This is a genomic window from Vibrio hippocampi, assembly GCF_921292975.1.
Taxonomy (GTDB): Bacteria; Pseudomonadota; Gammaproteobacteria; order Enterobacterales; family Vibrionaceae; genus Vibrio; species Vibrio hippocampi.
The window spans coordinates 634385-692055 of record NZ_CAKLCM010000003.1 but is presented as its reverse complement, the minus strand read 5'-3'; the positions used below and the strand labels follow the sequence as shown (position 1 = coordinate 692055).

The following is a 57671-nucleotide window of genomic DNA, read 5'->3' as shown; positions in this document are numbered from 1 at the left end:
TAATTTCCGGGGTATTCTGAGCCTCAATGTAACTCTTTATATAATGCTCCAGCGCCACCTCATCCATCATCGGTGAACAACCCTTCTTGTACTCAAGTAGGTCTTGCTTGCTCAAGTAGTAACAGTAGTTGCAATCAATATTGCACGCAGCACCGATTGGCTTCGCCATTATGTGTAAACGTTTTGACGGCTTCCCCTTAAATTGAGGTCCGGCAGATAAAGTTATCGGTTCCGATGGAGCATTTGATGTCATGTCAGTGTTCACCTTATCGTCAATAACGTTAAAACAAGAAACAGCAATAATTACGCAACGATTCGAAAGCCATTATTCAAATCAATTGAGCGCTTGGTCTGTGATTGTATCTACATTCACAACACGATGACCGTTATAAACGTTATAGCCAAAAAGAAAGCAAGCTGCGATTAAAATACGGCAGAGTAAAACCGCGGTCACGATTCCAGTCATGCCATGTTTAATTAAGTGAGACCTTTGATGAAAACGACAACATTAATTACAAAAAACTCATTTAAGTTAATCAGTTATTCCATTATTGGTGCTATCTGTCTGCACTTGACCGCATGCCGTTCTCGGCAAACACATCCACTAGCAGAGACAATAAACCAGCAAATGGTGCGCATTGATGGTGGTGAGCTTGTACAGGATGCGTATGATACTGGCTATTATCGCTACTCTCCTCAAGATAATCCAAATAACGCACAACATTCAGACTCTGGTTTGTCACATAAGTCGGTTCGGGGCGGAAGTTTTTCCTATGACGCAGATGAATCGCAAAATTACCGTCGTGACTTCGCAAGCCAATCTATAATTATGTCTGACATGGGACTCAGGCTTGCGAAAGATTCTGAATAGCTCGATCTACATTGGCACATCCAAGTGGCGAGTTAATCTAATCAGCTAACTAAAATGACTAGCTAGATAAAATAAATAGCAACAGATGACGAATAACGACAGCACCCAAGTAAACGATGAATGCGTTACATGGATATAAACTGATTGGCAAAGGACACACAATGAGAAAATTGATATTTGGACTTAAACCGACCTATTTTTCACGCTGCTTATTGGTCGCCGCAACCATTTCGACCACAACACTTTCGACCTCAACCTATGCAGAAACAGAAACTGATCTGCCTAAATTGGTGCTGCAAATAACAGTAGATGGTTTGCGGGGCGATCTCCTTGAACGCTATAAAGCCCACTTTGGTTCAGGAGGATTTCGTTACTTAATGGACGAAGGGGTTTATTACACCAACGCCAACTATCAGCACGCGAATACGGAAACCATCGTTGGACACGTCTCACTTGCTACTGGCGCGCCACCTTCCGCTCATGGGATGGTGGGCAATGTCTGGTTCGACCGAAGCCTAGACAGATTGGTTTATAACGTCGAAGATCCCAATTATCACATGCTCAACTCCGCCGCTGGTGTCGATAAATCAACCGAAATCGATCCCACGCAAAAAGCCGCAGCACAAGATGGACGTTCACCTGAGCCTATATTAGCCACCACATTTAGCGATGAATTGACGATTGCCAGCAATGGACAATCTGGGGTATTTTCGGTTTCCGTCAAAGACCGAGGCGCAATTTCCCTCGCAGGGCATTCCGGTAAAGCATTTTGGTTTTCTAAATCGAGTTCTGAATTTGTCACTAGCAACTACTATTATGATGCCACCCCATTTTGGGTGACGCATTGGAATGAAAAAGCCTTAGCGAAGAGTTATTCCGGTCAATCTTGGCAGCTATCGTTACCGCAAGAAAAATACCTGCAACCCGCATCCGGTGCCAGTTATAAGGTCGACTTGGGTGGTTTTGCTCGAACTTTCCCTCACCCTTACGGACCAGCAAGCTACAAATATTACTCAACAATGCTGACCGTCAGTCCTGCCGGTGATGAAATTACCGCGGATTTTGCTCATACGCTACTCGGTCAGCTAAAACTCGGTAAAGGGGAACACACCGACTACCTTGCGGTGAGTTTTTCCTCCAATGACTATGTTATCCACCTTTATGGACCAGAAAGTCTCGAAGCGGAAGATAATCTCGTTCGTCTTGATAGAACTCTTGAGAAGCTATTTCAAAAAGTGGATCAAAGTGTCGGTCTCAATAACACCTTGATCGTCCTCTCTGCCGATCACGGCGTACCTGAATCCGCCCCCGCCATGCAGCAACTCGGCTTTAAACAGTCGCAGTACTTTAATAAGCAAACGTTAATGAATGATGATCTATTTGCGATGCTTGAGGCTCGCTTTGCACTGCCTAAAGAAGTGATCAAGCTTTATGCTCAACCTTATATCTATTTAGATAGAGAGCTCATCGCTAACAAGAAATTGGTACTGAGTGAGGTACAAAATGCCATTGCCGAGCAGTTACTGACCGTACCCGGCGTCGAAACAGCGGTAACCAGTGAAAGTTTGCAAGCTGGGCAGTTTGCCAACACTCGCGTTAACCAGTTAGTCGCCAATAACTTTCACCCGACCCGCTCCGGGGATATCCATATCGTCTTTACCCCACGCACCTATATTAATGATATGGATGGACTGACGATCGCCTCCACCCATGGATCTCCTTGGCGCTATGATACCCATGTACCGGTGATTTTTGCTGGTCACAAAATTCGAGCAAAACAGATCAGTCGTGACATGACACCTTATGATATTGCCCCGACGCTCTCTTCTTATCTCGGCATTAACCTACCCAGCGCAGCAACAGGGCAACCACTGAGTGAAGTACTCCGTCAGCAACATTAATCGCGCTGCAACACGCTTAGCAGGCGGTGACATAATAAAAATTTCGTCACCGCCCTGCCCCTAACTCTTTGTTAAGGCTATACTCTGTCTAAACTGATCGTTTGGTGCATCGTCTTCAAACGTAAATTACCAATGAGTGTATCCATGTCTATTTCCCACCAATTAAAGCTTTTTCTTGATGTTGTCCAACAAGGCTCGTTTGCCAAAGCCGCTACACTCAATGATATGGATAACTCCGCTTTGTCTAAGCAGATAAAGAAACTGGAATCCGAGCTCGGCATTCAACTATTAAACCGTTCAACGCGCTCTTTTTCGTTGACGTCAGCTGGCGAGGAGATTCTTGAGCAAGCGAAACTATTAACCCAGACGCTCGATCAAGTACAGGGGATTGCGCAAGCTTACCAATCGGAACTTAAAGGTAGCCTGCGTATTGTATCGGGTGTGTTTTTTGGGCAACACTATATTCAACCGGTGATTAACCGTTTTATTAAACAGCATCCCCAAGTTCAAATAACTCTGCACCTTGATGATCAGCGCACCGACATTATTGCCGACCACTTTGATGTTGCGTTTCGTATCGGTAAACTGAGCGCATCAAACCTAGTCGCTAGAAAAATTGCCAGCACGCACTTTGCGCTGGTGGCCTCTCATCGTTTTATACAGCAACACGGAATGCCCGAATCTCCTCAAGAGTTGATTAAGTTACCCGCCGTGATCTATCGAAATAATAGTGTCACCCTTGATAATTTCGATATGGCGACCTCAGACAAGCCACAATCGTTGGTGAATTACCGAATGAAAGGTAATTACTATGTCAACGACGTGACAACACTCATGTCGGCAGTACAGAACGACGTGGGTTATGCCTTAATTGATCTGTTTAACCTCTCCGACTCTATCGAACAACTTGAGATCACTCCTTTACTGACTGATTATTACTTGTCCAATATGGATACGGGTATCTACGTTGTCTATCCAAATAGAAAATATACCAAGCTCGTCAGTGAGTTTATTCATCAAGTGCAAGACTACATCGGAAATCCACCCCTTTGGATGCAAAACATCCCGGGTTATATCGGCATGTACCGGTAAAACTTTAATAAAACTTTTTGATTTGACAATTTTATCAACACCAATATATTATCGCCAACATTATCTGGTTAATACCAATTGATAATAACTAGCCAATTTTATAAATTCACCCTTTGGATCATCTCATAAAAATATAGACAGACTATAAATATTAATTAACATTTGTCTTATTTATGGTAGATTGCAAGCATAGCCATTTATAATGCTGTTAACATGGAGTTGTAGACGCCGTTATGTTGTCGATAAAAAATAAAATCATCTTGTTGTGTGCGCTTGCTATATTAGGTGTATCTAGCGTATTTGTTACAGGTAATCAAACACTTAATTCAAATACCACCTTGGTATCTGAACTAAAAGAACGTCTCTATCCCGTAATGAGTTCAGCATCGCTCAATACCATTATCTTGGGTCAAATCGCCGAGAGGTTTAACCTGTCCGTTACATTGGGTGACGAGGAATTGCTTGAGCAGAATCAGCAAACATTTAATGAGATGCTGGCCAACTTTGAGCAGCAACGCCAATTAATGCCGATACTTTCCAAACAAATTAACGAGTTAGAATCTCAAGCCAAAAATTACTTCAACGGTGCTTATGATATAGCGTATCAAATGATTGATGGTTCGTTAGATTTATCTCAGGCTGCCAGTCTTGGCGCAAAAAACAATCAATTACTCAACTCGCTTACCGACAATATTAAAGCCTTCAACCAGGCGAGAACTGCTGACTTTGAACAATCTGTTATCAACCTTGAAAACGACAATACTCGCGCAAAAGGCTTAATGCTAATATTAGGTTTAGCTGCACTGCTACTGCTTGCTATCTTTGGTTTCTTAGTGGTTCAAGCTATTCGTAAAGATCTGCACAACATCAGCTCAAAAATGCGTGACATCGCTGAAGGTGATGGCGATCTAACGGTACGTTTAGAACACAATAAAAATGATGAGCTTTCTGAACTGGCAAACTCGTTCAATACTTTTGTTTCTCAACTGCAGCAAAATATCAATGCGACGATAGATAATGTTCAAGGTCTTAATGAGATCGCAGAAACGTTGGTTAAATCCAGTGAAAACTCTAACCAGTTGTCGAGCAAACAGTCCATTGCTGTGGAAGAGGCGACCCATTCGCTACAGCAGATGTTTGACGGTGTTCGTCATATCGCTGAAAACGCCAATGATACCGTTAGCTCAGTCGAGAGCGCTAACCAACAAGCTCAGCTTGGTGAAACGCAAGTCGCCAATACCATTCAATCGGTGCAAGACTTAACCAGTGATGTCCGCTCAGCTTCCGATGTGGTTCGCCAACTTGATGACAATGCACAAAGTGCCAGCTCTATCCTCGATGCAATTAGCTCCATTGCTGAACAAACCAACTTGCTAGCACTTAATGCCGCCATTGAAGCCGCTCGCGCTGGTGAGCAAGGTCGTGGATTTGCCGTGGTCGCTGACGAAGTTCGTACGCTGGCCTCGCGCACCCAAACCTCGACACAAGAGATTCAAAACGTACTACTACAGTTACAAGAGCAAACTCGCACCGCCTCTGAGATTATTTCTGCCAGTGCCGAAAAAGCCGATAGCTGTGTGCAACAATCGTTGGTCGCCGAAGAGTCTCTTCGTCAAATCACCTCCGATATTATTCATATCAGTGAACGCAACCAAAGCATTGCCAGTGCCACCGAGCAGCAAGAGAACTCCTCTTCTCGTATGCAAGAAGTGATCGGTGATATTTCATCGATGGCAAAAGTGACGTCAGATTCTGTGGAACACGTTAACCAAGTTGCCCAGCAAATCAACCAGATCCGCAACAACCTTAATCAATTAACCAACCGATTTAAGGTCAATTAATTCGGACAACACTGTCCAAACAAACCATTACTTAAAATTCAATGACCTGCCTATTATCTAGTTCGCTAGATAATAGGGTTCACTCGGCTTGAATTTGGTGAATACAACAATAACTAGAGTTACATGGCACTCAAGTCTATCGTGCCAATATGGAGTAAAATATGAAAAAAACAGTAGTGGCAGCCTTCGTCGCATTTGCATGTAGCGCTCAAGCCGCAAGTCTAGACGACATAAAAATCAGTGGTTTCGGCTCTGTTGGTGTTGGCAAATCAACTAATGATGTGGGTTATGCGGGTTATACCGATGAAAAATTCGACACCAAGCAAGATACGATTGCCGGTATTCAATTTGATTTCGCTATTAATGACAAAGCAAAATTTACCACTCAAGTGGTTGCTAATGGTCGTTATGATTTCGAACCTGAATTTGAAACCGCCTATTTAAGCTATAAATTTGATAGCGTTACGGCTCGCGCGGGTATTCTTCGCACTCCGTTTTTTATGTATTCGGACTATGTTGATGTTGGTTACGCCTATCCGATGATTCGCCCATCACAAGAAGTGTATGAGCATATTATTATCAACAACTATACCGGTGGTGACCTTCTTATTCCATTCGATATCGGCGACACAACATTATTGTTACAACCTTTCGCGGGTATTTCTCAAGTTGATGAAGCGGACTCACCTTATGGTGAAGTTGACTTAAACAAGACCTTTGGTCTGACGGCACACTGGTATGTGGATGACTTCACTTTCCGTGCTTCCTATGCAACTGCAACGACGAGTTATAGTGCGCCATCCTCTGTCGAGCTACTTGGTTTAACGGGTTACGCTGAAGAAATGCTGGACGACCAAGATGCATTGTTTGCTTCGATTGGCGCTCAATACGACAATGGTCAATTACTCGCTGTTGTTGAGGCTGTGCGTATCGAGGTTGACGGTCGCTACTCAGATTCAGACGCTTTTTCAGGTCTAGTGGGCTACCGTTTTGGTGAGATCATGCCTTACGCAAGCATCGGTTGGAAACAATCAACGGATGACGAAGAGCGTGAAACGGCCGTTCCTGGCTACGATAGCATTCTTGCTTACGAGCAAGCAGTGAATAATTTTGAGACTATCTCCTACTCTGTTGGTACACGTTGGGATTTTGCTCAAAATATGGCACTGAAGCTAGACGTCACTTACGCTGACTTTAAAGGCACGTCAGGTCGTCTAGCAGAAAACGTAGACGATACCACTGCGGCAATTAAAGAAGATGACACGCTAGTCTACTCTGCATCTGTTGATTTTGTATTCTAAGGAGACAACAATGAAAAAGCTCACTACATTAATCGTCACTTCATTATTGTCACTTAGCGCTCATGCTGGATTTGCGGTTGTTGGCAACCCTGCTGGTATTGATGCCCTTAGTAAGGCCGACGTAAAAAAACTGTTTTTAGGCAAGAAGACACAGCTACCTAACGGTAAAACGGCGGCTATTGTCGAACTCAAGGATGGCGATGCACAACGCGTTGCGTTCCACGATCTCGCAACGGGTCGTAGCGAATCACAACTGCAATCGGCTTGGTCTCGCTTAGTCTTTACCGGTAAAGCGGAAGCACCAATCCAAGTGGCTGATTTTAACCAAGTGCTGTCAACGGTCTCTTCAAACCCGAATGCCATTGGTTATATTGATGACGCAATGGTTGATGGCAGTGTTAAGGTTCTGTTCAAGTTCTAATCGAACGGCTCACCTTATAAAGATCAGGTAACATCCACGAAAACCGTTACCCGAAACAAAAGCCAGCTCATCACGAGCTGGCTTATTACTTTAAATCTCTGAGTTACTGCTTAACACCCTCAACATGCAACTCCATATCTACATAGCTTGAGTCGCCCACCACCTTAATTTTGTAATCCGCGAGCTCTAAGCGGGTATGACCCACAAAGCCGGCGCGTTCGCCTCCCCATGGATCTTTACCAGCACCAATAAATTCGGCATTGATAACGATAGGTTGCGTGACACCGTGCAGAGTTAAATCGCCCATAATGTCCAATTTGCCGTCGCCTTTATCGGCAACACTGGTACTTTTAAACGTCGCTTGACCGAATTTTGATGCATTGATGAAATCACCGCTTCGTAAGTGTTTATCACGTTCAGCGTGGTTTGAATCAAGGCTTGGCGTTTCCACTACCACCTCGACGGAAGAGGCGCTAATGTCTGCCGGGTCGTAACTGAAGCTTCCAGAGAAATCATTAAAGCGACCTTTAATGAAACTGTAGCCAAGATGACTAATCGAGAAGTTAATCGAGGCGTGGGCACCCTTAGTATCAATCACATAATCCGCTGCATTGGCAGTGAAAGGCAATAATACGGCTAATCCTGTAGCAAGAAGAGTTTTTCTCATTTTGAAGCTCCTAACATTTTCTTTAAGGTATTATCTTTATTGATAAAGTGATGTTTCAACGCTGCGATGGCATGACCTGCCGCCATGATGATCAGTGACCAAGCCGCATAAAAATGGACTTCGCCAGCGATGTCCGATTGTTGAGCAAACCATTCACCGCCTCCAGGTATGATGAACCAATCAAAAACCTCGATTCCCCGTCCATCTGAGGTTGAAATCAAGTAACCACTGATAAAAATCACCGCCAGCGCGGTGTACAGCAGCCTATGTCCAATTTTGGCTGCCATTTGTTCCAATGGTTTGCCTTCCATCGCAGGCGTGGGCGTCAGCCATTTCCAAATCAACCGAAATAGCGTCAACGCAGCAAGCAGAACTCCTGTCGATTTATGCCAATGGGGCGCGGTTCGATACCATTCGCTGTAATAGCTAAGATCCACCATCCAAAGACCGGCAGCGAACATCGCTATGATAACTATGGCTGACAACCAGTGTAGCAAGCGTGCGATCACGTTATAATTTTTTGAAGCTGATGTTTCCATTAACGCACCCACTCCTTTAAGTTACGCATTAACAACAATATTGAAACAAATCGAGTACAGTATCTACAAAAAACAACCAAAAGACTAGCCGATATTGTCGTCAAAAACTGGCTTGCCAAACTTGGGCGAAATTTTTGTTTAACGCGCCCTATCCTGCTAGATCTGATCTTTATACCTTAGTTTATTCTTCTTTTTCTATCTCATAAATTTCGTCTGAAATATCCAAAAGTTTTCTCTCAACCACCTGTTTTGCATCATTTAATCCTTGATTGTAAAAAGCGGGACCCATTTTAGTGATGATAAAGTCCAATAAAAACTCACCATCAAATTGCCCAAGATCCTGACTAAGTTCATCAGCAAAATAATTTTGTAACTCGATCACTAATTCATTTCTTTTTTTGGTATCAAACATCTATTTTCACTCTGATCTGTCATTATGATTCAATTTAAATTGCTGATTGTTGTTCCAGCTTGTCGCGTTCAAGCGCAATCTTTGCCACGCGACCCTATTTATCACGCTACAATTTTTACCACGCAACGATCTTTATCACGCAGCTATCTTTATCACGCAACTATCTTTATCACGTAAATTGTTACTGGGTGCCAAAACATTTTCCTTTTTTCTTGCTATCCATTTAGACTAGCTTATCTTAGTTTAACCTGTTGAACTTTTTCGTTTTATCTTGATTTTGGAGTCATCATCTTTGTTACAACAACTTGTGATTTGCAGTATTAAAAATTTTGCCACAGATTGTCAGCAACTCTGTGTTAAGCACTATCCTGCGATTCACAATCAAGGGATGACAGCGCACCATTTAGGACTAGCGTTTGCTAAGCGTTTATCCGCCGATCTATTGCAAGCAGGTTATCCAAGTGAACATCACTCAAATAAACATGGCTCAAATGAACATGGCTCAAATAAACATCGCGCAATCGAAAGCACGCAACGTGTTGAACAAGCCAATCTCTACCGAGTGACGTCCTCATTAGGCACGGTTTGGGTTATTACCCATCACTTTATTAACGGTAACCTTAACAGTCGACAGCAACTGATCGCTCATATTCAAGATTGGCAATCAGAATACAACGACTCCATTCAGCCCAAAGATATTTTATTAGTCGTTGGGGATCACTGGATCAATCGTCACAGCCATAGTCGTGAGATGATTCATTGGTGGAGCGGTGCTTTGCCGGAAGAGTTAGACAATTACCGGCAGCAAGGAGTTAAACTTGTTGCAAGCGAGCAAACGTTTAGCAAACAACTGCTGAATGGCTGTGGTTTATCGCCTTATTATTGCCATTACATCCACCCACTCCATTCTACCGTGACGCAAAAAGTGGTTTTACGCTACGCTCAGTTCTTTTCATTGATTCATCCATAACGAAATTGTCATCTTTCCCACTCTTTGTCATAAAAATTTAATCGGCGGTTTCCATAGTGGTTTATCCGAATCCCATAAACCAAAATAAATCGACGTCGATAAGTGAAAAGTCTTAAACGCTATCAATACGAAAAATATGCCGTACTATGCAGTCTTGCCTATCCCCGAGTATTTAAACAAACTCGCTATGGGTTCGACCCCAATGGGCAGCGCACCATTGCCAATCGTTACGGTAAAACCATGATCCGTATTCTATGGAGCAAAGACAAAGAAGAAGCCGTCATCGTGATCAAAGGTTCCCATAGCATTGGCGACTGGTTGATAAATTGCGCGATTTGGAAACGTTCGTGCAGTAATTTGGGGTTGGATTATCCCATCCATGCGGGATTCCACTATCTACTCAATCAAGAGAGTTCTCCAAGTCATAAAAGAGACACACTTGGCTTATCTGTATTTGAAAAAACCATGGCCATTGCCAGCGCATTGATTGAGGATGGTAAACGTATCGCTGTGACGGGGCACTCTTCAGGTGGCGCTATCGGTTGTGTTATTGCCGATGCCCTTGAACACAAATATCCTAAGTCGATAAAAAGGATTGTGACTTTTGGTCAACCTTCTATTGGCGGTCTGCGCTTTCGTAAAAAATACCAACTGGCCCATAAAACCTATCGCATCTGCTGCGACTTAGACATCGTCACTTTTTTACCGCCCGTCCCTATCTTTTACTGGCACGTCGGTAAAATGTTATGGCTATATAATGGGCGAATTTATGAAAATACCCCATCATTTGTACGGTTTGGACGCTCCGTTGTGTCTTGGGTTATGCGCCCACTCTCCTATCATTTAATGAGCAAATACATACGAAACAAAGATTTTTTTGACGATCGTTAACCTCTCTTTCATCAAAATTTTGACGTCTTTCATAATTTTGAAATGTCGGTTAAATTAAATTTTCGCTGACTCCGCTTATTTCTGCTCACTACTTAGGCAGTACTGGCACATTACTTAACCTCAATCAAGAGAGACTAGATTGGTGTTCTTTGAATTGACGCAAATAATTGTTATTAATTCATTACCTATAGGTCTTGATTTTTGCTTTTCTGTGCATTTTGATTCAGGTTTCCCTGACTAAATTCATACCGCTAAACCCATCGTCACTTTATTGACTTATATTATGACAATGCCATGATAAGACTATTATCTATTTTGAAAGTTACCCATCTATGCTCTTGAATGATAAGCAAGATTTTTCTAGAAGAATTCGGATTGATGAAGACGGCTGCTATGTTGGTGATTACAACGACCTCACATTAAAAAGCGTGTTTCAGCCACTGTTTAGTGCTCAAAATAAAATCCTAGGTCTTGAGGCTCTGGTTCGCCTAATCGATAAAGACGGTGTATTTGTACCACCTGACCGCTTTTTTCAAGATGAAAGCATCAGTCTTGCCGATAAACTCAATGTCGATAGATTAAGCCGCGTCATTCATATTCGTAATTTTCATATGTCCGAATATCGCAATCGCCTGCTTTTTTTAAACTTCTTACCTATCTCTAGTGAACGCCTTGCTGCGGAAGGAATAGAAAATTCTCTGTTAATGTCACGCTTAAAGGCGTTGCAAATCGACTCTACCCGTATTGTGGTTGAATTGGTTGAATTGACCGCCTTTAGCCCACGGACCCTTGCCAGAGCGGCGCGTCACCTGATTGAATCTAAATTTTTAGTGGCGATTGACGACTATGGCTGCAAAGAATCGAATGCCGAACGTGTCGCAGAAGTGAAACCTAACATCATAAAAATCGATCGCCAACTTTTACTCGACTACATGAATGGCGACCAAACATCGTTACTTGAAGGCATTAAACTCGCTAGAGCCAGTGACGCGAAAATAGTGATTGAAGGCATTGAAACCGCGGAACAATTATCGGCAATGAAGCAACTCGATATCGATTTTTTCCAAGGTTACTACCTCGCTAGACCGGAAGCATTGTTACCGGAAATCAAAATCGCTATCTAGTACCCACGACCCGTTGATTATTTGTAAAACATTGTAAATACACTATACCTAGATCGATTAACTATGAAGACTTAAGTTCTAACTCACCATCGGATCTAGGATAATGAATTATGTCCAATCACAAATTACTCCCCTTAATTATCGTCACCGCTATCGCCAGCTTTAGTCAAATTGCACAAGCTGCTGACAACAAAAACCCGCCGCCCCCTCCTTCTCAAAATAACAGCGCGACTAAAGAGGTGGTAATTAACGACGTTACATTTAACGTCAATGAGAGTTACCAGTTCTTTGGTTGGGACGAAGCCGCGACAAAACTCAAATATGATCGATTTCCAGTGCAGAGTTTCACTAACGAAGCGGGTCAAACGCATTACTACCAAGTCGTTCATATTCCCGACGGAAACCTAAATTGGTTTCAAGCGGCGTATTTAGCCGATGATGCAGGTGGCTACTTAGCCTCGATTACTTCGGAAGCAGAAAATGACTTTGTGTTCTCCTTGGTCGATAGCCCAGACTATTTTTGGACCTTCCCCAAGTATGTTGAAGGAAAGAGTCAACATAATCACCATGAAATCTCGATTGGTCCTTTCTTAGGCGGTTATCAACCGGAAGGTTCCAAAGAGCCTGACGGCGGCTGGAGTTGGCTAAGTGGCGAGCAATGGGGCTACAGCAATTGGGCAGTCAATCTTGATGATGGCGTCATCGACAAAGATCCAAGGCCCAATGATCAACCCAATGATTCAGGAAATGGTCAGCGTGTGATGGGGTTTGGCGAAATGAATCAGCCCGTCCCTACTTGGGGAGACTATATGGATGACGTCGGCACCTATGGTCGTGACCGATTGCCGGGTCGTGCTTACGCATTTATCATCGAATTTGAAACGATGCCTCAATAAGCCTAGTCACTCGCACCATAAGCAGAGGATGTTTTTATGAATAAGTGCTCCCTTTTGAGCATCGCTGGTGTGAGTGCATTTTCTGCACTCACCTACGCTGCACAAAACCCCAATGTATTACTGATTATTGCCGATGATATGGGTTTAGATGCCAGTCGTTGCTACTCCATGGGCGACCAGCAGGCAAACATGCCCAACCTAGAAGCGATGTGTGCCGAAAGCCTAGTGTTTGAAAACGCCTATTCCGCGCCGGTATGTTCGCCAACCCGCGCGACTATTATGACCGGCGAATATGGTTTTCGAACCGGCGTCGGTGCCGCGATCCCACCTAGCGGTGGTAACGGTCTTGAGCCTAATGGGCAGAGCTTGTTTGACGTATTAGAACAGAGTGATTATGCCACTAATCTGATTGGTAAATGGCATTTAGCTGATAATCAGGACAAGCTTGATCAACCGAAAAAATTCAATGTTGATGACTATTGGGGGCTATTTAAAGGCGGCATCAAGGATTACTTTACTTGGACAGCCATCCATGATGCCAAACGCGAGAGCGTTGATGAGTATGCGACCACCGCGATCACCAATCGTGCTTTAGATTGGATTGGCGAGCAGCAGCAACCTTGGTTTCTATGGCTAGCCTATAACGCACCACACACGCCGTTTCATATTCCACCTCAAAATCTGCATAGCGCTGGCGAGTTAAACGACGATCCCCAATATATCAAAAGTCATCCTCTAGCCTATTATAATGCCATGCTCGAAGCGCTCGATAGTGAAATGGGACGTCTATTGTCTTCATTAGAGCCTAAAGTCAGGGAAAACACCGTGGTGATGTTTATCGGCGACAATGGTTCACCTAACCAAGTTACGCGAGGCTTATATGGCGACCATGCCGCCAAAGGAACAATTTATGATAGCGGTACTCATGTCCCGTTTATTGTCAGCGGAGCAAATATCCGAGCCGATCGAACCCAAGCGTTTGTACAAACGACCGACTTATATACCACGATTGCCAGTTTTGCCGGAGTCAAAGCAGTCACACCTGACGCCTATAACTTCCAGCCAGTCTTTGCCGGTAAACCCGCCCAGCGAGATTATATCTACGTGGAACATTTTAGTGATGATAAAAGTCAGGCAAAACCCAAAGATGTCTTTGGCTGGGCGTTAAGAATGGAGGATTATAAGTTGCTGCAACCTGACGGACAGCCAGCGTCATTATTCAATCTCGCTGACGATCCGAAGGAACAAGTCGATCTGCTCGCCGATGGCGTCTCAGATCAAGAGCAGAAAATTGTCGATCAATTGCAGCAACGTTTTAACGAGATACGCGCGCAGTAAACCGATCAGTTATATGGCACGTAATGCTTATCTATCATACAGTTGCGCAGTACGGTCGCGTACATATCCTCGTTTGCTTGTACCGACTGTGCTGCCTCGCCACGTTTTGCCAATCGACCCCCAATCAAACCCACTGCCGCACCAATTTTTGCACCATCACTGCCTGAACCACCGCTAATCGCACCGGCAGCTGCGCCCGCGGCTGCACCTTTTGCCGCTCCACGAACGCCAGAGCCTGATGTCGACGCCACTTGTGAATGGGTTCCCATTGCAATGCCTTGGCATTGATTCAGCTCACCCTGCGCGGTTTCATGACTGACGTTTTTGAAACTGAACACAATTTTTGACTGCTGATCCATCACTGTGCCACCCGTTGCGTTTGCGAAACAAGAGAAAAACAACGCCGTTGAAACCAGTAACTTTTGCATAGTAAAACCTCAAACCATCTTTGATACATAAACATTGAGGCACCATTGTGTTGCTTGATGCGACAATAGGTTGCTTTGCGACTAATTATGTCGCTAAACCATGAATACCAATAGTATGAGTACTAGCCAGTCACAAAAAACCTCGACAGAAAACGTTGTTTATACAAGTCGTTGCTGCAAAACAACGCTATCCTGAGGCTGTGAGTGCTAAGATTGTCGGGAAGGAATAGAGATAGGATTAGTATCGAAAGCTCAGGTTCGAGATAATCTGCTTGCGATGAACAGTGCCCAAGCCCGTATATTCAAATGCAAGTGACCAGCGTTTATTAAATGAGTAGTTCAAACCGATCAACCCTGCCCACTGCTCGGTATTAACTTGATCAATCTTATAGCCAATCGATTCAACACCCGGTACTTGCCCGGTTAATGTTAACTCACTGCGGAAATAGCTTGCGCCCAAGTACACCGCCATCGACTCACCATCACCGAACTCAAAATTACGACCCGCCCTCGGCAGAACATTAATCACTTTGCCTTCGGTGTCACTGCGGTCTAAGTCCATTTTGGTAAAAGAGACAGGGACTGACACAAAGTAGTTATCCCAACCGTAAACCGCCATAAAGCCAAGGGTATAAGACATCCCCTCAATATCAACATCAAAGTCGAAATCCGCTGATTTTCCTGCCAACGCACGACAAGCCGCAATATCACCTAAAGATGGATTGTCACAGTCAATGCCCAACTGGTTCAACGCTAAATCACCATCAATCGCAAACGCAACATCCGAAGCACCATTTACCTTACCCACAGTAGTAAACAGATTTAGAAATGGCAAAACCCATACATCCAATTTTATTTGTGGCGTGTGGTTATTGACTGATGAATCGTCGAATGGCACAAAATCGATAGGGACATAGTTGCCGCCTTGATAGTTCACCGCTAAATCGGTCAACGCGACCTGCTGTTTAACATTGGTATACAACAAGCTGATTCCAATCGGTAAAGGGAGTTCTTTACCGCTATATAGCGCTAGTTCTGAATAAAATGGTAGCGTTCTCCCCCACGCTTGAGTGCTATCTAGATCCGTTTCTTTAGCAACGCTTATCTGGCTAACCACCAAAGAAGATAACACTAAGAGTATATTTGAAAGTTTCATCCGATTCTCTTGCTATGCCGTGGAGTCAATTTTCTCACCAGCCATTTATAAAATAGCCGGGGATAATAGAGAACTGAAAACAGGTTGAGTAGCAGCACCACCGATCCTATCAGTATTCAACTCACAACGATGTTTTCGATAGCCATCCATCCTCATTCTTTCCGCTATCTCCAAGATTATTGAACAATTAATCAATAGGAATTGACTATCAATGTAATACAAATAACTGAATTTTTTATCGCTAATGACTTCAATAACATAGCGCTATTACATAAATTATCGAAAAGAATCCGTTATGAAGCAAAACTCGGCACTGGTTATTGAAGGCGGCGCAATGCGCGGTATATTTGCGGCGGGCGTGCTAGATGCCTTCTTGTCACAAGACTATCAACCGTTTGATTTTGCCATTGGCGTATCGGCTGGCGCATCGAACCTGTTAGGCTATTTAGCAAAGGCACCCGAGCGCAGCTATCAGGTGATCACTCAACTCGCGACAACAAAATCCTTTTTTAGCCCCGCGCGCTTTTTAGCTGGTGGCAATTTGACCGATGTAAAATGGTTAAGCGATGCGTCAATGCAACAGTTTCCTATCTGCCTAGAGACGCTATTTAACACCATCCCTTTCTATGCGGTGACAACCAACATCGAGACTGGCTTAGCGGACTATGTAAAAGTCCGTGGAGAGAATATTCATCAAGTCATTGAAGCCACCACCGCCTTGCCTATCGCCTATAAAAACAATCCCTGCTTTGGTGGGGCTTGTTATACCGATGGCGCGTTAGCCGATTCAATCCCTGTAGTTGAAGCGTATCGGAGGGGAGCGCGTGATATTACCGTCGTGCTTTCACATCCGCTCAGTTACTCCATGCCGGAACCCAAACGCGAGTGGCTAATCAAAGCCATGTTGGCAAAGAACCCAAAAGTCGCTGAAGCAATGCTGTTTCGCAACAAATGTTATAACGCCGCACTGCAATTTATCCGTTATCCCCCTGCGGATGCCAAAGTACGAGTCATAGCGCCACCTGAAGATTTCCCGGTAAAACGCCTGACGCGCAATAAATCCGTTCTAGACCAAGGCTATCAAATGGGGCTCAATGCGGGACAATCACACCTTGCTAACCGCAGTGGTCAGCATCAAATGACGCTAGAAGATTGCCCATTCTGTTAACCGTTTGGCGGTTAGTCGTCGTGCAGCGGTTAGTCGTAAAGCGGCAAACCTTCAATAAGCAAAAACCGGACGATAAATCGTCCGGTCGCATCATTTTTGGTGACAGCGTAACTAAATTTAATTCATCGCCTGCTGGTAACGAGCGCTGTACCAAGCACCCGCTAACGCAATTGAGCTCGACATGACCATGACTAACGCTATCGGCACGATAGAAACCGTACTCATAAGCGCCGCCAACGCACTGACACCCGCAGCAATAATATATTGAAACGTCCCCAGTAGAGCAGCAGCCGTTCCGGCATTTTTACCAAAATACTGCATAAAGCAAGCACCAGAGTTCGGCATTAAGCCGCCCATTGCGGACGTCGTCATCACAAAAGCTATAACGGTTAAAATCAGATTATCCGGTGCCAAGCAAACTACAAGCAGTAATACCAATGCAGAACAAACTTGAACCGTCAGAAAACGCTTCAACAACGTTGCTGGCTCATGTTTGCGTAACAGATAGTTGTTAATACGATTGACTGACGCCACCCCTAATACATTAAACACCAACAAAATAGAGAACAGTTCTTCTGACACCTTAAAGTGTTCAATATAAGCAAAGGATGCATTGGTGAGGAATGTCATTAGTACCGCGAACCCAAACCCTTGAGCCACAAGATAACCTAGCGCTCGATACTCTTTGATCACCGAAAGATAACCTCCAGAGCGAACTCTAGGCTGCTTGGTCATCACTTTTGGCATTGCCATAAACGTTAATAGACCAATCAATACCGCCATAATGGCCAATGCTAAAAAGATCCATCGCCAACCCAGCGTTTTCAATATTAGCGTACCAACACTGGGCGCAATCGACGGCGCTAACATCGAGATCAGCATAATTAACGAAAAGAGCTTGGCTGACTCCTTGCCCGTCGACACATCGCGAATGATCGCTGGAATACCGACCACCGCAATACCAGCCCCCATCGCCTGCAATAAACGAAACGCCCATAAGCTATGAATATCACCAGCGCTGGAGATCAGCATACTGCCAACCGAAAAAATGGCTAAACCAAGGATAATAATCGGCTTGCGACCATAGCGGTCAGACCAAGGTCCACCAAATAGTTGACCAAATGCCAAACCAAAAATGTACAGGCTAACCGTTATCGCGACCAAAGAGGTCTCGGTAGCAAGTGTCTCCGCCATTATGGGGATCGCCGATAAATAGGCATCCGTGGCAAAGGGGGAAATGGCAGAAACTGCCACAAGAACCAGTAGCAGATTGATGGGTATAGACGCTTTCATAATGACTCTCAATATATCTTTCCGGAAAGATATTAACTGGAAGCCATCATTCTAGCAAGGCAATATCAAGGGATTTTGGTTAACACGGCTTGTTTGTCAATCGTGTCACATGGGCAATACAATGGGCTGTAGCTAGTTTAATTATTTAAATACAGCCCCTTGCCTCAGACTTCCCTGTCAATTCACATTGCAAATTTTAGGAAGTGGTTGACGTTTGTAACTCCCGAGTCTGTTCATGGTCCATAAGCGCCATTCGCTCTGGATCATGGGTTCGTTTAATCCGTAAGAACATCAAACTGCAAATTATGGCAAGCGGAATAAAGGTCATAAATGAGATAGAATAAGAGCCCGTCACATCATTCATCACCGCTAAATACGTCATCCCTATACTGGTCGCTACCATCTGTAAGCCATAGACCCAACGATAGATGTTAACGAATTCGTTGCGCCCAAATACCCAAGCGATTAGCGATGGAAGCAAATTAGGCATTCCTCCCACTCCCAATGACACACAAAATAGCGCGATGTAAATCAAGTACAAACTGTCTGCATTGCCAAAGGCAAAACCAAAAGCACCAACAAGATAAGCTAAACCAAACACGGCATTGGTTTTAGGCGTTCCAATTTTGTCGTCTAACCAACCCCAGAAATAACTGAGAGGCATGCCGCCAAGCGCCATCGCGGACATTAAAAATAGCGCGGTATTCAGCTCCAATCCTGAGCTAGTCAAAATAGGAATGACCTGACTCATAATACCCGCCATCATCAATCCACCAATCAAACTCCACGGTATCGCCACATACCAAAATTCCTTACAACGAATAATTCGCGGGAGTTTCCACGCCGTCTGGTGGTTTCTTTCGGCTTCAAGTTCCGCTTTTTCTTCTTCGGTAAAGGGGATACCGTCAGGATCCAATCCGTAGTCTTCTGGACGTTCTTTCATCGCCCAAATACCGATGACTCCCCAAAGGGCGATGATCACCCCTAAGCCGGAATAAAACTCGGCAAAGCCGACGTGTTGATAGATTTTCATCCCAATTGGCGTAAAGGTTGCCGTACTTAAAGGAGCCGCAATAGTCACGATACCAAAAATGATTCCCTTGTAACGCACAAACCAATTTGCAATCAGACCACCCTGAATAATCATTAGTACTGGGGTTAACACCGTGAGAATGGTTTGAATTAGCATCACACCAAACCAGCTGTCGACTCGTCCCATCATCGCAACCGCAATCCCTGCCGCGACTATGGATGGCACGCCAATTTTCTTGAAGCCAAGCTTCATGATTGCCCAACCCGCCACGATACCAGCGAGAACACCCGTTAAACGAACCGCGGATATGCCACCCATAATTTCGCCCGGGCTCATGGCAAATTTCTCCACCAGAGCCGGCATGAGAATATTCATGCTATCCGGACCTGCAATGGTGAGTTGTAAGTACATTGTCACAAAGACATAAATGACAACGCCGAGTGCTCGTGGCTTAAAACCACTCTGCAAAATATTAAACATGTGACCTCCGAATTTGCTTCCGTTGTATGTGAAATTCACCGGCGCTGGAGTACTGTGTTGCTAATTTTTCACACCGGGCACACCTGTTTAGGCTTCAATAACGACTTATTCTTTAATACCAACTTATTTATCAACACCAACTTAGACTTCAATACCAACCTCAAGCCGTTTTTCATCTTCTTCTGGATAGATAAAAGGGTATTTGTCTCGATAACTGAGATTTGCCGCTGGATGCCATTTCTCGGGTATCGGATGTTTCACAACCTGCATTGCCCCCTCTTTATTCACCAACTTGATCCAACAAAGAAAATTGGCATCGTCACGATAGGGAAAGTCCTCTCGGTAATGAGTTCCTCGACTTTCTTCTCGTGCTAACCCTGCCCTCAATTTCATCTCTGCATTGAGCAGCATATTTTGCGTTTCATGTGCTGATCGCAAATCATGGAAGTCATACACTTTTAGCTGTGAAGCGAATTTATTTTGCAGATACATTATGTGGTTGAGTGCGCCCTCCATTCTCGAGCGCTCTTTCACATACATCACAAAATACGGTGACATGGTGTTTTGCAGCATACGAGTCACCCACGCAGGGGAATAACCTTTTTCGCGCGTCATAGGGGCAAACATGCGATTTTTATACTCGGATAACGTGGCTTCATCGACCACAGGACTTGGTTGCTCCGCGGCATAGTGTGCTGCTGCAATACCCGCTCGCGCGCCTTGCACGGCTGAGCCTGATGATGAGGAACCAAAACCGGCATAGCCTGCCCCGTTTTGCATTGAACACAAACCATCCCCCGCCGCCCAAAGACCTGCTATGTTGGAGGCTCCATTAAGATCTTGAGGAAAAACACCCTCTCCTTTGTGATTAGACATTCCCAACGTAGAGAAACCAACATGACCACCACGCTCATCTGTCCGACCGACAATTTCACCACCGGGACCGGCACAGTACTTGGGTTCTATTGGGTTTCCTCCTTGGTTAAAGCCAATCGCTTTATCTATGCGCAGTCCGAGTTGTTCACCTTTAAGGGTATCGGCGGGTCCGGGGGCACTTGGGGGTCCACCGCCAAGTTTGAGTACTGAAGTCTTATGATTTCCATCACCGGAAACGCTTTTTAGAGAGCTTTCATCAAGTGGATTGAAGGCGTTTGAAGGATGCGCGTCGTTAAACTCTTTACCTGAGATCTCAGCGCCAACACGGTAAGCCATGGCATCGCCATCTGCAGTGGTCGAGCTGCAAGGATAGCCCATTCCCAAAGGCTTGAACGACGCAGGACCGGCGCACATAACCGTCGCCTTTGCCAAAATGGCATAGGGTCTGCCTGATTCCATATGAAAACCGACCGCGCCAACCACCTTATCCTCTTGCTTAATGAGAGTGGTGACCATTACACGCTCGAGAAGGTTAACGCCGACTTCGACCGCGCGTTTACGCATCGGATCACCCGCGCCTACATACTCGATTGACCGAGAAACCGTGCCCGGTTGATAGTAATATTGCCTGCCAGTTGGCGTCCCCCAAGCGACCAACTCTTGAAATCTATCCCAAGATTCGTTCATCAAGATTTCGGAGTAGTCTAAATTGTTGAGGTATTCTCCCGATAACTTGAACTGCTGGATGTATTGCTCGCGTGTTACTCCCTTAGTTTCGTGGTAAACAAACCAAGAGTTTGCCCAAGGAGTCAGACCAGAACGACCAGTACGCCCTTTTACCGCCATAACCACTTTCGCGCCCTGTTCTGCAGCTTTAATGGATGCATAACACCCTGCAAATCCCCCACCAATCACTAAGACATCAGTTTCGATTTTCGTTACGGCTTTATTCATTATGTTTTCCATCTTGTCACCTAATCCGCAATGGCTTTACCCAGGTTTACGACATCAAAATTGTGCAACGAGCTTTGCACGATGCCATCGGTAATCTCGATAGCATCGGTTGGACAGTAGTGCTGACACAATCGACAGACTTGGCAATCGTCCATAAATGCGATTCTGGCTCGACTGCCACAGGTCAGGCATCGCTGGGCTTCCTCTCTTGCCGTTGATAACGTGAGGGATTGTCGAGTCTCAGCGAAATCCTTAACTCTGTCGCCAGGCTGCCGGTTTTCACGCTCCAACCTCGGTTGTTGATACCACGGTTTTTGCTGCGGCAATTTTTGTGGAGTGCTTTGGGGCGAGGTAGTATCGGCGAGCCTGTCTGGCATGGCATCATTATCCGCTTTACAGTTATCGCTATTAGACAGCGAAACATGCAGTTGCATCGCCGCCTGTTTACCGGAACTCAGAGCCTCGACCACGGTTGACGGTCCTGTCACTGCGTCCCCAGCAGCAAAGTAGTGATTAGGATTGGTGGTGTGATGCGGCTGAATATAACCACGTTGATCAGTAATATAGTCCGGCAACAATAACGAGGGGTCAGCGGTTTGCCCAATGGCTAAGATCACCATTTCAACATCCAGTGTCTCGGTGACACAATCGGTGTAAATTGGGGCAAATGCGCCACGCTGGTCTCTCACTTGAGTACAACTGATACAAGTAACACCCGTCACCGCTTGACCATCGGTATTGATTTGCTTGACTGCCGTTCTTGGATGAATCGATACCCCTTCTTCCAATGCGTCAAGGATCTCGTCGTCGAGGGCAAGCATGGCGTCAGGGGAAGACTTATCTAATGTTTCAAGACACAAAACATGGACTTGCGTGGCACCTAGCCGAACCGCAGTTCTTGCCGCATCCAGTGATACACTGCCACCCCCGACCACAGCAACTCTTTTCGGTAATTTTAAATCCGGTCGTTGCCAATCATCGCCACTGGCAATAAGGTCAAGAAATTCGATCGCAGACATAACACCCTTTGCCTTATTACCGGGAACGTCTAGCATGAGGGGTTTTGATGCGCCAGTTGCCGACAAAACCGCCTGAAAACCTTGTTCAACGAGCGCCTTATGGTCGATATCAGTCCCAACTTGGCAGTTGCATACAAACTCGATCCCCAGTCGCTCAAAGTAGTCAATCTGACGATCGACGACTCTGTTATCGAGGCGAAATGCCGGTATTCCATAACGCAGCAATCCACCGGGAAGCGGCTTCTTATCAAAGACCGTAACTTGATACCCCAAACGATTCAGGGTGAATGCGGCGCTCAATCCCGCTGGACCTGAGCCAATGATCGCAAGTTTAGTGGCGCTTGGATTGCTCGTCTGTTGAGGCGGCAATTCGCTTAGAAATAGATCCCCAAGAAACTGTTCAATACCATTGATATTGACTGCATCGTCAACTTGATGACGAGTGCACGCGGTTTCGCACGGCAGCGGACATATACGACCGGTAATCGCAGGCATTGGATGGGATTGTGATAGCAGTTCTGCCGCCTCGCGTGGCAGGTCTAAGTTAAGTAAGTGATGATACTCACGTTGATTAACACCCAATGGACAGGCTTGAGAACAGGGGGAAGCTTGAGGTCGAAGCTCAGCTTTTGTGTCCAAACGAAATACATCCATTGGACAAGATTCGACACATGTGCCGCATCCTATACATTTATCAATATCGATTTTTCTTACTGCCATGTTCCCCTCACATATCGTTGTTTGGTCATTACATATTGGTGACCTCAACGCTTTAAGTTGTGAATTGCTTTGAGTTGTGAATTACATATCAATAAAACAAAAACATGATGGTGGTGAATCAGATTCCTGACTAACCAAGATGATTGCTTTACATTTAAGCATTGAGATTCCACCACTCTAACAATGGCGATATTAGATTAATTTCGAGATTAACTCGTACGACCCGCTAATCTCGTACTTTTTATCTGCTTATTTGTGAACCAAAACAGCGCAATAATGGAGACGATGAAAATTAACAATGATATTTAATTAATAATAATTTTTCGCTTATTCAACACTGTACTTATTTTTCATTTGTGCTTTTTTGTATTGGGAAGGTGTGAGACCTGTCATGCTTTTAAAAATACTATTGAATGTAGATTTAGAGTTAAATCCTGACGAGTATGCAATATCAAGCATGCTGAGTCCTGATTCATCCGCGGCTTTAATTAGCGACTTAACGTAATTAACTCGGTATTCATTGATATATTTGTAAAAATTTTTATTTAACTTCTCGTTGATAATTTGTGTCAAATAATGTCTTGGTATATTTAACCTTTGCGACAACTTTTCAATCGTTAATGATGGGTCTAAGAAAGGTTTGTGCTCATCCATGTAATGATTGAGCAGTTGCAGATAATCTTGACCTTTATCGTCGGTCAAACCTGATCGTTGGTACTTTGCTCTGTGACAAACCTCATTCGGCTTGGTTGAATGTCCTTTACTTCTTGCTTGCTTGAGCGCCCCGTGCTCACTTTCGGTGTGGCATTTGTTGCAAGGCGACGTCTTCGCATCTTCGCGTTCAAACACGACAGGCTGTTGAATACTAAAGAAACCCAAAAAATAGATCATCGCAAGCAATGAAAATACACTGCTGTTAAGGTTTTCGGGTATTGGCAAAAGCACGGTAAAAAGTGACCAAATACTCAGCAGCATAAACCCGATAGCTAAGCAACGTAACCATTGCAAGGTTATCGTGTTGGGCAACTGTGAAAAATGATCCACTACTTTTCTCTTGTGCGCCTTGAGGAGATAAAGAACGACAATAGAATATCCCACCGACGATGTAATGGTCAGGCTGGCATAGATATTACCTTCCATTGAGTTGTTATAGGCAAAGTGAGATTCAAATCCGATGGGATTCACTAGCGCTATTTTTAATACACTAAGAATTAAAAACGGAAAACAGTGTAATAGAACATAACTCAACTGCCATTTGAGTAACCCCGTTACCTGTAAGGAATACCACCAAAGAAAAGGACCATACATCAAACCATAGGGAAGATGATCACTTATTATCACGATAGGAACATCAAACACATTAGGGCTGAGTGCAAGATCTAAAAATGGCAGTAACAGGAATAGCATCCAAACCACGGCTATATCAAATTTAGCGTTTTTATAACTATTTGATAGCAAGACCAGCAGTAAAAAAATTGAATGACTCAATCCCAACGATAACCATACAATCATGATATTCTCTCTTGTTATACAGACTGTAATCTAGGTTAAGACAAACGATTAAACTGCTTACGGAAACGTTTATTTTTCGTCTCAGTCAGCGCCATAAATTTATAATTAATATTCTAAAACTTTATCCTTCGCTGTAAATCAAGACTATGTTAATAAAGACAGTGTCAATCAAGACGTTCTGAATTCACACGACTGCTACCCATAAACTGATTGATTTTGTCACGGTGACTTAATAGGAAAAAATCTTTAAACGATTTAACACAATGCGTCATAAAACGCTGAGGAAGATAATATATATTTACCAACCAATCATCGGTTTCATATTCATTGAGTAGCGATATCAATTTGCCTTCCTCAAGATATTTGGAGACAACAAACTCTGGCAAGTAAGTCACGCCCATGGAGTTCAGTGCGCCATTTAGCATCATCTTGGCATCGGAGACTTCTATCGACTTAACAATCTGAATGGGAATCGTGGTGCCATTTTGTTTGTACACCCACTGATTGTCATTTTGTAGCGCCTTTGAATATAGACATCGGTGATTGATTAAATCCTTGGGTACTAGCGGTTCACCATGTTTTTTTACATACGCTGGCGTTGCAACCGTAATAAATTTTTGTGTCAGAAGCGTTCGACGTACCAGCAACAATTCCGAGTCTTTATTAGAGGCATGTCCGGCAATAGCGGTAATAATGAAGTCATGATCTTTATAGTAATCCATTCCCCTTGGGGTCAGCGTGAACTGGACATTGACCCTTGCGTGTTGTTCTACAAACTCACCAATAATGGGTAACACGACTTTATCCGCATAAATGGGGGTACAACAGATTTTAATGTTGCCTCGTGTCTCGGTGGTGAAGCCGGTGAGTTCATTGATCATCAGATGGATATCATCGGTGATTTCTGAGAACTTGCTATAAAGAAACGAACCCGCTTCGGTAAGGCGCTCTTGAGGATTATTGCGTTGGTAAAGTGTAATACCGAGCTCCGCTTCGAGATCACTCAACCAGCGTGAACCGGTGCTGGTTGATATATTCAAGGCTTCCGCTGCCTTTGTAATGGAACCCGCATTGATCAACTCTATAAAAAAAAGCATACGAACCAATTGCTGTGGGTCAATCGCACTCGATTGCTTAATCGCGCCGCCTTTTCGTATATCACTATTTGGCATCTCTTCCCCCTAACAAATTCAACGTCTCAAACCCTAAATTCCTAGTTTCGAATGCCATCATAACATCAGCGATATTCGTTAAAACAAACCGTCGATTAATACTGAGAATCCACGCTATAAAACGACTTAGCTATGTCAGAGCTCCCTTACATTTCATAGTGTGAGCTTAGCGATACTATTTCCAACTCGGGAAGTTGGCTTTGTTTAAATTGAGGATCTGGCGAGCTTCGTCTGGCGTAGCAATGTCGAGATCGTTACATTGCAACATGCGTTTGGTGCGTTCGACAAACTCAACATTCGACTTAGCCAATTGACCCCGTCGGTAATAGACATTGTCTTCCATTCCAACGCGGATATGACCCCCTAACGCGATACACGCATTGATAATTGGCAGATGTCCAGAGCCGATGCCTAAGCCACCCCAAGTAAAATTGTCTCCCCAATAACGGCGAACTTCATCCAGCATTTGCAGTAGGATATGGACATCGGCAGGAGAACCGCCTGGCGCACCAAGTACAAACTGAAAATGAGGGCGGATAAATGGATTGTGTCGCTCTGCTTCACCACTTTCTCTCGCCTTTGCATTGTCTTTTTCTATTGATTTACGATAGAAAACAACGTTATGAATCATACCGATATCAAAAATCTCCACTTCAGGCGTCACGTTAACCAAAGGCATTTCCTTGGCTAATTTCCCTAAAAACGTCGGTGTGTTTTCAAATACCGTGCTGTGCGCCCAGTTCATGGTACCGGCGTCAAAAGTGGCAATCTCTGGACGTAACTCTTGAAAGGGAAGCATACGAACTTCATCTTCCAGCCCTAATCCACCCGATGTGGTGAGATTAATGACAATATCGCATTGTGCTTGGCGAATATAATTGACGGTTTCACGAAACTTAACAATATCCATGGAGGCGTTCTGATCGTCATCGCGAACGTGAATATGTGCAATGGATGCCCCAGCGGCATGACAAGCAATAATCTCATCCGCCTGCTCTCTTGGAGTAACAGGGACATCAGGAAATCGCTCTTTGCGCGGCCATGCACCAGTACACGCCACTGTGAGAATTCTTTTATTGGATAATGACATATTGATTTACCTCACCTGATTTGAAAGTTACGAAGCGAGGTTAAGGCAGCAAAGTGGCCATAACCTCCTTTGGATAAGAAGCGCATCTTGATTTAATGGAAACGTTCAATCACGACGGCTAACCCTTGCCCACCGCCAATACATAACGTTGCTAACCCATACTGCTGCTGGCGCTTAAGTAATTCGTGAACCAAGGTAACAAGAATTCTTGCACCAGAAGCGCCAATCGGATGACCCAACGCAATCGCGCCACCGTTGACATTGGTGATCGCCGGATTGGCATCAATGCCTTTGCACACCGACAATGCTTGAGAAGCAAAAGCCTCATTTGCTTCAATTAGATCCACATCACCGATGGTTAACCCCGCATTGATTAACGCTTTTTGCGTCGCGGGAACCGGTCCATAACCCATTGTTTGTGGCTCTACACCCGCCGCAGCTTGTGAAACAACCGTCGCCATAGGTTTAAGTCCTAACTCATCCGCCTTATCGCGGCTCATCAGAACTAATGCGGCAGCGCCATCATTTAGGCCCGAAGCGTTTGCCGCTGTGACGGTTCCGCTTTCATCTCTCACAAAGGCAGGTCTGGGGCGAGAAATCGTTTCAATCGTCGAATCAAACTTAGGAAATTCATCCGTATCGACAACCGTATCCCCCTTGCGTCCCGTTATCATGTGCGCCACGATTTCTTGTTTAAAGCGATCCGACGTAATAGCAGCTTGCGCACGTTGCTGCGACTGCAATGCAAACTGGTCTTGCTGTTCACGACTGATGCTAAACTGTTTGGCTAGGTTTTCCGCAGTAATTCCCATGTGGTAGCCAGCAAACGCGTCGGTTAGCCCATCACATAACATGGTGTCGGTTAATTGAGAATGACCCATTTTTACCCCGTTGCGATGAGACGCAAGGAGATGTCCCGCATTGGACATTGATTCCATTCCACCTGCGACAACGATGTCAGCTTCACCGAGTTTTATTTGATTGGCGGCATCCATAACGGCTTTTAGACCCGAACCACAAACCATAGACACGACATTGGCTGTTTTTTCAAAGGGGACGCCGGAATGGATCGCAACCTGACGCGCTGGGTTTTGCCCCAGTCCCGCTGAAAGCACGTTGCCAAGGATTACGTTGTCAACTTGCTCAGGCTTAATACCCGCCTCGATGATTGCTGCTTTAACGGCAGTCGTGCCTAATTCAACCGCGGATACATTCGCTAGAGCTCCAAGATAACAGCCAATGGCAGTACGTTTTGCGCTAACAATGACGACTTGTTTCATGTTGTTGAACCTCTAATTGGATGCTTGATATCGCGGTCAATTAAATACTCGATGGGTATTGAACTGACCGCGTTGTCAAAAACGACGGGTTAATGATCACCGAATGGGTAGACGCGATCAGGGACATGGTTTAATTGGTCATCATCAATAATCGCCAGCAAACGAGTCATCGAACCATCACCGCAATAAAGATTAAGAGGCGCGCCGATGATGGTACAGCGCTTACCTGCGATCTTAGCGACATTGCCGCCCACGTTTTCCCACCCCACTTTTCCGTTACCTAAAAGCAACTTGTGGCACGGTTCCCAAGTACCATTACATAAGCCTTTATCTTCAACTAAGCCGTACAAATCACGATAGGCAGATTCACCGTGGATCTCTTTGTACATATCGCGGTCGAAATGGGCGTATTCTTCAGCGCCAAATTTAGCGATATACTCATCTTTAAGAGGCAAGCCCGAATACCCTTCTAGGTTCATGGCAAGATGTCCGGCACATTTCTCGGCTATTGAGGTGTGCAGTGGATGATCGAGGGCTTGTTGGTCAACCCCAAGGGCTTTGATGTCATGCTTAACGCACCAGTGTCCAACGGAAGCCCCCACGCCAGTGGCATAGTGATAGTATTGCTTTGAGTCGTCCCACTGCTCTGCCATACCAGTGTAGATAATGACAATCATGTCTTTCAGTTCTTCATGGGTTACGCCCGTTTTTGCGAGCGCTTCATCCATATGTTCTGCTTTGATCAGCGTCCACTGTTCTAAATGTGACAAGTCCAAGCACACCGCATCGCCGCAATAAGCTTCAAGGTCCATTTCGTGGGTATAGCGAGCACGACGTCCACAAAACTCGGTTTCAATCACGTGTCTTGGGGAATCGGCGTGCGTACCGCAATGCATCGGCATTTTGAAGAACTGCGTTAATACACCAGACTTCGCTAGACCGTGCGCGCGGGTAATTTCAGGTTGTGGAAAGTAAGGCCACTGTGGCGACTGCGAGCCAACCGGGTGTGAAAGGTCAACGATGACTTTGCCCTTAAAGAAATTATGGTTCTTGCCTGCCATGATGGTGCCTCCTGAATATAAGTCTTTGTCAGTGCATCAGTTTTCCTTATGCACCTACTACTATTGACCGCAACGCTACTGGTTTCTGCGGTATTTGGTTTGATCAATTAGGTATTGAAATAACGCCTGCTTGGACTGTGCGGCTTGCTGAGGGCTCCATTGCTGGAACCCTTCGCCAGATTTAAAACCTGACTTGCCCTCTCGCACTAGGCGCTTTAACGTTTCGCTCGGTTCCTGACCCGAATATAAATGCTGGAACATATAGTCGTGGATCTGTAGGCTCAACTCCGTCGAGACCATATCGGCGTTTTCAAAGGGAGCGAGTTGAGGTAGACGGAAACCAAACGAGTTTTTGATGCAATCATCGATGGTTTTAGGATCAGCAATCCCTTCATCCACCATGTAGAAAGCCTCACGCCACAGTGCATGTTGCAATCGATTGGCAAGAAACCCGGGAACGTCTTTCTTACATTCAGCAGGCGCTTTACCGCATTCGGTTAGCAGAGACATCGCCGTTGCGACGACATCATCACTACTGTGCTCCGTTCGGACAACTTCAACCAAAGGTATTAGCACCGCGGGATTCCAGAAATGCATACCGATGACTCGCTCTTTCTTCTCGACCACTTCGGCAATTTGGGTAATCGATTTAACCGAGGTGTTGGACGCAAAAATACAATCTGGACGTGCGTATGCTTCCATCTCTCGAAACACCGCTTGCTTGACTTCGAGTATTTCCGGAACTGATTCAATAATCATATCCGCATCGGTGAACGCCTCTATCGCATCGGCGGTGATTGATATTCGGTCTAATATGTCCTCTTTGTCACTCTGTTGAATCAGCTCTTCACACACCAATGCATCGAGTTGCGCGGCAATATCCCCCAAGGCAGAGCAATCAGTAACACTCAAGTCCTTCATGATCACGTTTCTACCGCTCGCTGCAAAAACCTGCGCGATTCCGGCTCCCATCATCCCCGCGCCGACGATAGTAATGTTGTTTATATCGCTTGAATTCATTCACTCCACCCCTTGCAAACTGGATTTAGCCCGCGGTACAACCGCCGTCTACATAGATGATTTGACCGTTAATAAAATCGGACGCTGATGAGGATAAGAACATCACTAATCCAATCATATCGTGGGTCTCTGCAACACGTCCCATCGGCAGGCGAGCAAGGAATGGTGCGATGCGCGCAGGATCCTCGCAAATTTCTTGAGTTAATGGTGATTTGATCAACGTTGGCGCAATGGCATTAACATTAATGGAAAAACCTTGTTTCACGCCTTTAATCGACCATTCGGTAGACATCTGTTTGGTGAGAGAATCCACAGCAGCTTTTGAAGCTGAATAGGCAATATAGCCATCAGGGTGCCCACAAAAGCCACGAACACTTGAGGTATTGACTATTTTGCCTCGCCCCTGCTTCATAAAGTATTTACCAAACACTTGGCAAGGCACTAAGGTTCCAGTGACGTTGACGTTGAGGACTTGGGTGAATTTTTCGACCGGCATATCTTCGGCGGGCGCGCGGAACGCCATACCTGCATTATTGACCAAGATGTCTATGCGACCGTACATACCATGAACTTGGTCAACAATGTTTTGTTGCGCTTCAACATCGGTTACATCTCCAGTGATCGCCGTGCATTCGCCCCCTATTTCCGCAACCGTTCGCACGGTTTCCTCTAATGTTTCTTTACTGCGAGCGGTCACCACCACTTTTGCTCCGTGTAAAGCGAAGGCTTGAGCATAAGCCGCACCCAATGTGCCGTTACCACCAGTGATCACCGCAACCTTGTCTTTTAAGTCAAAACAGTTTTTTGCGAAGTCATCGCTCCAAGAACTTGTCATCATGATGAAATACCTCTATCAATACGTTATTCGGGTTAATGGCTGAACGGTGGGTTTATGCGTTGAACGTCACCACCACTTTTGCAGGCACACTGCCACTGTTCCACATTCGGCGTTTTTCGTTGGGCAGCATAGAGATAGAGTCAAGCGCTCCAGCGACAAAGATCTCTCCGGCTTCATTCTCAACCGAGATTTCACCTTCTATCACCACATAGGTCTTCTCTTTATCGGCACCAAATGTGCCCTTTTCATATTGCCATTCAGCACCACCGTCTAGGTCAAAGGTCGAAATGCCTTGCCAGAAAGTTTTTAGACCGGTTTCTTCACCCTGCACTTTTACGCACTGGGTTCCAAAGTGGCATGGCGGCTGGTATTGATTCATTTCAGATAACTTGGACACTTTCATTGCTCTTCTCCAAATGTTGTAATGCTGTCTGATAAAATGAGTTCCGTTGCGGTTTTCTGTAGTACTTCTTCAACCGTGGTATTAAACGCGATTTCACAAAGCACTAACCCTTGTTCGGTGCGTTTAATCACCGCAAGTTCGGTGACAATCACGTCGACACATTGGGTCGCAGTGAGTGGTAAGGTGCAGCGTTCAAGGATTTTGGGCTCACCCTTTTTGTTGCAGTGCGACATCATGATGATGACCTTTTTAGCACCGTTCACTAAGTCCATCGCGCCGCCCATCCCTGCGACCATCTTTCCCGGAATCATGTAATTAGCGAGGTTGCCTTCACTATCGACTTCCATCGCCCCAAGCACTGTAGCGTCTACATGCCCGCCACGAATGAGGGTAAATGACAAGGTGGAATCGAAATAAGCCGCGCCCTCAGTGACCGTCACCGGCATGCCACCCGCATTGGTTAAGTCCCAATCCTCTTCGCCTGACTTTGGCGTTGAATCTAACCCGACCATGCCATTTTCCGACTGAAATACCACATGCTTGTTTTTGGGGACATAATCGGCGACGAGTGTGGGCATTCCGATGCCGAGGTTAACCAAGTTGCCAACCTCTAATTCTTGAGCAACACGTTGAGCAATGAGATCTTTCATCGACATATCCGTTACCTCACGATGTAATCAATCAGTACAGAAGGAACGCTAAATAGAGCGGGATCCACTTCGTTGGGCTGGCTTATTACATCGGGTTCAACCAATACACATTGCGCAGCGGTCGCCATAACGGGATTAAAGTTGGCAGTGGTTTTATTGAATGCACAGTTGCCATAAACATCGGTGGTCGAAGATTTAAGCAAAGCCACATCCGCCTTAATGGGACGCTCAACCAAGTACCATTCTTCGTCGATTAATATTTTCTGTTTGCCCTGTTCAACTAACGTGTTGAGCCCGGTTTTGGTCAATACGCCACCGAGACCAGCACCGCCCGCGCGGATTTGCTCCGCTAATGTGCCCTGAGGAATTAACTTGACCACCATTTCGCCAGCATTCATTTTTTCACCGGCGATACGATTCAGACCGATATGAGAAGCAATTAACTTGGAAACTTGACCATTTTCTATTAACTTTCCTACCCCTTTACCGGGCAATCCTGCGTCATTGCAAATAATGGTTAAATCTTTTACACCAGAAGAAACTAAAGCATTAATAAGCGCCTTGGGTGTTCCAACCGTCATAAATCCGCCCACCATAATAGACATGCCATCCGTTATTTTAGATGCGGCTTGATTGGCAGAAATAATAGCTTTCTTCAGCATTTGGCACGCCTCGTATTGTTGCGATAACAATAACTCTACTCTCTATTTCCAATCGCTAAATGGCATCTATGCAATAAGGTGTTGCAAAAACAACTAAACGATTCTGATGCAACTCACAGTTTGTTGCTTTGTTTGCTTGCCCTCACAATCCAAAAGGTAAAATTCCCACCAATCGAACGCCGTCGTTTCATCAGAGAGAATTTATTTGTAAATATTGCGATTAGTCGCTGCACTATCGCTTTCAAATTATTGATACCTGAAGTCAGACTCATTATTTATTTCAAACTGCCTTTATATCCCACAAATCAAACGGCTGTTCTTTTGTATGGCGTTCTCGTTTAGCACTCACCACTTATAATGTTTCAATTACCCGCTTTCTTTTGATAGTCGAGACCCAATATGATCACCGATCTCTATTTTTACTTGGCTGCGATACCCGCTGTATTGGTTTACGGAATCGGTAAAGGCGGGTTTGGGGGTGGCTTGGGAGTGATTGCTGTTCCACTGATGGCGTTAACGATGCCACCGTTTCAGGCCGCTTCTATTCTTCTACCGATATTATGCGTTATGGATATTTTTGCGGTAAAACACCATTATCGAAACTGTCACTATCAAGAAATTCGTTCGATGTTGCCGTGGGCGATTATCGGCATCGTTATCGCATCGATGATTATGGGGTTAGTCTCTGGAAAAATGGTGGAAATCAGTATTGGTGCGGTATCACTACTGTTTTGTCTACAATATTACTGCTTAGGTCCGAGCAAAAATACAGGCAAACTAGCCTGTGCTTTTTGGAGCACGCTGTCTGGCATTTCGAGCACCATGATTCATGCCGGCGGTGGACCTATCAGTATTTACATGCTGCCTAAGAAGTTTAATAAAATGGTGTTGGTTGGCACCATGGCGGTATTCTTCGCAATCATGAACATCATCAAACTCATCCCTTATACCTACTTTGGTCAGTTCGATAGCCAAAATCTGATGACATCATTAGTGCTGTTACCTTTAGCGCCAGTTGGCGTAAAGTTGGGGGTCTATTTGCTTCAAATTGCGTCCCAGCAACAGGTATACCGAATCTGCTATCTGTTATTACTGATCTCTGGAGCAAAGCTGCTTTATTCGGGACTAATGAATGGATAATCCTGCCAAACGAACGATCTTTGAAGCGAAGAAGCTAGGGACTAGAAACTAGGTGCTAGGTAATTAGGAGCGATGCATGATCTTTTTGTTGTGCTTCATGGCATGAAAAAGAGGGCTTGATGCGCCCTCTTTATTTTATCTAAATATTTAAGCGGTTATTCTAGGGTTAATACTCCGAGGTTGATACTATTTTGTAGGTCGACTTCGCAGTGGTAACGACCATATTCGTGGGAAACGGTTAGCTGATAAGGCTCGGTACTGGTCTCTAATTTATCAAACTTAAAATCGCCAAAGTAGTCGGTTTGTAACTCAGCAATCACCGTGTCTTGTTGGCTCAGTGTTACTGTTGCCGATTTAACACAATCGACAACGCCGTCCACTTTCGCCACCACTGAACCCGCCAAATGCTGCTTATTGAATCGGTAGAGATTGCGATACCAAATCCTTGGATTAGTGCCAAACTCTGGATTGAGAACTTCAAGGTTCTCCTGCCGTACTTTTGCTAACATCTCCTCATCAGAGACCTTTATCGCTTGCAGAGCGCCAGTAGCACATGACTGGACACAGCGTGGTTCCTTCCAACCATTATCCAATAAGTGCGCGTCAAAATACCATTTTTGCGGCAATTCTAACTCATCATTCCACCAAATATGTCCATAGGGGCAACTTTTTACTAAACGTTCTTGCCCCTTCGCTTTCAGCGGGTCGATGATCACAATACCGTCGTCTCGTTGATAAATTTCGCCATTTTTAGCCGCTTTCACGCAGGGCGCATCTTTGCACTGATTGCACATCGTTGGCATATAGGCAACATCGACTAAAGAACCACTGCCACGTTCACGGCGTTGGATATTTATCCATCGATGACCATGACGCGGTTGCTCCTCGCTATATCCCGGGAAGCTATTGCCGCAATACTCATCTTTATCCGCCATAAAACAGTTATTGCAATTTTCGCAGCGCTCAACGTCTACCACTAAATTCCAGGTTTTAATCACTTGTTGAGTGTCCATGTTTATTCTCCTTGCCAAAGACGAATGTCAACCAAGCACGAGTTGCAGGCTGTTGAGTGTGACTTCTTGATAATGGGTCGACTCGGGGTCAGCACGTTCACTGAGCCACCACGATCTGGAGAGTTACCCGGTTCACCAATCGGCTCATAGAGTGCCGAAGATTCGTAGGAATGCACGGTGCCTTCCGGAACGCGCTGAGTGAGATGAGCAGCACACAATACCGACCCTCGTTCATTGAACACTTCCACAACCTGATTGTGAGCGATGCCACGACGCTCAGCATCAACTTCATTGATGCGGATAATCCAATAAAAATAACCGTCAATCTCAACTCGATGATCAACAATATCGTTTATGTGCGAGTCTTTACCGTCCATCATGGTATGGAAACTATAACGGCTATGAGGAGAAATCATTTGCAGCGGGTATTTCTCATACAGCTCACCGGAATGTGGACCTTCCCATGAAGGGATATATTTGGTCATGACTGGACGCTCTGGATCATCGGGAGCAAAACGTTTAAGGCTGTTACAGACAAATTCAATCTTACCGCTTTGAGTTTGTAAGCCTTGCTTGAAGTCCTCTTTGTATTCAGAAGGCAGTGGGTTCATCTCTGGCACATCTTTTTTGCGACCTTCGTAATACCAACGCCATGACACCGGATCTCTATCCGCTTCTTTTGGTGGTGGCACCACGTAATAGCCTTTTTTCAGGAATTTACCCCAAGAAATTTTCTCTGGCAGATCGGTGCCATTGAACAGTCTTCTTACCCACTCTAGCTCCGAGGTGCCCTCACTGTAATAGGCGCCTAAACCAAGTTGGCTGGCGATCATTCGGAAGATTTCATAGTCAGATTTTGACTCACCAAGCGGTTCAATACACTTGTGCTGAATGGTAACGACTCGGTGGTTGACTTGCGTGTAGCAATGGTGGATATAGCCACCACAGTTGGCAAATTCACCAATATCCCAGCGCTCAAAGTTAGTACAAGCCGGTAAAATAATATCGGCAAACTTAGCTTCGCCTTCCATCCAAATTGACTGGTTCACCACGGTCTCTAGGTTATCACTGCGATACATTCGGGCGTATCGGTTGGTGTCATTCATCGTACCGAAATGGGAGCCTCCATATTTATAATAAAGCTTGATTGGCGCATGACCCGGAGCAGGATATTTAAAGTCGAAAAACTGACCTTCAATCGATTTGGTGTCCGTTGGATAACCAGAGGCTTCACCCTCTAAAATAGCTTCCGGTATATTCAGCCTTGGAACCCGTTGCTTGACCGTATTCATGGTCAATACTTGAGGCATTCTTTGGTACATATTGACACCAACACCGGTTCCCTCGTAGTCACCGGACAAACCGCCTTCCGAGTACCCAGGGAAGAAGAACCGGGTATCAACCGGTGTACCTTGTTGTAAGCAGCCCATATTGACGCCGGGCTTACCAATTCCCTGCATCGCCATTAGGCAAACCATGGATCGCGCCCACTCTGCACCAGTGGCGCTTCTACACGCAGAGCCAAATCCCTGAATCCCGCCTGCGGCTAAATAGGTGCGTTTTGTACCCCAACGGCGAGCTAATGCGCGAACATCGTGAGCTGGGATCCCGGTTTCAGCTTGTTGCCATTCTGGCGTTTTGGGTATCCCGTCTTCTTTGCCGAGTACGTAATCTTGCCACTCTTCAAAGCCTTCGGTTTTATCGGCAACAAAGTCTTTATCGTATAAGCCTTCTTTCATCCAAACGTATGCAATAGCAATCGCCATCGCATTACTGGTCCCCGGTTTACTGCCTAGCCATTTTCCACCCAATAACGCAGCGGTATGATTATAGAAAGGATCAATATGCACAAACTCAATACCAAGCTGTTTCGCCCATAATCGGCGTTGAGTTCCTTCCATCGCACCGTAAACACCACTTGTCGATTCGGGATCACTCGACCAGAACACGATCATCTCCGCGTTTTGTAACGCGTCTTCTACCGTGGAATACGTATCCGGCGCACCAAGGCGAATGGAGTTGCCCCAATGGTGCATCGCTCCCCAATAGAACCCTTCCCAACTGTCTGGATTGTGAACCACATAAGAAGTACCGATACTGTTGAAGAAACGTGGACGCGCCGACAGCCAATAGCCAAGATTTCCCCATGTGTGGTGCGAACCCGAACCGTTCATTATTGCTCCGGGACCAAACTCTTGTTTCACGCGAACAATTTCTTTGGCAACAAGATCCGTCGCCTCTTCCCAGCTAATGCGCTCATAACCCGAAATACCGCGGTTTTGTGGATTGCGTTCGCCGTCAGGATCAAAATCAACACGTTTTAACGGATATAAAATGCGGTCTTTGGAGTAGACTGTGGATTTGATACCTTGAGTATGAGGGCTGACGGTCACTTTCTTACTCGGCGTAAAGCTCTGACCTCGCGCTTTAATTGTCCACGGTTCAGGATCTTCGTCGTCAAGTTCCATCGGAGTAATACGGACGATTTTGTCGTCTTTCACATAAACAAAAACCGGACCACCGTTGGTATTGTTGACGTAACGCATCGTTCCGTCTTTCATCGCCATGCCATACTTCACTTGGTTATCAACAATGGCTCCGAGAACATCGGTAAAATGCAAGGCGAGCGCCTCACCCTGCTTGCCCTGAATATCGACCTTAAATAACTTGGCAAGATCGATCACATCTTGATAGTCTCGCCATGGCACCATCATTTTCATTGCATCTTGCGCATTCTCAAACAGCATGGTGACATCACAATCCAACTGTTTGCCCGACTTTGACTTGATTTTTCCATTGCTAAACTTGAACACCCGACCAATATCTTCGGTGCGCAGACAGATACAAGCGGTAAAGTCATGCTTAGCGACAAGCTCTCGGAACTTGCGATCTTTTTTAGTCAGTAGATTGATTGCGTGGGTCATCCCAAAAAGGACGATTTTAAACTGCTTATCCGCAGCTATATTTGAAATCTTCACATTAATACTCCAATGACAACTTAGCTAGCCAGTGTATTATCTAGAGCAAAATACCTGCCATAATATGGATGTATTGAAGATAGACCTAGGTCACTATTTATTAACTACAACTTATGATCTAAATCAGCTTCTGGTCGTTTATATTTATTTCGCACTGTGATATTTCCTACTATTGTGAAATGTCATAATGAAATATCCCACCCAGCACGATAGAATACCTGAACAATAAATTACACCTTAGGTATTAACATGGACAGCAATACATTTTACCGACATGCTGTTGAAGCATTAACAGGCAGTTTAAATCTTCACGACGGGTTAAAAAAGTGCATTCAATTTTTGACCCAAGTAATGCCAAGTGATGTTTTATCGGTACATTTATGGGATGAGAACTTATGCTCATTGAGAATTATTTCAACTGCGGATATCTATAGCAGTCGAAATTGCGACATCATCATCCCTATTGAGGAGAGTTGCCGACATATACCAAGATGGGAGCACGAGAATAATATAAAGGTCGTTGGCAACTATCACACCGATCCTATTAGCATTAAGGTACAGAACTACATTAAGCCCATCTATGGCACCCACACTTACTCACATATGATTTGTCGTGTAAAAATTGAGGATGAGCGAATCTGTGATATCGCACTTCTTGCGCGCGGTGAGAATCGCTTTACTCAACATCATGCCGAGTTATTTTCATCATTAAATTCTCCTTTTGGCATTGCAGTATCGAACAGTTTGAAGCATCTACGAATCACGCAGATGCATTCTAAATTACTACAAGAAAATCAACAACTAAAGCATCGCATTCGCGCCATCAATCAAGTGGAAGTAATCGGTCGCGACCACGGTCTCAAGTACACAATGCAGCAAGTCGAGTCTATCGCCCCTACCGATGCGCCAGTTTTAATTTTGGGTGAAACAGGAGTTGGGAAAGATGTTATCGCCAATGCGATTCAAGCCTCATCAACACGCAGCGAAGGTCCATATATCCGCCTGAACTGTGGTGCAATTCCGGAAAGTTTGATTGATAGTGAATTGTTTGGGCATGAAAAAGGCGCGTTCACGGGGGCGACTGAGCGGCAGATGGGTCGCTTCGAACGAGCCGATAAAGGCACGCTATTCCTGGATGAAATCGGTGAGTTGTCTAGAGCCGCTCAAGTCAAGTTGTTACGAGTGCTGCAAAACGGCGAGCTTGAAAGAATCGGAGGTAACAAAACCATTAAAGTCGATGTACGAATCATTGCTGCGACCAATAGTTCGTTGCAAGAAATGGTCAACAGTGGTCGTTTCCGTGCCGATTTATACTATCGACTCTGCCTGTTCCCAATTACCATACCGCCTTTAAGAGAGCGGCTTGAGGACATCCCTCTATTTATCAATCACTTTATTTCTCTCTGCTGCGACAAGTTGCAACTGCACAAACCTGATATCGCTGACGGTGAAATGGCAAAACTATTGCAATATCACTGGCCGGGTAACGTTCGTGAACTTGCTAACATTGTTGAACGCGCTTTGATTAACTGCCGTGGAGACCAACTACTATTCGACGCTCAACCCTCTAACGCTGCTCACGTTCAACCGAGCCGAGTCGATTCTTCTATTTCTACTTTGCCTATTGCGACGTTGAATGAAATCAACAAGCAGCACATTGAGAAAGTGTTGGTTATGACGAAAGGTAAAATCCAAGGTGAAAATGGCGCTGCCGAACTATTAGAGATCAACCCCCATACGCTACGAAGCAGGATTAAGAAACTTGGCATACATGTGTCGTCTTAATTAAGGCTAAATATTAGCATTAATTAAGTTTACATCACCCTATAGACAAAATAACAATTTTAATCTGAAAAAATAAGCTTTATTATAGTTAGACTATTTGAGGTTAAATTTAACACCACTTCACAACAAAGATCTAAAATTAAAAACCACCAATGGGAATTTTACTCATAAAATAAAACCACATTCAGTATCAACCCTTCAACATCACACGGCACTAAGCAAACATAAAAACGCCACAAATAATTATTTTCATCATTAAACCTATCGTTCAACCCGATTATTATTCCATGGTATTCGTTATATGAAATACTGCTTTCCATCGATGGGAAACTAGATAGCATTAAAGGTGAACTAGCTCGATCTTTTAAGTTGGTTTTTATTCCATGATTATTTTCAATATAAAATCCAATGTGAATAAAGAGGTCGTTATTATGAACTCAGTATTGCTAATGGTACTAATTTACAATATCGTCGTGATTGGCGGAATTGGCTGGTATCTAAGCCACAGAGATAAAGCATCTGGACAAGTCACTGACATGGCACGTGGTGGTGCCGATGCCAATATGGCAATGTTCTCCGTCACGCTCGCTATTACCTACCTTGGGTCCGCGCACGTTTACGGACTGATGGAAATGTCCTATGGAATGGGCGCCGTCGCCCTCTGGTTCTGTTTTGCTCATACCATATTAATGTGTGTTATCTGTCTTGGTACGGGGCGTTGGGTAAGACGATTAGGTTGCGCTACCATTCCCGAACTGCAAGGCAATATGTTTGGTAAACAAATGCGCAACCTCACCGCATGTGTGAGTGGCATGGTGGTGTTCGGTCTGGTTTCTTTGGAAACGCAAGCCATAGGCATTGCTCTGTCTGCTACCAGTGGTTGGTCGTTGCCGACATCGATCATTATTGGCGCTTTTTTAGGCTTAGCCTACGTCACAATGGGTGGGATAAAGCAAACCATGTGGGTCAATCTGGTCAATGCTGTGGTTATGTATAGTTCGATTTTAGTGGCGAGTATTTATCTGGGCTTTGTATTACCCGAAGGTTGGGATGGCGTGCGCCAGTTCTATATTGATAACGGGCAAGAATTTAAACTGAGTATCTTTGGTACACCCGACCTACTGTTTGGCTTTGGTATTGCCACCGTATTCTCCGTCGTATTCTCGCAATCCGTTAACCAACAAGGTATGGCCGCTGCGATGTCAGCAAAGGATGAAAACGTCATTCGCCGCTCCATTTGGATTTCAGCCCCTATCAACGGTATCTTTGGCGTGTTCCCTGTATTAGTCGGTCTCGCTGCCTTTACCATTCCAGAGTTCGCTGATCTCGGTCCAAAACTCGCGGGTGCAACGCTCGTGGTCAAGCTACTTCCAACTTGGCTAGTTGTCTTGCTTCAGGCCGGCTTTATTGGCGCATTGCTTTCTACTTACGCGATGACGGTATTGGCACCAGCCACCATCTTTACCAAAGACATTATTCAAGCGAACCAGAAGCACGCGATGACACCGCTGGAAGAAAAGAAAACCATTCAGCGTTTGATTGTTCTTTTTGGGGTCGTTGGAGCGGTACTCACTTTCTTCAACCAACCTGCAATTGTACCAGCGATTAACTGGTTGTTTGCTTGGTTAGCACCGTTGTTCTTTGTCACTGTGGCTGGTCTATTCTGGAAACGTGATGCCAATGTATCGGCGGCTGTCCTTTTAATCTCGTGGACATGTAACCTCGCATGGACAATTACCCCAATCAAACACGCCATTATTGATGCCATTCCAATGGCAGCACCACTACAAAATGCCCATATCACAGCCGTCGTATCTCTGATATTGACCGTCGTATTGCTGTCGCTTACCAACAATGCCCGACCAGCAATGTTCCGCCCCCAACACGCAACACCCACTCACTCTCACTAGGAGGAAACCAGTATGAACTTTGCAGCAGAACTGTTTTTTGATGCTCTGACCATGATTCTCTCCATAGTCGTCATTTCGGTCATCATCGCTAAGATAATCAACCGCAATTCGGAGGAAGAAAAATGAGTCAAACTGATATTTGGATGATTGGCGTTATTGTGGTCGGTTTTATTTTCTACGGCTGTACCGTGTATTTTGGTAAGCGGGACTGATGCTTTTTGATTGAGTCTCTAGCGATGCCGTCAAGATAGTGACCTTAGATAAACGCTAAGAATGAACCTTAAGAAAGTCCCAAATGATCTTGCAACTTGCAGCTAATCGACAATCCCTATCAACGTTGTTGGTGGGGATTTTTATGCTTAAGCCACCGTTGGTAAAAAAGAACCGAACGTCTTCACGTTCGGTTCTTTATGGTCGGTAATGACAATGCTCCAATAATAGTCGGCTAAGACACCTTAAAAGTGCTGACTAATTTGGCTTGCTCGCTTGAGATACCATTTAACGACTCACTAATCGTTGCCGATCTCTCAGTGTCTTGAGCAATACTTTTTGCCATGTCCGAGATACCAATAATGTTCTCTGCGACCTCTTTCGCTACACTGCTCTGCTGTTCTGATGCGGTTGCAATGGCGCGACTCATATCATTGATTGTAGTGAGTCTCTCTACCATTCTTTCTAGCGACTCACTCGACTCATTGGTTTGTTGAACCGACTTATCAGCATGGTCCAAATTCTCACCCACAATCGTGACCGCTTGGCTGGCTTTCGCTTGCAGGCGAATGATCAATTCACTAATTTCACTCGCAGATTGACCCGAACGATTGGCGAGTGTGCGCACTTCATCCGCAACAACCGCAAAACCGCGTCCATGCTCGCCCGCTCGCGCCGCTTCAATAGCCGCATTAAGGGCGAGTAGGTTGGTCTGCTCAGTAATGCCTTGAATCACCGTCAAGATGTCACTGATTTGATTCGATTCCTTCGACAGTTCGTCAATAATTGACGTTGCTTCGTCTAGAGAAGATTTTAGCTGCGCGACAAAAGTCACGTTGGTTGCCATACCCTGCATATTTTGCTGGGCAAGTTGGCTAAGCGCTTCCACTTCACTGCTGGTGTCACTGGCATGACTAGCGACTTCATGGACCGCAGATTCCATTTCAGTGACAGCGGTCGCAACCGAATCTGTGGTTAGGCGCTGCTTATCAATATCCGTGTGTGTTTTTTGGCTGATATCAAGCGTCTCTTGTGCTACCTGCCCCATGGTTTGCACTGACGATTGGATCTGGTTAATCAATTTATTCAGGTTATCTGACAGTTCATTGACCGAATGAACGATATGGTTCATTTCAGAGCTGAATTTTGGCTCAACGCGATGAGTAAGATCCCCTTTGCCAAGCGCATCAAGTGCGTAAGTGATTTCATCCAGCGGCTTTCTAATGGCACTAATCACCGTAATCGCTACCGTGATCGCCACCAACAACGATACTAACGCCAGTGCAGCATTAATGCTGAGTGCTTGTTGTGAATCCCCTTCTGCCTGCAATACCGATTGGCTAGACAATTGGCGTATCGACTGAGCCAAAGCAGCAAATTCTTGCTCTAGCGCTGTCATATCGGCAGATAGCTTGTTGAGCAACTCACTACTTTGTTGATTTAATTGCACATAGTTCACCTGTTGCTGTACCGACCCCTCTGGTGAAGCGATCTCCTTTTCCAACAGCGCTAAGTAAAAGCCAACGGTTTCTCGAGTTTCCTCACTCACCGCCATCACTGAACTCGCTTTTTCATTGATGCGACCCAAGGTTGCAACCAATTCATTTTGGTAACGCTGCAACTCTTCTACTTCAAAAATCCCTGGCACGTTTTTCAGGTATGAAGATGCGGCACGCCCTTGAGCTAAAATATACTCGCTGTTCCATGCGGTTTGGTCATCACCGTTATCTTTTGCATCGTAAGCGAGATCCTGCATATCTTGGTCGAAGAAGATCCACTCTTCATCAAAGTGTTGCACACCTTGAGATGCCTTAGAGCTAGCATCAACCCGTTGGTCATGGATTGATAACTGCTGCAACGCGTTGCCAAATAGTGATTGTGAGACTTTATCAATCCCATCCAATTCGGCTTTAAGGTCAGGGTAGGTCTTAAAATCACTGTATAGCTTGCTCTTTAGCGCGTCATAATTCGCTACCGACTGGTTGAATTGGGTACGCAGTTGCTCACGCTCTTGAAGGGAGCTTTGATTCGCATGCACTAAAACCAAACGGTTGGCGCTGTATAGGTGTTGCATCAAGCTATTTGACTGATCCAGCATATTTGGCAGTGTTGATGCCGTTAAATCTAACTGAGACGCCATCTTGATATTGGAACGATAGTTAGAAAAACTAATTGCAAGTAATGCCACCATAATGATGACAAAACCGAGAATGATGCGTTGAATCAGTGAGATTTTCAACGAGACCTCCTAGTGTCTTACTTTGGCTAAAGCTACGCTGCCTGCGTGAGCATAAGACCCATAAATGTAACTGATAGAATTATTATTGGCTGATAGGCGGCAAACTTTAGCGTAATTTTATAGAAAATAACAATAGCTCAAAATTACCGCACAGTATATTTTACACTGAAGTCGCCAGGGAACTGTGAAGAAAATATGAAGATAACAAAATATTGAGTTATTTTAGATAGTTAAGTTGATGGTGAAGTGTGCGCATCCTTTCCGAACAGAGTGTGTTGTTAACTGAGTCGAAAGTCGCAGGATGCTAACTATGATCCGATATGAATATCCTAGAAGTGCACCTATATGACCATAATTATACCTACGCGGCTCTAGTTATACCCACGCGACCTAATAATACCCACTCGGCACAGCCTACAGGGTTCAAACTCCCTGCAGGCGTTTTACTTGAGTCTGAGCAAAATCAATAATCCATTTCCATTTCCATTTTCGGTGGCTTAGGCATATCTTCAGGCTTCAGATAGCCGTCGCCATCTTTATCCAATTTGTCAAAGTGATCAGCGAGTTTGCCCTTGGCCTCATCCTTACTGATCATGCCGTCACCGTTGGTGTCGAGCGTTTCAAACGAAGGTGGCTTGCCCTCATGTCCCCCAGCGCATCCGAGAGAAGGCGTTAACAGCAGCATTAAGCTTGATAGAGTGGCGAGTAGAATCTTCATCATTCGCATCCTTTTGTTAAGTCATGTTCACTACGTGTTTCAGCACGCTATTAAACACTAGACCTCGCTTGCTTATCTGCAAAGGTCTTATTGATACTTTTCTCATAAAAGCGAATGACTTTATACCTGATTGGACTTGGACAAACTCAACTTGAATCTCTTAACGCCTGTACTAAACCATTTATATTCATCACGCTACGCAAGGATGCTTATGACAAACGACAATCAGCGACGTCATTTTCGGCTCAAGTACCCGACCGATATGCGCCCTGTTCTGGCTTCTACTCACGGGCAATTTTCTATTCTGCAACTTTCAGAAACCAATATCAGCATCGAAATGGATGCCAAGGCATTTACCGTTGCCTCTCCATTTGGAGCCACCATTACTTACAGCGATGGAGAGACTGATTCAATACAAGCGCAAATGATTAAGCGTAACGACGATCACGTCGTATTGACATTGAGCCAGCAGGTGACTTTTAAGCGTCTGCTGGATGAGCAGAAACGCATCCGCGTCCGCTATCCCCATTTTGATTTTAAAAACTGATCGCCATTTTTTATTGTCGTTTCACTGTGTCGCTAGTGTATTATTCTGAGAAACAATATTGAACGGTAGCGAACGATGAAATCGTCACTTGAAGAGATGGATTTAAACCTTCTAAAGTTACTAAGAACTCTAGTTAAAACGGGAAGCACCTCACGTACCGCCGTCTTACTCGGCATCTCCCAAACCAGTGTCAGCCGCGGTGTTGCCAAGCTAAAAGAGACGTTTGGCGATCAGCTTTTTAACCGTAAGTCTCACGGCATCGAAGCTTCCGAGTTAGCACAACAACTGGCAGCGGTTGCTGACAACATGCTCCTCCCTTTTGAAGAAGTCATTCAAAACTATCAAACCTTTGATTCAGACAGTTATGACGGTCTGATCACCATCAGTGCAGAATTGAGCCTATTGGAGGTGTTTGGTCCCGGCATTCACCGCGCCATTAGTGAAGTCTTTCCTCAAGCAAAGTTAAAACTCAACCACTGGCAAGAAACCTCATTGGATAAAATGCTGGACAGACAGATTGACTACATGCTCCATTACAGTTTGCTCCCTCTGCCCCAAGAGATTTACACTCAAACGTTAACAGAAATGGAAATCTGTTTAGTCGCGCGTAAAGACCATCCGGTGCTCATTCAATCGAGTGCTTGGACAGACATCCACCAACTGCCCTTAGTAAAACTGCAATCATCGGATACTCGAGGGAAATACGACATATACGATGAGTTATATTTAACTAAAGGTTATCAACCCGATATCGTATTAACAACTCACAGTATTCCCATCATTATGGATAAACTGCTGCACTCTGACGCTATTAAATTTAGCAGCAGCTATTTGATCTCCCACCACAAAGAACTGGCTTGCTACCCCCTACCTGCGATCCCAAAGGAAATGCAAAAGCTTGGTATCTCTGGCGGATATTTGAGATCCAAACGAAACGACCCAATGAACCAGCGTATTCATCAAGTGCTGCGTCAATTCTTTCAGCAAATTAATGTCAACACACTGCCGTCAACCCCCTAAGTGTTTAACGATCAACAAAACGGTGTGTGCTCGCGAGCACATCTCAACGAAAGACGATCTTAGACGATGGACTTCCCTTCCTGTTGCGATGCAAAAATGAATATCTCTTATTCATTTTTGCCACAAGCATTTACAGATAACATTGCTAGTCCGTCAATAAGCGAAATCACACGATTTAAGTTTCTGCGTAATGAATATTAACAGCACTGACGTTTCGTTACATTGTTATACATTTTGTGGTTGGTATTAGTATCGTTTCATCATTAGGATGTCATCTTCGTTGTGGGTGGTGACGATTAGATCCCAACATAATGATTAAATATATACCGGACATACAAAACAGCAGGCGTCAAACCGGCATCTGCTTTTTTTAATGCTCAACGTTTAATGTTAATTTGCATTTTTAATCATGTTTGACCACGCACTCAAGGGTAAATAATACTAATAGCCTGATATGGCTGTTAATGTTGCAATCTCAGACCCTTGATGACAATAATTTTAAGTTACTGAATATACGCAACAAAGAATGGAAAACTCTCTTTGACCCTATTATATCCTGCAAGGTTTAATAGGGCTCAATAGGCGTTAAACCTGTTTTGTATGGACCTCAGCTTTTAGCAAACTACGCAGTACTTTTATGGATGAATTGTAACTTATTGTAAGTGTAACCAGCTCACGAGCTCTAATTTGAACAATCTATCCATTATGAAAAAATCATTCTTCATCGCGTTACTTTCTTTATTCTCTGCATCAACTCTGGCTCAAGACTCTTTTTTCCCAATCTGGGGAGAAGAGGCATATGAACGCGGATACACGCTGCCAAAACCTTACGGTTTTTCTATTTCATATATGGATATGAGCAATCCGATTATTGTCGATAGCATCGATATCAACGGCGGATTTGCGGGTGGTTTAGTCGACGATATCGAAGCAAAACATGCCGATTTTACTGGTTCAAATATCACGCTGCGTGGCGATGTTTGGGTATTCCCATTTATGAACCTCTACGGCATTTTGGGCTATACCGAGGCAAAAAGCACCGCAAAAATCGACTCAATAACCGTGGCTGGCAACAAGGTCGAACTGGACAATGCCAACTTCACCCTCGATATGAAAGGCACGACCTATGGCGCAGGTGTGACTTTCGCCGGAGGCGTGGACAACTGGTTTTCGATTCTTGATATCAACTATACCTACACCTCTCTCAATGTGATCGACGGCGATATCAAAACACTCGTTGCCGCGCCGCGTTTTGGTCACCGCTGGACTTATAACGACGGTAACGAACTTCGAGTCTATATTGGTGGCATGTATCAAGATGTGCAGCAATTTCTCTCTGGTGACGTCAATGCATTAGGTTTTAACGGTGGTCCCCTCACCGATGGCACTCGTTTTGAAGTGAGCCAAAGAACCGAAGATAAATGGAATTTTATCACTGGCGCTCAATTCCAGTTTCGTCACGAATGGGAGATCTTAACCGAATTTGGTTTTGGTGAGCGCTCATCGGCGTTTATCTCTCTTGGTAAGCGATTCTGAGAATAACACTATGAACAATATTCGTGCTTTAGGGCTAGCTCTGTGTGTCATCCCTCTGTTTGTCGCGGCTGAACAAGCGAACGACTCACTGAATCAACAAGTCAATGAACAAAACGATTCCGCCACGCTCTATCAGCGTTACCAAATTTGGTTAGAGGATACGTTACTGGCGCTCGGTGCTGACGGTCAGTATGACCCGAGTAAAGGCATTGACTGGAGTGTTATGCCTGGACCTTTTTATACGCCGGAAAAAAGTTTTGGTATTGGTGTTTCTGCCGTTGGTTTGTATCAAGTCGATGCCGATGATCATACAACCCAACCCAGTTCATTCACGCTCAGCGGGTTTGGGTCAGTCAATGGCGCGTATGGTGTTCACATTGAAAACGTTAACTATTTTTCCCGTGACCAATACCGCCTTGCGATCAATGCACAATTGGTCGATTCGCCGGATATCTATTACGGCATCGGCATGGATGCGGGAATCAATGGGCAGCGTGAAGACTATAACCGCCGCACTTATGGGTTCTCGGTACTTGGTCAATATCAAATCTTGAGCAACACCTATCTAGGGGCAGGTTTTAACTTGTCATCGAATACAGCGTCAGAGACCCAACTCGACGCCGATAGCGAACAGAGCTTTCCGCAACGGCAAACTCATTCGGGCGTGACTGTAAGCCTAGCTTATGACTCAAGAGACTTTGCGCTTAACGCCACACAAGGGCGCTTGGTCAAGCTCGACTATACCCAATTTGACCAAGCCTTTGGCTCTGACAACGACTTCTATCGTCTTGAGTTTGTTTACAGTGACTATCTGCCGATTGCCGCTTTCGATGATGTATTGGCATGGCAACTGAAAGCGGAATCCAACGTCGGTGATGTCAGTTGGGATCAGATGGCGCTGCTTGGTGGCGCCGCAGCGCTGCGTGGTTATGAGGAAGGTCGATATCGCGATAAAAATCTGCTGATGATGCAGGTTGAGTATCGCCAATCACTGGCTGGTCGACATGGCATGGTGTATTGGGCGGGTGCGGGTACGCTGGCGGATGAATTTAACCAACTCGGCGATGACCCATGGCGAACCACACTAGGGGTTGGTTATCGGTTTGAGATTAAAAAGAACGTCAACCTGCGCTTAGATTATGGATTGGGTAACGATGAAAGCGGGTTTTACTTTGCCATCAATGAGGCGTTTTAGTTATGGTTATCAAAAAATGTAACAAGCTAGCAGTATTGTCTTTGGTCAGCCTATTATCCGCATGTTCAAGCGGTCATTGGAATACCTATGTCGAACCTAGCCAACAGCAATTGGTATCCACACTTGATGCTCAGCCTCAACAAGCTTGGAGCGGTCAAATCCACGCGGATTCATACCCTGACATCACTGCGCCTAGTAATGTCCGTCCTTGCTGTGCCTTTGGCGATAAACAGAAGGTGACTTTTGTGGGTGTCCCGATCCCGTTTTTCCGAGTCAATAATGTCATTGATTTAGAGCAGATCGGTCCACACACCTTTGCCGCTGGCGTGTATTCGTTTACCTCATCGTCAACATCCGTTCTCAATACCTATGGCGGCGAAAACAATGGCATCTTCTATACCCAAAGAGGCGGCTTTATTGACCTTGCCCATGTTCGCGATACCGCCGATGACACCATCGGTCTCTTTTTCGAGGTGCTTGCCCACCTTGGGCAGGCGCACACTATCGAACTTGTGCCTGAGTTAGGACGTCGCTACATTGAGATGAAACCGTTTGATACTTCTGAACTCAGCGACCATGATCAGTGGACCATTGCCGCCCACTTATCCGCTCGTCTCGCCTATTTTAAAGCGGAGTCGCACGAGATCGCTCAATGGCACGGCTACACCAGCTTTGCGCCATTTTCGGAACGCGTCTCTGCCTATTCGCTCGAAGATCTCTACTCCAATATGTTAGGCGCGACACTGACGCTTAAGCTGATTGAAAATCAAACCATGTTGAGCGAGCAAGAGTACAATAAACAGCTGTCTATCTGGTTAAACGCCACGCTCACCAAGTTACAGATTGTCGATAAACCGACGTCTCGTGAAGCATTAAACGTCGTCGATGGCGTATGGTGGGACTCAACGGTGAGTCTGCCCAACAAATACATGCTGTTAAAAAGGCACTACCAATTGGGTGATCATCAAACGCCATACTTGTTACCCAACGAGCGACTTAATGCCACTCTCAGCACCAATATTGATGCCAATGCCGAGCCCATGCCGCTGCGTTTACTCGATAGTATCGCTAACATCAGACTGGATGATATCGCCTCGCTAAATATGCAGATCAGTGAAGCGTTCTATGCAACCTTTGAACACATTCCTGATGATTTATGGCGACAAGGAATATCCCATCACATGTTTGCCGACATCGCTCGCTATGCTGAGCAATTTGATACTCAAGAGATGCAAACCCTGCGGAACGCGAGCCAGCCGTAAAATTGAGTAAGGCAGCATAATTTGCCAGCATCAGAGAATAACGATCACGACTCTTTGCAGAACAGAAGCGAGCGATAGGAGAAAAACCCGCTCTCTTTGCCTTTAATTGACTTGTTTCAAACAGTGCGTTTATGTCATTAGTTTAGTATGTTGGCAACATCATTTTTCTGGAGACAACCAATGAAAACAATTCTATGCTTTGGTGATTCAAACACTTGGGGTTACTCACCGTCCGAACCGCGCCGCTACACTGAGCAGGAACGTTGGCCGACCTTGTTGCAAGCAAGATTACCTTCGGGTTATCGCATCATTGAAGAGGGACAAAATGGACGTAACACGGTTTTAGATGACCCATTTGATCCGGGTAAGAAGGGATTAGATTACCTGCTTCCGTGCTTAGAAACCCATCATCCAGACTATGTCATTATTTTATTGGGCACCAATGATCTTAAGTCACGCTTTAATCTAACCGCCAGTGACATCTCAAAAGGCGCGGCGCGTTTGGTACAAGTAACGCAGAGTTTCAAACATGCCTATATGGAAAAAGCACCTGAGGTGCTATTGATCGCGCCACCTCACGTTTACGAAGCGGATCCGAATAAAGAAGGATTTACCGGTGCGGAAGAAAAATCCAAACAACTAGGGCACTTTTACCGATTACGTGCCAATGAGTTAGGCTGCCACTTTTTCGATGCTTCCAGCACCGTCACCCCTTGTGAGAAAGAGGGTCTGCACTGGCACGTAGATCAGCATATAAAACTGGCAGACAAGTTAGCGCAATTAATTCCTGAGATATTTGCTCAATAGCGACTCAATGCCACTCTGTTACATATGAAAGGCGGGCCCATTCTCTTATGTGCCCGCCTTTTCATTATCACGGTTTGGTATCAGTCTCTAGGTTTGGAATATACACATCCGCCCGTCGATTCTGACTTCGACCTTGTTGGGTTTTATTACTGGCGATGGGCTCGTTCTCACCCAAGGACTTTATGGTGGTATTTTGTTTCTCCACTCCTTGCTGATACAACTTAGCCGCGGTCGCTTCAGCGCGTTTCAGTCCTAATGCTTGATTATAGGCATCAGAGCCGACCCAATCGGTATGACCTTCCACCACCACTTGCACTCCGGTTGTCGCCAATTGTGCTGCGACTTGAGACAGCACACGGTTCGCCAACGGAGTAAGTTGATATTTATCAAAATCAAACTGGACTCGCGCCACTAAGTTACCCTTGTCATCACTTTGGTCAAAAGACGCAATCCCTAGATTCGAAATATAGGTCAGACAATCGGACTGTTCGGTGATCAATGCCGACAACCGCGCCAGTTGTGCGCGTAATTCAGGATCGTTGCTGCTGTCATTAATCTGCATATAACCTTGCCTATGGGTTGCGACGCCATGAACCTCACCCACCTGAATCGTATGAGAATACTCATACCCTTTAGCGTCGCAATACTCGGTGATCTGTTCGCTAAGATTGTCAGCCAACACGGAGCTGGTGAAGCAAGTCAGGCTGAGTAACCATAATCTGTTTTTTTGCATAATCGTTATCCATACAGTCGAGTTTCGCCAACACCTTGAGAGCCTTTTCGAATCAGCTCCTCTAGCTTCTCAATAAATTCATCAGTATTTTCGACATCAATAATGTCTTCATTGACATTCAATACACAGTCTTGGAAACCGCTTTGCTCCGAAGCCGCAAAATCAATACCAATCACCGCAATATATAAACCTGGGATAGCTTCACGGGCTTTATCGCATAATCCTTGATTGACTAAGGCAGGCAAAATACCATTTTCCGGACTTTCCACACCGTCACTTAACACGATCACCATTTTGATCTTCTCTTGGTATTCGGCTAATTCTTCTTCATCCTCGGTGTCAGGGCGACCTGCGGCCATGGCTTGAAAACCACTTAACATGCCCTGAAATGCCGCTGTATTGCCATTAGCCGACATACTATCTATCGCGTCGATAGACGCTCGCACATTGGTTAACGGGATATTACTAAATTGAACCCCTGTGGATCCGTAACCGTTATAGAGCGCCATGCTACTGAGTTGATAGTGTGTAGTCTGTTGGGGAAAGGTTGAGGTAAACATATTGTCGACCGTCCCTTGAAAATCGACATAGTCGTAAACATCCGCATAGAATCTGGTATCTTCATCGGTGTTACGTCCAATATTAAATACACTGACAATACGGTTTGCCTGATCTTGCGCATCATTGATGCCACTCGGACAGCGATTGGAGCGTCTTGAACAACGACGCACATCTGTCGGGTTGTAACTGCGCCAAAAGTTCCAATCGACCTGATCATAAGGCAGTGAGGTATTATTGGTTTCAACATCATCACGGTAGCGCAGTTGACTGACGGTATAGTTCGCGCCTGCCAGATTTTCACGGGTGCGTATATTAAACGGAATCACCGCCACTCTATTCAGTAGCGTATCCGCGAGGCTACTTTGATCTTCATCTTCACATACCGCTTCGCCCGTTTGCGCATCGGTGCCGACTTGATTGCAAAGTAGCTTGTCGGAAATCGATTTTACCGCTTGTTTGAGATCCTCGATTTTGCAAGAGGTTGAGGTACACGAGCGAGAACTGCCCCAACGCCAACTCATCGAACCCGAGAAATCTGAGACAAACACAATGTCGATATTTTTATCCCCCAACACCAGCGGATACTTTTTCGCCACCGCCTGACCCGTTAGGTTTTCCGACGTATTAAAGGCAGGAATCAGTTGATTAGCAAACCAAGAGGTATGCGTGGTGGTCACGTCCACCGTGTACTGAATCCACTCTTCTTGACCGCTATCTGGGTCGGCAAGTTGATGTTGCTGCACCGCGGTAACCACCGCACTGTTATGGCTTCGCGCGTACTGATTAATATAGAGTGCGGCGAGACTATCCGCAGCGCTTGGATCATTGGCGATGGTCACGGCTGACGCAGCGGCCTGTGCGCCATCTCTCAGTCGGTTGGTTTCTTGGATATAACGGGTCCCTTCAACCGCCCAAAATGAAATACCCAACACTGGCACTAAAGTAAATGCCATCCAAACTGCGGCAACACCAGACTGTCGTCTTCTGCCACTGTATCCATGATACCGACCCATGGTTACCTCCCCGCCACGACTGAAGTGGATGTAATGGTAAAAGTGTCCGTTGCGTCACGTCCCCAAAAGTTGTCATACCAAGAATCTCTCTGTTCACAGAGCGTCACCTGATAGAGCGAATAAACCGTACCATTCTCCGTCGGTACCAATGCGGTTTTGTTACTAAGCAGTTGTGCGCTGCAACCCAAGGAGTCAAAGCGCTCACTGGTAAAGCTTTCGTAAGCGCTTTGGTTGTGGAGGGCTTCTATTCTGATTGCCAATTGTGAGGCATCAATATTCAACATTCTTGATGCGATGGCATGCATGTCGTCTCTATCTTGCTCGCTAAGATTATCTCGGTCGGCGTAATAACGCGTGCGTTCTTTTAACACGTTCACCAACGCAAAGCTGATGCGATCGAGTTGTGATTGCACCAAGAGCTTGTGGCTAATATCGGTCATAAACAGATAGATGCTCATTAACACCACCAGCACGATGGAGAGTTCAATAGCAAAAGCCCCTTTCTGTCTAGCGATACGCATAACCTACTCCCAACCCTCATGTTCAAGGTTAATCACCGTACTGCGAGAAATCATGCCGCCGTCGTCACCGAACAGATTAAATATCGGCTGATATTGGTAACTGAGGGTAAATTCCGCCAGTGGATAGCCGTTAAAGAACATCTCGCCATCAATGGACGAGCCATTGTTTGCCACAAAGTCAGCGTAAGAGTTGAAATACTCGCCGGTTAACTCAAAGTTGTGTTCATCGACGAGGTAACTCCAGAGCCGACCTTCGTGTTGCAACACTCCATCAAGCTTATCTTGATAACTCTGGTGAACACCCGAACCTTGGTGTATCTGGGTATCTCTAATCGTCTCTCTTAACGCAAACTCCACTAAATTGCTGACATAAATCTTATGCCCTGCCTCAAATAGCATTAACGTGGTAATAATCAGCGCGATAGCCCCCACCGCCAATTCAATGGTTGTGATGCCTCGCTGTTTTACTCTGCAAACCGACATACCATTTACCTAACCTCCCACGTCATAGAGTCGTTGAGAAATCGCTGCCACCTGCGAGTCGCTATAATCTTGATTCAACAGCTCTCGGGCTTGCTGAACTAAACCCTGTTTGAATAGCGCAATAGCAAGGTTGGCTTTCACGGCTCGATTGGTTGGATTGTCCTTATAGACCGGCATCAAGAGATCCGTCACTCGCTGATACTCACCTTGCGCAAGATAAATAACCGCAAGATTATTCTTGATCACCATGTCACTGTGCCCCTTCAATCGTGCTTGATTAAACTGTGCTTCCGCCTGAGAAAATTGGTCCAGTTTGCTATGGGCAATCCCCAGCAACACATGTACATCACTCGACTGGTTGCCCATGGCAATCGACTGTTGATAGAGCGTGACCGCTTTGGCGTAATTCGCCTCTTTGTCGTATATCTCACCGCGCAACTGCATCAGTTGCCAATTTTTCACACCCTGAGACAGTAAGTGATCAGCATAGAATTTGGCGGATTCCGTATCGCCTTTTTCTAGGTAGGTCTGCGCCAGTTTTAACGCCGCAGTTTGATCATTATTGTTACGCTGTAACTGCTCCTTGTAATGCAAGATCAAACCATCGTAGTTATCGACCCGTTGCATACTGTTGACGATGTCTTGCTCGCTAACTTGCTGATTGGAAGTACAGGCCACCAACAACGGAGCAAGCATCAATAAAAACCAGTTACGTATAGTCATCGCTATCCACCTAAATTGAAGTTCATATCAAGCTGCATCACGCCCGGGGCGAGGATCAAAATGACGATGGGAAACATGATAAGTAAGATCAGCGGCACACTCATTTTCGCCGCTAATTTACCGACTTTCTCTTCTACTCTAAGCAACTGAATGCGACGCATATCTTCCGCCAGATCACTCAAGATATTGGCAACCGATGTGCCGTAATGGAGGTTTTGAATGATGGTTAACACAAAGCTTTGCATCTCTGGGGACGGTAGACGAAGGCTCAGATCGTTGAGCGCCTTTTCAAGTCCCAGAATTTTACTGGCGTCAGAGGTTTTCTTAATTTGATAACAGAGGTTTTTATCAAACACGTACAACTCTTTGTGCAAATAGGAAAAGGTCGCCTCAATGGTCATACCGGTTTGAACACACACCGCCATCATATCCAGCAGATACGGCAAACCACGAGAGATACGGCGCACCATATAGCGGCGCTTCATCTCAAGCAGCATATCCGGCACCAAAATCGTCAGTACCGTCGCCGCCAACATCATGACCAACTTATCCTGTAACAACATTGACGACATCATGATGCCAATGCCAACCATCACCACCACAGCGAGCTTGGCAGGGAAATAGTAACGAGCCAGATTCTTATTGTGATAGCCCGCGTCCAGCAGTTTTTGCTCCAGTTCTTTGCGGCTTTCCTTAGCAAAACCAATCAAAATACGGTTGCTTGGCACCGGCGCTAATGGTTGGTTTTTGACGATATATTGATTGAGCCGCTTATTGCGTAGACCGCGACTGCGCATCTCCAACAGTACCAAACCGATGGCGATTAAAATGGCAACCGCGCTGATAACAAGGATCATAATTTCACCGCCTTAACCAATAACCAGACGATAAATAGCCCGAGTAATTCACTGCCAATCACATAGTAGAGAACCCAAAACCCCTCAGGGTCATAGAGAATAAAATTGATATTGGCGGGGTTTACTTGATACAAAATAATGGAAAAGATTAGCGGTATCGCAGCCACCACCTTGGCCGAGATCCGCGCCTCAGAAGTCATCGCCATTTTCTTGGTTTCCATAGTTCGGGTATCAACCAAGACACGGATCAGACGGGCTAACACGCCTTTCAATTGACCGCCTCGGGTAATATTGGCGCGTACTGCAACGGTGAAGAAAATAAACTCAGGATAGGGAAAACGTTTTGCTGCCCGCTCCAGCACTTTTTCCGGAGTTTCGCCCAGCTTGAGGCGGTCACCCATATTTTTAAATTCTCTGCCTATTTCGTTATCCAGATTCTGTCCGACAAAACTCACAGCTTGCATCAAGCTCTCACCGGCGGTGACTGCGCTCATCAGAATATTAAGGGCGTCCGGAAAGGTCTGTTCGAATTGACGACGGCGGCGATCCAATAACCAGCGATAGCCGAGAAACAGCAACAACAAAAAGCAAGCAAAGGACACCACAATGCCGTGGTTAACCAAGATTGCAAAGCCGATATACCAAGCCAGTGCGGCGCAACCAAGCGTATAAACAATAATAAACAGGTTTGCTCTTGGACCGAGTGATTGCGCGGAAAAGGTAAAGTTTTCTTTCGCCTGCTTGAGGCTGTTTTGTGGAGCTAAAATACCCACATTGATGGCTGACGCGAGCGGTTCTTCCGACGCCGCCTCAGGGAAGTAGCGTCGTACTTTATCTTTAGAGTCAGTCGCCCATAACAGCGCCACGATCCCAAACAGTGCGAAAGAGAGCCAGATCATTCCAACCTCCTTTCGCTGAATGAACCCATCAGCTCTTGATACAGACCAAAGAACTGCGATTTTCTCACCAACTCGGAGCGCTGCATCACCCCTTCAGTGACAAATTCGCCGCGTACTTCGCCTTGAAAATCGGATTCGTGGTACTCGAATCGATACAACTCTTCCATCACCACGCTCTCTCCCTCCAAACCGACCACTTCACTGATACTGGTGACTTTTCGCGAGCCATCACGCATACGATTCACCTGCACAATCAGTTGCACCGCACTGACAATCGAGCGTCTAATCGCATCGAGGGGTTGGTTGAGGTTTGCCATCATGATCATAGATTCAACACGACTAATGGCATCTCGGGGAGAGTTGGCGTGCAGCGTCGACATCGAACCGTCGTGCCCGGTATTCATCGCCTGCAACATCTCGAATGCTTCTGGACCACGACACT

52 protein-coding genes and 1 pseudogene (2 of these 53 running past the window's edge) are annotated in these 57671 nt (G+C 45.3%); 21 read left to right on the top strand and 32 right to left on the bottom strand.

Translation table 11 applies throughout. The features are described from left to right. A protein-coding gene (locus tag L9Q39_RS16225; protein WP_435532845.1) for an anaerobic sulfatase maturase crosses the window boundary here: on the bottom strand, positions 1 to 253 show its beginning. It extends 1088 nt beyond the left edge of the window; the window shows 253 of its 1341 coding nt (coding positions 1–253); its start codon is at positions 251 to 253; its stop codon lies beyond the left edge, outside the window. Between the two features lie 393 nt (positions 254 to 646). On the opposite strand from L9Q39_RS16225, the pseudogene L9Q39_RS16220 reads away from it, so the two are divergent. The 6 genes and pseudogenes from L9Q39_RS16220 to L9Q39_RS16195 form a co-directional block, all read left to right on the top strand. Further along, a pseudogene (locus tag L9Q39_RS16220) lies at positions 647 to 871 on the top strand (sulfatase); the annotation flags it as partial. Positions 872 to 1032: 161 nt separating this feature from the next. Then, positions 1033 to 2772 carry an alkaline phosphatase family protein gene (locus tag L9Q39_RS16215; RefSeq protein WP_354004657.1) on the top strand — a complete coding sequence of 580 codons (1740 nt, stop codon included), beginning with the start codon at positions 1033 to 1035 and terminating at the stop codon, positions 2770 to 2772. Between the two features lie 144 nt (positions 2773 to 2916). After that, positions 2917 to 3864, top strand: coding sequence for a LysR family transcriptional regulator (locus tag L9Q39_RS16210; RefSeq protein WP_237486137.1), 948 nt, complete (start codon positions 2917 to 2919; stop codon positions 3862 to 3864). Between the two features lie 374 nt (positions 3865 to 4238). Next, on the top strand, positions 4239 to 5705 hold the full coding sequence (locus L9Q39_RS16205; RefSeq protein ID WP_237487050.1) for a methyl-accepting chemotaxis protein: 1467 nt from the start codon (positions 4239 to 4241) through the stop codon (positions 5703 to 5705). A 161-nt stretch (positions 5706 to 5866) separates the two neighbouring features. Further along, a complete protein-coding gene (locus tag L9Q39_RS16200; RefSeq protein WP_237486136.1) occupies positions 5867 to 7006 on the top strand; it encodes a hypothetical protein in 1140 nt (379 codons plus the stop codon). A 10-nt stretch (positions 7007 to 7016) separates the two neighbouring features. Beyond that, positions 7017 to 7427: a type 2 periplasmic-binding domain-containing protein gene (locus tag L9Q39_RS16195; RefSeq protein WP_237486135.1), complete on the top strand. Its 411-nt coding sequence runs from the start codon at positions 7017 to 7019 to the stop codon at positions 7425 to 7427. A 103-nt stretch (positions 7428 to 7530) separates the two neighbouring features. On the opposite strand, the gene L9Q39_RS16190 is transcribed toward L9Q39_RS16195, so the two are convergent. The 3 genes from L9Q39_RS16190 to L9Q39_RS16180 form a co-directional block, all read right to left on the bottom strand. Beyond that, positions 7531 to 8094: a YceI family protein gene (locus L9Q39_RS16190; RefSeq protein ID WP_237486134.1), complete on the bottom strand. Its 564-nt coding sequence runs from the start codon at positions 8092 to 8094 to the stop codon at positions 7531 to 7533. After that, on the bottom strand, positions 8091 to 8633 hold the full coding sequence (locus L9Q39_RS16185; protein ID WP_237486133.1) for a cytochrome b: 543 nt from the start codon (positions 8631 to 8633) through the stop codon (positions 8091 to 8093). The genes L9Q39_RS16190 and L9Q39_RS16185 overlap by 4 nt, the downstream gene beginning before the upstream one ends. Positions 8634 to 8814: 181 nt before the next feature. Further along, positions 8815 to 9045, bottom strand: coding sequence for a DUF2164 domain-containing protein (locus tag L9Q39_RS16180; protein WP_237486132.1), 231 nt, complete (start codon positions 9043 to 9045; stop codon positions 8815 to 8817). 292 nt (positions 9046 to 9337) lie between these two features. Here L9Q39_RS16180 and L9Q39_RS16175 point away from each other — a divergent pair, with 292 nt between their 5' ends. The 5 genes from L9Q39_RS16175 to L9Q39_RS16155 all read left to right on the top strand — a co-directional run bounded on the left by L9Q39_RS16175 (position 9338) and on the right by L9Q39_RS16155 (position 14264). Continuing rightward, the gene (locus L9Q39_RS16175) at positions 9338 to 10015 is read left to right on the top strand and encodes a hypothetical protein (RefSeq protein ID WP_237486131.1); all 678 of its coding nucleotides are present in this window, start codon (positions 9338 to 9340) and stop codon (positions 10013 to 10015) included. A 102-nt stretch (positions 10016 to 10117) separates the two neighbouring features. Continuing rightward, positions 10118 to 10906 carry a lipase family protein gene (locus tag L9Q39_RS16170; protein WP_237486130.1) on the top strand — a complete coding sequence of 263 codons (789 nt, stop codon included), beginning with the start codon at positions 10118 to 10120 and terminating at the stop codon, positions 10904 to 10906. Positions 10907 to 11238: 332 nt separating this feature from the next. After that, a complete protein-coding gene (locus L9Q39_RS16165; RefSeq protein WP_237486129.1) occupies positions 11239 to 12030 on the top strand; it encodes an EAL domain-containing protein in 792 nt (263 codons plus the stop codon). Positions 12031 to 12140: 110 nt separating this feature from the next. Beyond that, positions 12141 to 12926, top strand: a complete 786-nt coding sequence (locus tag L9Q39_RS16160) for a C-type lectin-like domain-containing protein (protein ID WP_237486128.1) — start codon at positions 12141 to 12143, stop codon at positions 12924 to 12926. A gap of 36 nt (positions 12927 to 12962) precedes the next feature. Continuing rightward, on the top strand, positions 12963 to 14264 hold the full coding sequence (locus L9Q39_RS16155) for a sulfatase-like hydrolase/transferase (RefSeq protein ID WP_237486127.1): 1302 nt from the start codon (positions 12963 to 12965) through the stop codon (positions 14262 to 14264). 5 nt (positions 14265 to 14269) lie between these two features. On the opposite strand, the gene L9Q39_RS16150 is transcribed toward L9Q39_RS16155, so the two are convergent. After that, a complete protein-coding gene (locus L9Q39_RS16150; RefSeq protein ID WP_237486126.1) occupies positions 14270 to 14692 on the bottom strand; it encodes a glycine zipper family protein in 423 nt (140 codons plus the stop codon). A gap of 238 nt (positions 14693 to 14930) precedes the next feature. Beyond that, positions 14931 to 15848 (bottom strand): hypothetical protein, encoded by a 918-nt coding sequence (locus L9Q39_RS16145; RefSeq protein ID WP_237486125.1) that lies wholly within the window; start codon positions 15846 to 15848, stop codon positions 14931 to 14933. 295 nt (positions 15849 to 16143) lie between these two features. Between L9Q39_RS16145 and L9Q39_RS16140 the strand changes: the two genes are divergently transcribed. Further along, entirely contained in the window at positions 16144 to 17016 is an 873-nt protein-coding gene (locus L9Q39_RS16140; protein ID WP_237486124.1) for a patatin-like phospholipase family protein, read from the top strand. Between the two features lie 117 nt (positions 17017 to 17133). On the opposite strand, the gene L9Q39_RS16135 is transcribed toward L9Q39_RS16140, so the two are convergent. The 14 genes from L9Q39_RS16135 to L9Q39_RS16070 form a co-directional block, all read right to left on the bottom strand. After that, positions 17134 to 18309 (bottom strand): multidrug effflux MFS transporter, encoded by a 1176-nt coding sequence (locus tag L9Q39_RS16135; protein WP_237486123.1) that lies wholly within the window; start codon positions 18307 to 18309, stop codon positions 17134 to 17136. Between the two features lie 196 nt (positions 18310 to 18505). Then, on the bottom strand, positions 18506 to 19822 hold the full coding sequence (locus L9Q39_RS16130) for an MFS transporter (RefSeq protein WP_237486122.1): 1317 nt from the start codon (positions 19820 to 19822) through the stop codon (positions 18506 to 18508). A 141-nt stretch (positions 19823 to 19963) separates the two neighbouring features. After that, on the bottom strand, positions 19964 to 21652 hold the full coding sequence (locus tag L9Q39_RS16125) for an FAD-dependent oxidoreductase (protein ID WP_237486121.1): 1689 nt from the start codon (positions 21650 to 21652) through the stop codon (positions 19964 to 19966). Positions 21653 to 21672: 20 nt separating this feature from the next. Beyond that, complete coding sequence (locus L9Q39_RS16120) at positions 21673 to 23391, bottom strand: FAD-dependent oxidoreductase (protein ID WP_237486120.1); 1719 nt, start codon at positions 23389 to 23391, stop codon at positions 21673 to 21675. Between the two features lie 327 nt (positions 23392 to 23718). Next, positions 23719 to 24903: a helix-turn-helix domain-containing protein gene (locus L9Q39_RS16115; RefSeq protein ID WP_237486119.1), complete on the bottom strand. Its 1185-nt coding sequence runs from the start codon at positions 24901 to 24903 to the stop codon at positions 23719 to 23721. A gap of 164 nt (positions 24904 to 25067) precedes the next feature. After that, on the bottom strand, positions 25068 to 26075 hold the full coding sequence (locus L9Q39_RS16110; protein WP_237486118.1) for a LysR family transcriptional regulator: 1008 nt from the start codon (positions 26073 to 26075) through the stop codon (positions 25068 to 25070). A 175-nt stretch (positions 26076 to 26250) separates the two neighbouring features. After that, complete coding sequence (locus L9Q39_RS16105) at positions 26251 to 27165, bottom strand: beta-keto acid cleavage family enzyme (protein ID WP_237486117.1); 915 nt, start codon at positions 27163 to 27165, stop codon at positions 26251 to 26253. 92 nt (positions 27166 to 27257) lie between these two features. Continuing rightward, positions 27258 to 28445: an acetyl-CoA C-acetyltransferase gene (locus L9Q39_RS16100; protein ID WP_237486116.1), complete on the bottom strand. Its 1188-nt coding sequence runs from the start codon at positions 28443 to 28445 to the stop codon at positions 27258 to 27260. Positions 28446 to 28534: 89 nt separating this feature from the next. After that, complete coding sequence (locus tag L9Q39_RS16095; protein ID WP_237486115.1) at positions 28535 to 29506, bottom strand: cyclase family protein; 972 nt, start codon at positions 29504 to 29506, stop codon at positions 28535 to 28537. Between the two features lie 75 nt (positions 29507 to 29581). Next, positions 29582 to 30526 carry a 3-hydroxyacyl-CoA dehydrogenase family protein gene (locus L9Q39_RS16090; RefSeq protein WP_237486114.1) on the bottom strand — a complete coding sequence of 315 codons (945 nt, stop codon included), beginning with the start codon at positions 30524 to 30526 and terminating at the stop codon, positions 29582 to 29584. 25 nt (positions 30527 to 30551) lie between these two features. Then, positions 30552 to 31364 (bottom strand): SDR family NAD(P)-dependent oxidoreductase, encoded by an 813-nt coding sequence (locus tag L9Q39_RS16085; RefSeq protein ID WP_237486113.1) that lies wholly within the window; start codon positions 31362 to 31364, stop codon positions 30552 to 30554. 52 nt (positions 31365 to 31416) lie between these two features. After that, a complete protein-coding gene (locus L9Q39_RS16080; RefSeq protein ID WP_237486112.1) occupies positions 31417 to 31767 on the bottom strand; it encodes a cupin domain-containing protein in 351 nt (116 codons plus the stop codon). Next, positions 31764 to 32417, bottom strand: a complete 654-nt coding sequence (locus L9Q39_RS16075) for a 3-oxoacid CoA-transferase subunit B (protein WP_290369166.1) — start codon at positions 32415 to 32417, stop codon at positions 31764 to 31766. Before L9Q39_RS16075 ends, L9Q39_RS16080 begins: the two co-directional genes overlap by 4 nt. A gap of 11 nt (positions 32418 to 32428) precedes the next feature. After that, positions 32429 to 33079: a CoA transferase subunit A gene (locus L9Q39_RS16070; RefSeq protein WP_237486110.1), complete on the bottom strand. Its 651-nt coding sequence runs from the start codon at positions 33077 to 33079 to the stop codon at positions 32429 to 32431. A gap of 399 nt (positions 33080 to 33478) precedes the next feature. On the opposite strand from L9Q39_RS16070, the gene L9Q39_RS16065 reads away from it, so the two are divergent. Next, positions 33479 to 34219, top strand: a complete 741-nt coding sequence (locus L9Q39_RS16065) for a sulfite exporter TauE/SafE family protein (protein WP_237486109.1) — start codon at positions 33479 to 33481, stop codon at positions 34217 to 34219. Between the two features lie 155 nt (positions 34220 to 34374). Here the strand turns inward: L9Q39_RS16065 and L9Q39_RS16060 are convergent, their stop codons facing one another. After that, complete coding sequence (locus L9Q39_RS16060) at positions 34375 to 35232, bottom strand: 4Fe-4S dicluster domain-containing protein (protein ID WP_237486108.1); 858 nt, start codon at positions 35230 to 35232, stop codon at positions 34375 to 34377. Between the two features lie 2 nt (positions 35233 to 35234). Next, positions 35235 to 38210, bottom strand: a complete 2976-nt coding sequence (locus L9Q39_RS16055; protein WP_237486107.1) for a molybdopterin-dependent oxidoreductase — start codon at positions 38208 to 38210, stop codon at positions 35235 to 35237. A gap of 249 nt (positions 38211 to 38459) precedes the next feature. Between L9Q39_RS16055 and L9Q39_RS16050 the strand changes: the two genes are divergently transcribed. Together L9Q39_RS16050 and L9Q39_RS16045 are read left to right on the top strand one after the other, a co-directional pair. Further along, positions 38460 to 39995: a sigma-54 interaction domain-containing protein gene (locus tag L9Q39_RS16050; RefSeq protein WP_237486106.1), complete on the top strand. Its 1536-nt coding sequence runs from the start codon at positions 38460 to 38462 to the stop codon at positions 39993 to 39995. A 431-nt stretch (positions 39996 to 40426) separates the two neighbouring features. Beyond that, positions 40427 to 41905 (top strand): sodium:solute symporter family protein, encoded by a 1479-nt coding sequence (locus L9Q39_RS16045; protein ID WP_237486105.1) that lies wholly within the window; start codon positions 40427 to 40429, stop codon positions 41903 to 41905. A 445-nt stretch (positions 41906 to 42350) separates the two neighbouring features. On the opposite strand, the gene L9Q39_RS16040 is transcribed toward L9Q39_RS16045, so the two are convergent. Both L9Q39_RS16040 and L9Q39_RS16035 read right to left on the bottom strand, forming a co-directional pair. Beyond that, positions 42351 to 44354, bottom strand: a complete 2004-nt coding sequence (locus L9Q39_RS16040) for a methyl-accepting chemotaxis protein (RefSeq protein WP_237486104.1) — start codon at positions 44352 to 44354, stop codon at positions 42351 to 42353. Between the two features lie 463 nt (positions 44355 to 44817). After that, complete coding sequence (locus L9Q39_RS16035; RefSeq protein WP_237486103.1) at positions 44818 to 45075, bottom strand: hypothetical protein; 258 nt, start codon at positions 45073 to 45075, stop codon at positions 44818 to 44820. Between the two features lie 208 nt (positions 45076 to 45283). On the opposite strand from L9Q39_RS16035, the gene L9Q39_RS16030 reads away from it, so the two are divergent. From L9Q39_RS16030 to L9Q39_RS16005, 6 genes are all read left to right on the top strand, one after another. Further along, on the top strand, positions 45284 to 45619 hold the full coding sequence (locus L9Q39_RS16030) for a hypothetical protein (RefSeq protein ID WP_237486102.1): 336 nt from the start codon (positions 45284 to 45286) through the stop codon (positions 45617 to 45619). A 75-nt stretch (positions 45620 to 45694) separates the two neighbouring features. After that, positions 45695 to 46639, top strand: coding sequence for a LysR family transcriptional regulator (locus tag L9Q39_RS16025; protein WP_237486101.1), 945 nt, complete (start codon positions 45695 to 45697; stop codon positions 46637 to 46639). 705 nt (positions 46640 to 47344) lie between these two features. Beyond that, positions 47345 to 48175: a porin family protein gene (locus L9Q39_RS16020; RefSeq protein WP_237486100.1), complete on the top strand. Its 831-nt coding sequence runs from the start codon at positions 47345 to 47347 to the stop codon at positions 48173 to 48175. A 10-nt stretch (positions 48176 to 48185) separates the two neighbouring features. Then, positions 48186 to 49370: a BamA/TamA family outer membrane protein gene (locus L9Q39_RS16015; protein WP_237486099.1), complete on the top strand. Its 1185-nt coding sequence runs from the start codon at positions 48186 to 48188 to the stop codon at positions 49368 to 49370. A gap of 2 nt (positions 49371 to 49372) precedes the next feature. Further along, complete coding sequence (locus tag L9Q39_RS16010) at positions 49373 to 50632, top strand: DUF4056 domain-containing protein (RefSeq protein WP_237486098.1); 1260 nt, start codon at positions 49373 to 49375, stop codon at positions 50630 to 50632. Between the two features lie 180 nt (positions 50633 to 50812). Further along, the gene (locus tag L9Q39_RS16005) at positions 50813 to 51439 is read left to right on the top strand and encodes an SGNH/GDSL hydrolase family protein (protein WP_237486097.1); all 627 of its coding nucleotides are present in this window, start codon (positions 50813 to 50815) and stop codon (positions 51437 to 51439) included. Positions 51440 to 51506: 67 nt separating this feature from the next. On the opposite strand, the gene L9Q39_RS16000 is transcribed toward L9Q39_RS16005, so the two are convergent. The 8 genes in view from L9Q39_RS16000 to L9Q39_RS15965 are tightly spaced (at most 9 nt apart) and all read right to left on the bottom strand, a layout consistent with a single transcriptional unit that may run on beyond the window. Then, entirely contained in the window at positions 51507 to 52172 is a 666-nt protein-coding gene (locus L9Q39_RS16000) for an OmpA family protein (RefSeq protein WP_237486096.1), read from the bottom strand. Between the two features lie 5 nt (positions 52173 to 52177). After that, positions 52178 to 53746 (bottom strand): TadE/TadG family type IV pilus assembly protein, encoded by a 1569-nt coding sequence (locus tag L9Q39_RS15995; protein ID WP_237486095.1) that lies wholly within the window; start codon positions 53744 to 53746, stop codon positions 52178 to 52180. A gap of 2 nt (positions 53747 to 53748) precedes the next feature. Continuing rightward, positions 53749 to 54267 (bottom strand): tight adherence pilus pseudopilin TadF, encoded by a 519-nt coding sequence (gene tadF / locus L9Q39_RS15990; protein WP_237486094.1) that lies wholly within the window; start codon positions 54265 to 54267, stop codon positions 53749 to 53751. 3 nt (positions 54268 to 54270) lie between these two features. Then, positions 54271 to 54750 (bottom strand): TadE/TadG family type IV pilus assembly protein, encoded by a 480-nt coding sequence (locus tag L9Q39_RS15985; RefSeq protein WP_237486093.1) that lies wholly within the window; start codon positions 54748 to 54750, stop codon positions 54271 to 54273. Positions 54751 to 54759: 9 nt separating this feature from the next. Further along, the gene (locus L9Q39_RS15980; protein ID WP_237486092.1) at positions 54760 to 55473 is read right to left on the bottom strand and encodes a tetratricopeptide repeat protein; all 714 of its coding nucleotides are present in this window, start codon (positions 55471 to 55473) and stop codon (positions 54760 to 54762) included. Positions 55474 to 55475: 2 nt separating this feature from the next. Beyond that, entirely contained in the window at positions 55476 to 56330 is an 855-nt protein-coding gene (locus L9Q39_RS15975) for a type II secretion system F family protein (protein WP_237486091.1), read from the bottom strand. Further along, positions 56327 to 57229 carry a type II secretion system F family protein gene (locus L9Q39_RS15970; protein WP_237486090.1) on the bottom strand — a complete coding sequence of 301 codons (903 nt, stop codon included), beginning with the start codon at positions 57227 to 57229 and terminating at the stop codon, positions 56327 to 56329. The genes L9Q39_RS15975 and L9Q39_RS15970 overlap by 4 nt, the downstream gene beginning before the upstream one ends. Further along, on the bottom strand, positions 57226 to 57671 hold the end of the coding sequence (locus L9Q39_RS15965) for a TadA family conjugal transfer-associated ATPase (RefSeq protein ID WP_237486089.1). 835 nt of this gene lie beyond the right edge of the window; only the last 446 of its 1281 coding nucleotides appear in the window; its start codon lies off the right edge, out of view — the gene reads right to left on this strand; it ends in the stop codon at positions 57226 to 57228. The genes L9Q39_RS15970 and L9Q39_RS15965 overlap by 4 nt, the downstream gene beginning before the upstream one ends.

Excerpts from the sequence above, each read along its gene's own strand:
- L9Q39_RS16160 (WP_237486128.1), top strand. The coding sequence starts at position 12,141 with ATGTCCAATCACAAATTACTCCCCTTAATTATCGTCACCGCTATCGCC.
- tadF (WP_237486094.1), bottom strand. The coding sequence starts at position 54,267 with ATGCGTATCGCTAGACAGAAAGGGGCTTTTGCTATTGAACTCTCCATC.
- L9Q39_RS16185 (WP_237486133.1), bottom strand. The coding sequence starts at position 8,633 with ATGGAAACATCAGCTTCAAAAAATTATAACGTGATCGCACGCTTGCTA.
- L9Q39_RS16110 (WP_237486118.1), bottom strand. The coding sequence starts at position 26,075 with ATGCCAAATAGTGATATACGAAAAGGCGGCGCGATTAAGCAATCGAGT.
- L9Q39_RS16030 (WP_237486102.1), top strand. The coding sequence starts at position 45,284 with ATGACAAACGACAATCAGCGACGTCATTTTCGGCTCAAGTACCCGACC.
- L9Q39_RS16145 (WP_237486125.1), bottom strand. The coding sequence starts at position 15,848 with ATGAAACTTTCAAATATACTCTTAGTGTTATCTTCTTTGGTGGTTAGC.
- L9Q39_RS16045 (WP_237486105.1), top strand. The coding sequence starts at position 40,427 with ATGAACTCAGTATTGCTAATGGTACTAATTTACAATATCGTCGTGATT.
- L9Q39_RS16130 (WP_237486122.1), bottom strand. The coding sequence starts at position 19,822 with ATGTTTAATATTTTGCAGAGTGGTTTTAAGCCACGAGCACTCGGCGTT.
- L9Q39_RS16140 (WP_237486124.1), top strand. The coding sequence starts at position 16,144 with ATGAAGCAAAACTCGGCACTGGTTATTGAAGGCGGCGCAATGCGCGGT.
- L9Q39_RS16135 (WP_237486123.1), bottom strand. The coding sequence starts at position 18,309 with ATGAAAGCGTCTATACCCATCAATCTGCTACTGGTTCTTGTGGCAGTT.
- L9Q39_RS16000 (WP_237486096.1), bottom strand. The coding sequence starts at position 52,172 with ATGCAAAAAAACAGATTATGGTTACTCAGCCTGACTTGCTTCACCAGC.
- L9Q39_RS15980 (WP_237486092.1), bottom strand. The coding sequence starts at position 55,473 with ATGACTATACGTAACTGGTTTTTATTGATGCTTGCTCCGTTGTTGGTG.
- L9Q39_RS16035 (WP_237486103.1), bottom strand. The coding sequence starts at position 45,075 with ATGATGAAGATTCTACTCGCCACTCTATCAAGCTTAATGCTGCTGTTA.
- L9Q39_RS16060 (WP_237486108.1), bottom strand. The coding sequence starts at position 35,232 with ATGGACACTCAACAAGTGATTAAAACCTGGAATTTAGTGGTAGACGTT.
- L9Q39_RS16150 (WP_237486126.1), bottom strand. The coding sequence starts at position 14,692 with ATGCAAAAGTTACTGGTTTCAACGGCGTTGTTTTTCTCTTGTTTCGCA.
- L9Q39_RS16005 (WP_237486097.1), top strand. The coding sequence starts at position 50,813 with ATGAAAACAATTCTATGCTTTGGTGATTCAAACACTTGGGGTTACTCA.
- L9Q39_RS16095 (WP_237486115.1), bottom strand. The coding sequence starts at position 29,506 with ATGGCAGGCAAGAACCATAATTTCTTTAAGGGCAAAGTCATCGTTGAC.
- L9Q39_RS16090 (WP_237486114.1), bottom strand. The coding sequence starts at position 30,526 with ATGAATTCAAGCGATATAAACAACATTACTATCGTCGGCGCGGGGATG.
- L9Q39_RS16075 (WP_290369166.1), bottom strand. The coding sequence starts at position 32,417 with ATGAAAGATCTCATTGCTCAACGTGTTGCTCAAGAATTAGAGGTTGGC.
- L9Q39_RS16010 (WP_237486098.1), top strand. The coding sequence starts at position 49,373 with ATGGTTATCAAAAAATGTAACAAGCTAGCAGTATTGTCTTTGGTCAGC.
- L9Q39_RS16025 (WP_237486101.1), top strand. The coding sequence starts at position 45,695 with ATGAAATCGTCACTTGAAGAGATGGATTTAAACCTTCTAAAGTTACTA.
- L9Q39_RS16155 (WP_237486127.1), top strand. The coding sequence starts at position 12,963 with ATGAATAAGTGCTCCCTTTTGAGCATCGCTGGTGTGAGTGCATTTTCT.
- L9Q39_RS16215 (WP_354004657.1), top strand. The coding sequence starts at position 1,033 with ATGAGAAAATTGATATTTGGACTTAAACCGACCTATTTTTCACGCTGC.
- L9Q39_RS16085 (WP_237486113.1), bottom strand. The coding sequence starts at position 31,364 with ATGATGACAAGTTCTTGGAGCGATGACTTCGCAAAAAACTGTTTTGAC.
- L9Q39_RS16125 (WP_237486121.1), bottom strand. The coding sequence starts at position 21,652 with ATGAATAAAGCCGTAACGAAAATCGAAACTGATGTCTTAGTGATTGGT.
- L9Q39_RS15995 (WP_237486095.1), bottom strand. The coding sequence starts at position 53,746 with ATGGGTCGGTATCATGGATACAGTGGCAGAAGACGACAGTCTGGTGTT.
- L9Q39_RS16100 (WP_237486116.1), bottom strand. The coding sequence starts at position 28,445 with ATGAAACAAGTCGTCATTGTTAGCGCAAAACGTACTGCCATTGGCTGT.
- L9Q39_RS16080 (WP_237486112.1), bottom strand. The coding sequence starts at position 31,767 with ATGAAAGTGTCCAAGTTATCTGAAATGAATCAATACCAGCCGCCATGC.
- L9Q39_RS16120 (WP_237486120.1), bottom strand. The coding sequence starts at position 23,391 with ATGGCAGTAAGAAAAATCGATATTGATAAATGTATAGGATGCGGCACA.
- L9Q39_RS16205 (WP_237487050.1), top strand. The coding sequence starts at position 4,239 with ATGAGTTCAGCATCGCTCAATACCATTATCTTGGGTCAAATCGCCGAG.
- L9Q39_RS16050 (WP_237486106.1), top strand. The coding sequence starts at position 38,460 with ATGGACAGCAATACATTTTACCGACATGCTGTTGAAGCATTAACAGGC.
- L9Q39_RS16015 (WP_237486099.1), top strand. The coding sequence starts at position 48,186 with ATGAACAATATTCGTGCTTTAGGGCTAGCTCTGTGTGTCATCCCTCTG.
- L9Q39_RS16210 (WP_237486137.1), top strand. The coding sequence starts at position 2,917 with ATGTCTATTTCCCACCAATTAAAGCTTTTTCTTGATGTTGTCCAACAA.
- L9Q39_RS16105 (WP_237486117.1), bottom strand. The coding sequence starts at position 27,165 with ATGTCATTATCCAATAAAAGAATTCTCACAGTGGCGTGTACTGGTGCA.
- L9Q39_RS16200 (WP_237486136.1), top strand. The coding sequence starts at position 5,867 with ATGAAAAAAACAGTAGTGGCAGCCTTCGTCGCATTTGCATGTAGCGCT.
- L9Q39_RS16070 (WP_237486110.1), bottom strand. The coding sequence starts at position 33,079 with ATGCTGAAGAAAGCTATTATTTCTGCCAATCAAGCCGCATCTAAAATA.
- L9Q39_RS16165 (WP_237486129.1), top strand. The coding sequence starts at position 11,239 with ATGCTCTTGAATGATAAGCAAGATTTTTCTAGAAGAATTCGGATTGAT.
- L9Q39_RS16190 (WP_237486134.1), bottom strand. The coding sequence starts at position 8,094 with ATGAGAAAAACTCTTCTTGCTACAGGATTAGCCGTATTATTGCCTTTC.
- L9Q39_RS15985 (WP_237486093.1), bottom strand. The coding sequence starts at position 54,750 with ATGTCGGTTTGCAGAGTAAAACAGCGAGGCATCACAACCATTGAATTG.
- L9Q39_RS15970 (WP_237486090.1), bottom strand. The coding sequence starts at position 57,229 with ATGATCTGGCTCTCTTTCGCACTGTTTGGGATCGTGGCGCTGTTATGG.
- L9Q39_RS16065 (WP_237486109.1), top strand. The coding sequence starts at position 33,479 with ATGATCACCGATCTCTATTTTTACTTGGCTGCGATACCCGCTGTATTG.
- L9Q39_RS16115 (WP_237486119.1), bottom strand. The coding sequence starts at position 24,903 with ATGATTGTATGGTTATCGTTGGGATTGAGTCATTCAATTTTTTTACTG.
- L9Q39_RS16020 (WP_237486100.1), top strand. The coding sequence starts at position 47,345 with ATGAAAAAATCATTCTTCATCGCGTTACTTTCTTTATTCTCTGCATCA.
- L9Q39_RS15975 (WP_237486091.1), bottom strand. The coding sequence starts at position 56,330 with ATGATCCTTGTTATCAGCGCGGTTGCCATTTTAATCGCCATCGGTTTG.
- L9Q39_RS16195 (WP_237486135.1), top strand. The coding sequence starts at position 7,017 with ATGAAAAAGCTCACTACATTAATCGTCACTTCATTATTGTCACTTAGC.
- L9Q39_RS16180 (WP_237486132.1), bottom strand. The coding sequence starts at position 9,045 with ATGTTTGATACCAAAAAAAGAAATGAATTAGTGATCGAGTTACAAAAT.